Source organism: Aquamicrobium segne (assembly GCF_042656785.1).
Classification (GTDB): domain Bacteria; phylum Pseudomonadota; class Alphaproteobacteria; order Rhizobiales; family Rhizobiaceae; genus Mesorhizobium; species Mesorhizobium segne.
This window is the reverse complement of record NZ_JBHSLL010000046.1, coordinates 1-46,201: the sequence shown is the minus strand read 5'-3', so window position 1 is coordinate 46,201 and position 46,201 is coordinate 1. Positions and strand designations below refer to the sequence as shown.

At 55.3% G+C, this 46,201-nt stretch carries 38 protein-coding genes, 1 tRNA gene and 2 riboswitches; of the genes, 26 read left to right on the top strand and 13 right to left on the bottom strand.

Annotated features, from left to right (window positions below; translation table 11 throughout):
- Window positions 1-165: 165 nt before the first annotated feature.
- Window positions 166-1,092 carry a glutaminase gene (locus ACFPLB_RS13170; RefSeq protein ID WP_378230345.1) on the bottom strand — a complete coding sequence of 309 codons (927 nt, stop codon included), beginning with the start codon at window positions 1,090-1,092 and terminating at the stop codon, window positions 166-168.
- Window positions 1,093-1,110: 18 nt separating this feature from the next.
- Window positions 1,111-2,268, bottom strand: coding sequence for a pyridoxal phosphate-dependent aminotransferase (locus tag ACFPLB_RS13165; protein ID WP_378230344.1), 1,158 nt, complete (start codon window positions 2,266-2,268; stop codon window positions 1,111-1,113).
- A gap of 144 nt (window positions 2,269-2,412) precedes the next feature.
- Between ACFPLB_RS13165 and ACFPLB_RS13160 the strand changes: the two genes are divergently transcribed.
- The 7 genes from ACFPLB_RS13160 to ACFPLB_RS13130 all read left to right on the top strand — a co-directional run bounded on the left by ACFPLB_RS13160 (window position 2,413) and on the right by ACFPLB_RS13130 (window position 9,379).
- Window positions 2,413-3,828 carry a M48 family metalloprotease gene (locus ACFPLB_RS13160; RefSeq protein WP_378230343.1) on the top strand — a complete coding sequence of 472 codons (1,416 nt, stop codon included), beginning with the start codon at window positions 2,413-2,415 and terminating at the stop codon, window positions 3,826-3,828.
- A 43-nt stretch (window positions 3,829-3,871) separates the two neighbouring features.
- Window positions 3,872-4,672, top strand: a complete 801-nt coding sequence (locus tag ACFPLB_RS13155; protein WP_378230342.1) for a DsbA family protein — start codon at window positions 3,872-3,874, stop codon at window positions 4,670-4,672.
- A gap of 141 nt (window positions 4,673-4,813) precedes the next feature.
- Window positions 4,814-5,248, top strand: a complete 435-nt coding sequence (gene aroQ / locus ACFPLB_RS13150; protein ID WP_378230341.1) for a type II 3-dehydroquinate dehydratase — start codon at window positions 4,814-4,816, stop codon at window positions 5,246-5,248.
- Window positions 5,249-5,273: 25 nt separating this feature from the next.
- Window positions 5,274-5,726, top strand: coding sequence for an acetyl-CoA carboxylase biotin carboxyl carrier protein (gene accB / locus ACFPLB_RS13145; RefSeq protein ID WP_378230340.1), 453 nt, complete (start codon window positions 5,274-5,276; stop codon window positions 5,724-5,726).
- Between the two features lie 11 nt (window positions 5,727-5,737).
- Window positions 5,738-7,108 carry an acetyl-CoA carboxylase biotin carboxylase subunit gene (gene accC / locus ACFPLB_RS13140; RefSeq protein WP_378230339.1) on the top strand — a complete coding sequence of 457 codons (1,371 nt, stop codon included), beginning with the start codon at window positions 5,738-5,740 and terminating at the stop codon, window positions 7,106-7,108.
- 245 nt (window positions 7,109-7,353) lie between these two features.
- On the top strand, window positions 7,354-7,974 hold the full coding sequence (gene aat / locus ACFPLB_RS13135) for a leucyl/phenylalanyl-tRNA--protein transferase (protein WP_378230337.1): 621 nt from the start codon (window positions 7,354-7,356) through the stop codon (window positions 7,972-7,974).
- Between the two features lie 52 nt (window positions 7,975-8,026).
- On the top strand, window positions 8,027-9,379 hold the full coding sequence (locus ACFPLB_RS13130) for a DNA polymerase IV (protein ID WP_378230335.1): 1,353 nt from the start codon (window positions 8,027-8,029) through the stop codon (window positions 9,377-9,379).
- Here ACFPLB_RS13130 and dnaE read toward each other — a convergent pair.
- Window positions 9,376-12,900, bottom strand: coding sequence for a DNA polymerase III subunit alpha (gene dnaE, locus ACFPLB_RS13125; protein ID WP_378230333.1), 3,525 nt, complete (start codon window positions 12,898-12,900; stop codon window positions 9,376-9,378). The two genes, ACFPLB_RS13130 and dnaE, sit on opposite strands and share 4 nt — an antisense overlap.
- Window positions 12,901-13,092: 192 nt before the next feature.
- Between dnaE and ACFPLB_RS13120 the strand changes: the two genes are divergently transcribed.
- From ACFPLB_RS13120 to parE, 9 genes are all read left to right on the top strand, one after another.
- Entirely contained in the window at window positions 13,093-14,217 is a 1,125-nt protein-coding gene (locus ACFPLB_RS13120; protein WP_378230331.1) for an S-(hydroxymethyl)glutathione dehydrogenase/class III alcohol dehydrogenase, read from the top strand.
- A gap of 1 nt (window position 14,218) precedes the next feature.
- Window positions 14,219-14,695, top strand: a complete 477-nt coding sequence (locus ACFPLB_RS13115; protein WP_378230329.1) for a YaiI/YqxD family protein — start codon at window positions 14,219-14,221, stop codon at window positions 14,693-14,695.
- Between the two features lie 103 nt (window positions 14,696-14,798).
- Window positions 14,799-15,365: a polysaccharide biosynthesis/export family protein gene (locus ACFPLB_RS13110; protein WP_378230327.1), complete on the top strand. Its 567-nt coding sequence runs from the start codon at window positions 14,799-14,801 to the stop codon at window positions 15,363-15,365.
- Between the two features lie 172 nt (window positions 15,366-15,537).
- Window positions 15,538-17,067, top strand: coding sequence for an undecaprenyl-phosphate glucose phosphotransferase (locus ACFPLB_RS13105; RefSeq protein ID WP_378230325.1), 1,530 nt, complete (start codon window positions 15,538-15,540; stop codon window positions 17,065-17,067).
- A 277-nt stretch (window positions 17,068-17,344) separates the two neighbouring features.
- Window positions 17,345-17,728, top strand: a complete 384-nt coding sequence (locus ACFPLB_RS13100) for a helix-turn-helix domain-containing protein (RefSeq protein WP_378230323.1) — start codon at window positions 17,345-17,347, stop codon at window positions 17,726-17,728.
- Between the two features lie 102 nt (window positions 17,729-17,830).
- A riboswitch (glycine riboswitch) is annotated at window positions 17,831-17,918 on the top strand.
- Window positions 17,919-18,069: 151 nt separating this feature from the next.
- Window positions 18,070-19,170, top strand: a complete 1,101-nt coding sequence (gcvT, locus tag ACFPLB_RS13095) for a glycine cleavage system aminomethyltransferase GcvT (RefSeq protein WP_378230322.1) — start codon at window positions 18,070-18,072, stop codon at window positions 19,168-19,170.
- Window positions 19,171-19,175: 5 nt separating this feature from the next.
- A complete protein-coding gene (gene gcvH, locus ACFPLB_RS13090; RefSeq protein WP_378230319.1) occupies window positions 19,176-19,544 on the top strand; it encodes a glycine cleavage system protein GcvH in 369 nt (122 codons plus the stop codon).
- A gap of 12 nt (window positions 19,545-19,556) precedes the next feature.
- Complete coding sequence (gcvP, locus tag ACFPLB_RS13085; protein ID WP_378230317.1) at window positions 19,557-22,364, top strand: aminomethyl-transferring glycine dehydrogenase; 2,808 nt, start codon at window positions 19,557-19,559, stop codon at window positions 22,362-22,364.
- A 203-nt stretch (window positions 22,365-22,567) separates the two neighbouring features.
- Entirely contained in the window at window positions 22,568-24,637 is a 2,070-nt protein-coding gene (gene parE, locus ACFPLB_RS13080; protein WP_378230315.1) for a DNA topoisomerase IV subunit B, read from the top strand.
- Between the two features lie 17 nt (window positions 24,638-24,654).
- On the opposite strand, the gene ACFPLB_RS13075 is transcribed toward parE, so the two are convergent.
- On the bottom strand, window positions 24,655-25,776 hold the full coding sequence (locus ACFPLB_RS13075) for a DUF2336 domain-containing protein (protein WP_378230346.1): 1,122 nt from the start codon (window positions 25,774-25,776) through the stop codon (window positions 24,655-24,657).
- Between the two features lie 143 nt (window positions 25,777-25,919).
- On the opposite strand from ACFPLB_RS13075, the gene ACFPLB_RS13070 reads away from it, so the two are divergent.
- A complete protein-coding gene (locus tag ACFPLB_RS13070) occupies window positions 25,920-26,627 on the top strand; it encodes an HpcH/HpaI aldolase/citrate lyase family protein (protein ID WP_378230313.1) in 708 nt (235 codons plus the stop codon).
- On the opposite strand, the gene ACFPLB_RS13065 is transcribed toward ACFPLB_RS13070, so the two are convergent.
- The gene (locus tag ACFPLB_RS13065; protein ID WP_378230312.1) at window positions 26,624-27,205 is read right to left on the bottom strand and encodes a nitroreductase family protein; all 582 of its coding nucleotides are present in this window, start codon (window positions 27,203-27,205) and stop codon (window positions 26,624-26,626) included. The two genes, ACFPLB_RS13070 and ACFPLB_RS13065, sit on opposite strands and share 4 nt — an antisense overlap.
- Before the next feature lie 386 nt (window positions 27,206-27,591).
- On the opposite strand from ACFPLB_RS13065, the gene ACFPLB_RS13060 reads away from it, so the two are divergent.
- Together ACFPLB_RS13060 and ACFPLB_RS13055 are read left to right on the top strand one after the other, a co-directional pair.
- Window positions 27,592-28,488 carry a hypothetical protein gene (locus tag ACFPLB_RS13060; RefSeq protein ID WP_378230309.1) on the top strand — a complete coding sequence of 299 codons (897 nt, stop codon included), beginning with the start codon at window positions 27,592-27,594 and terminating at the stop codon, window positions 28,486-28,488.
- 151 nt (window positions 28,489-28,639) lie between these two features.
- Window positions 28,640-28,848, top strand: a riboswitch (FMN riboswitch).
- 78 nt (window positions 28,849-28,926) lie between these two features.
- A complete protein-coding gene (locus ACFPLB_RS13055; protein WP_378230307.1) occupies window positions 28,927-29,397 on the top strand; it encodes a 6,7-dimethyl-8-ribityllumazine synthase in 471 nt (156 codons plus the stop codon).
- Between the two features lie 55 nt (window positions 29,398-29,452).
- Here the strand turns inward: ACFPLB_RS13055 and thrS are convergent, their stop codons facing one another.
- Window positions 29,453-31,441 carry a threonine--tRNA ligase gene (thrS, locus tag ACFPLB_RS13050; RefSeq protein WP_378230305.1) on the bottom strand — a complete coding sequence of 663 codons (1,989 nt, stop codon included), beginning with the start codon at window positions 31,439-31,441 and terminating at the stop codon, window positions 29,453-29,455.
- A gap of 119 nt (window positions 31,442-31,560) precedes the next feature.
- Window positions 31,561-31,914 (bottom strand): membrane protein insertion efficiency factor YidD, encoded by a 354-nt coding sequence (yidD, locus tag ACFPLB_RS13045; protein WP_378230303.1) that lies wholly within the window; start codon window positions 31,912-31,914, stop codon window positions 31,561-31,563.
- Between the two features lie 190 nt (window positions 31,915-32,104).
- Here yidD and ACFPLB_RS13040 point away from each other — a divergent pair, with 190 nt between their 5' ends.
- Window positions 32,105-33,148, top strand: coding sequence for an LLM class flavin-dependent oxidoreductase (locus ACFPLB_RS13040; RefSeq protein WP_378230301.1), 1,044 nt, complete (start codon window positions 32,105-32,107; stop codon window positions 33,146-33,148).
- Window positions 33,149-33,254: 106 nt separating this feature from the next.
- On the opposite strand, the gene ACFPLB_RS13035 is transcribed toward ACFPLB_RS13040, so the two are convergent.
- Window positions 33,255-33,695, bottom strand: a complete 441-nt coding sequence (locus ACFPLB_RS13035; protein WP_378230299.1) for an iron-sulfur cluster assembly scaffold protein — start codon at window positions 33,693-33,695, stop codon at window positions 33,255-33,257.
- 235 nt (window positions 33,696-33,930) lie between these two features.
- Here ACFPLB_RS13035 and folE point away from each other — a divergent pair, with 235 nt between their 5' ends.
- Window positions 33,931-34,563 (top strand): GTP cyclohydrolase I FolE, encoded by a 633-nt coding sequence (folE, locus tag ACFPLB_RS13030; RefSeq protein ID WP_378230298.1) that lies wholly within the window; start codon window positions 33,931-33,933, stop codon window positions 34,561-34,563.
- A gap of 39 nt (window positions 34,564-34,602) precedes the next feature.
- Complete coding sequence (gene hisI, locus ACFPLB_RS13025; protein ID WP_378230296.1) at window positions 34,603-35,061, top strand: phosphoribosyl-AMP cyclohydrolase; 459 nt, start codon at window positions 34,603-34,605, stop codon at window positions 35,059-35,061.
- A gap of 110 nt (window positions 35,062-35,171) precedes the next feature.
- Here the strand turns inward: hisI and recJ are convergent, their stop codons facing one another.
- From recJ to ACFPLB_RS13000, 5 genes are all read right to left on the bottom strand, one after another.
- A complete protein-coding gene (gene recJ, locus ACFPLB_RS13020; RefSeq protein WP_378230294.1) occupies window positions 35,172-36,953 on the bottom strand; it encodes a single-stranded-DNA-specific exonuclease RecJ in 1,782 nt (593 codons plus the stop codon).
- A gap of 261 nt (window positions 36,954-37,214) precedes the next feature.
- A complete protein-coding gene (glpX, locus tag ACFPLB_RS13015) occupies window positions 37,215-38,198 on the bottom strand; it encodes a class II fructose-bisphosphatase (RefSeq protein ID WP_378230292.1) in 984 nt (327 codons plus the stop codon).
- A gap of 161 nt (window positions 38,199-38,359) precedes the next feature.
- Window positions 38,360-39,673: a homoserine dehydrogenase gene (locus tag ACFPLB_RS13010; RefSeq protein WP_378230290.1), complete on the bottom strand. Its 1,314-nt coding sequence runs from the start codon at window positions 39,671-39,673 to the stop codon at window positions 38,360-38,362.
- A gap of 57 nt (window positions 39,674-39,730) precedes the next feature.
- On the bottom strand, window positions 39,731-40,942 hold the full coding sequence (locus tag ACFPLB_RS13005; protein ID WP_378230288.1) for an LL-diaminopimelate aminotransferase: 1,212 nt from the start codon (window positions 40,940-40,942) through the stop codon (window positions 39,731-39,733).
- A gap of 51 nt (window positions 40,943-40,993) precedes the next feature.
- The gene (locus tag ACFPLB_RS13000; protein WP_378230286.1) at window positions 40,994-41,407 is read right to left on the bottom strand and encodes a hypothetical protein; all 414 of its coding nucleotides are present in this window, start codon (window positions 41,405-41,407) and stop codon (window positions 40,994-40,996) included.
- A gap of 94 nt (window positions 41,408-41,501) precedes the next feature.
- Between ACFPLB_RS13000 and ACFPLB_RS12995 the strand changes: the two genes are divergently transcribed.
- From ACFPLB_RS12995 to ACFPLB_RS12980, 4 genes are all read left to right on the top strand, one after another.
- Entirely contained in the window at window positions 41,502-43,343 is a 1,842-nt protein-coding gene (locus ACFPLB_RS12995) for a PHA/PHB synthase family protein (protein ID WP_378230284.1), read from the top strand.
- 303 nt (window positions 43,344-43,646) lie between these two features.
- On the top strand, window positions 43,647-44,822 hold the full coding sequence (locus ACFPLB_RS12990; RefSeq protein WP_378230282.1) for a D-Ala-D-Ala carboxypeptidase family metallohydrolase: 1,176 nt from the start codon (window positions 43,647-43,649) through the stop codon (window positions 44,820-44,822).
- Between the two features lie 239 nt (window positions 44,823-45,061).
- Window positions 45,062-45,136 (top strand) — tRNA-Glu (locus tag ACFPLB_RS12985).
- A gap of 798 nt (window positions 45,137-45,934) precedes the next feature.
- Window positions 45,935-46,201: transposase (locus ACFPLB_RS12980; protein ID WP_378230280.1), on the top strand; the 267-nt coding region annotated here is incomplete at its 3' end.

Genomic DNA, 46,201 nt, shown 5'->3' with positions numbered 1-46,201 from the left:
TGTCTGTACATGCACAGAATCTGATTTCAAAAATTTACGCAATACTCTGATTGGGTTTCGACCCTAAAGCGTGTCGCAATCTTTCAGATTCACGCGACCCGCTTTAAGCCTTTGTTTTACGCATGTCTTTATCCTGAAACTGGTTCCCAGTTCGGGAGACAGGCTTTAGCTTCCAAACACTGACCAGTTCATGACCCGGGCCAGTTTTTCCAGCGCCAACATACCCAGCTGCGAATTGCCCTGCCTGTTCAAGCCCGGCGACCAGACAGCAACAGACCCGACACCGGGCACAGTTCCCAAAATACCGCCGCCAACGCCACTTTTGGCAGGAATGCCAACCCGGAAGGCAAAATCGCCTGAGCCGTCATAATGGCCACAGGTCAGCATCAGGGCGCTGATACGCCGGGCGCGTTCTGCCGAGACAACCGAATGGCCGCCGGCACTGCGCCCCCTGTCGGCCAGAAACCGCCCGGCCAGCGCCAATTGGCAACAATTCATGGCAATGGCGCAATGGTGAAAATAGACCCCCAGCGCCAATTCGGGTGCATGATCGAGATTGCCAAATGATTTCATGTAATTGGCAAGCGCCACATTACGAAATCCAGTCGCACGTTCCGATGCTGCAACCATATGGTCGATGACAATGCTGTCGTCGTCAGCCAGAAATTGCACAAAGCGCAAGATTTCACCAATGGCTTCGCGGGGCTGATACCCGGCCAGCAGCGTGTCAGCCACAACAATTGCGCCTGCATTGATGAAGGGATTGCGCGGAACCGCGGCCTCATATTCAAGCTGAACGATGGAGTTGAACGGATTGCCGGAAGGCTCACGCCCGACCCTGCGCCACAGCCCGTCTCCCACCTTGCCAAGCGCCAGGGTGAGCGTAAAAACCTTGGAAATACTCTGGATTGAAAAAATATCCTGTGCATCACCGGCACTCAGCACCCGGCCATCAACCAACGCCACCGCAATTCCAAATCGGTTCGGGTCCACAGTCGCCAGTTCCGGGATATAATCTGCAACAGCGCCCCGGTCGGTTTGCACCGCCATTTCCGCAGCGATCTCATCCAGAACGCCCTGCAAATCCGGCACGATCACCCTCCCTTATCATCACGCATGATTTTTCAGCCAGCGCTCCAGACGCGCCAATGCTTCAACCATGTCGCTATTGCTACCAGCATAGGAAAATCTGATATAACGATGCCCCTGAAGTGGATCAAAATCCTTCCCTGGCGTTGCCGCCACATGCGCCTGCGCCAACATGCGCCCGGCAAATTCCATACTGTCATTGGTATGGCGGCTGACATCGCAAAAGGCGTAAAATGCGCCATCCATCGGGGCTGCCAGCGGAAAACCGAGTTCCGGCAGGCGTTGCATCAGCAATTGACGGTTTTGCGCATAGCGCGCTTTTACCGCCTCAAGCTCTTGCGTGGCTGAAAAAGCCTCAATGGCTGCAATCTGCGATAATTCCGGGGCCGAAATATAAAGGCTTTGCGCAATGCGCTCCACCGGCCGCACCAGTTCCTGCGGCAACACCATCCAGCCAATGCGCCAGCCCGTCATGCAATAATATTTGGAGAAAGAATTGATAACCGTCACATCCTCGCCATAGGCAAGTGCGGTCATATCAGGCACATCATAGGAAAGCCGGTGATAGATTTCGTCGGAAATCACCATAATGCCCAGATCACGGGCCGCATGAACCAGTTGCGTCAGTTCTGCTTGCGGGGTGACCGTGCCCGTAGGATTGGCCGGACTGGCAAACAGCACCCCCTTCAAGGGTTTTTTTGCATGTTGCGCGCGCAAATGTTCCGCCCCCAGAAAAGAGGCTCCCTGCAATTCGACTTCGACAACCTCAATGCCAAGGGCCGCCATGATGTTGCGATAGGCTGGATAGCCGGGAGCGGCAATAGCCACACGGTCACCCACATCAAACATGGCCAGAAACGCCAGATTGAAGGCGGCAGATGATCCTGTTGTCACGGCAATGCGCTCAGGCGAAATATCCAGGCCGTAATGTTCATGATAATGCTGCGCTATGGTCTGGCGCAGCCGCATGAGGCCAAGCGCATCCGTATAGCCGATGCGCCCACGCTCCAGTGCTTCAGCCGCCGCACGGCGCACAGCCTGCGGGGCCGGGTCCGATGGCTGGCCGACCGCCATGGAAATCACATCAACGCCTTGCGCAATCAGCCGGTTTGCACCAGCCAGAACATCCATGGCGTGAAACGGCTCAACCTGTCCACGATGTGACGACGACACACGCATCTGCAATCAACCTTGTTCCAAAATAGAGCGCCGGAAATGGCTTTGCGCCGCACAAATGCCCTATTGCTGTGGGGATCACAAGTTCATGAACTTTGCTTGAGTGTCTTTTCATCGCACAAAGGCTCAGCTACGAGTGGAGCGGAGATGACGAATCTGCCTGTAAAAAATATCCATTTTTTGGCAAAAATCGCCCCGGCAAGCTTCAGCAAGGCCGTGGCTGCGCTGTCAATTGGCGCCGCCCTGCTGGTTTCCACCTGCGCACAAGGTTTTGCGCAAGGCATTCCAGTTGTGCGCGATGCGGAAATCGAAGCGCTGGTGCGTGACTATTCCCGCCCGATCTTCAATGCTGCCGGTCTTTCAAAGTCCGGCATCCAGATCGTTCTGGTCAATGACAAAAGTTTTAACGCTTTCGTTGCCGGCCGGCGCATGTTCATCAATACCGGTGCCCTGATGCAGGCCGAGACACCAAACGAGATTATTGGCGTCATTGCCCATGAGGCCGGACATCTGGCCGGTGGCCACCAGCAAAGGCTGCGTGACCAGATTGCACGCTCGCAAACCATGGCCATCATTGCCGGCCTTTTAGGGGCTGGCGCCATTGTTGCCGGTGGCGCAACCGATAATCGCGGCCTTGCCGGGGCAGGTATCGGCCTTGCCACTGGCGGCAGCGAAGCCGCACGGCGCAGCCTTTTGTCTTATCAGCGCGGTGAAGAAATGGCGGCAGATCGCTCCGCCATTACCTATCTTGACAAGACCGGCCAGTCGGGTCGCGGCATGCTCACCACTTTCCAGCGGTTCCAGAGCGCCCTGTCGCTGTCGGGTGCACGGGTTGACCCTTACCGGATCAGCCACCCGATGCCACAGGATCGTATCTCCAATCTGCAAACGCTGATTCAGAAAAGTCCAAACTACAACAAGACGGATTCTGCCGCCCTGCAACAGCGCCATGACATGGCTCGCTTCAAGATTGCCGCCTATACGCAAGGTCAGGCTGCCGTCTCGCGCATGATGAGCAAAAGCCGGGGAAGCCTTGCCGCCCAATATGGCGATGCGCAACTCACCTATCTCAATGGCAATCTGCGATCCGCCCAGAGCAAGACCGATGCACTGCTGAAAGCGCAACCTAAAAATCCTTATTTTCACGAATTGCGCGGCGATATTTTGATGAAGGCGGGACGGCCAAAGGAGGCTGTCAACGCTTATGGCAAAGCCATTCAATATGATCAGGCAAAGTCCGGCCTGCTGCCGGTCATGCAGGGGCAGGCTTTGCTGGCAATCGGCACGCCCGACGCGGTCAAGCAGGCTATTGCGCAAATCAACAAGGGTCTGGCGCGCGACCGGGAAAATATTTCCGCCTATCGTTATCTGGCGCAAGCCTATGGCATGACCGGCAATGTTGCCGAAGCAGAACTGGCAACTGCCGAAGGTCATTATTACTCTGCCCGCTACCGGGATGCAGCAATCTTTGCTGCACGCGCCCAGACCCGGCTGAAACCCAAATCGCCCGCCTGGATGCGTGCGCAAGACATCATCAATCAGGGCAAATCAGCCCGCAGGTAACGCAATCTGGCGCCCTCCCATGCCTGAACAGGAAAGGGTCATCATGAAAAAAACGGTTCTGCTTGGAGTTTTGGCCCTATGCCTGGCACTGCTTGCCACCGGTTATATGGCGGGCAAGCGCGGCTATGAATCCGTATCGCCTGCTCATGCTCAATCGCTGGATCAACCACTGGCCCAATCACTGGATCGCGCCGCGGTTGAAACCATCATACGCGATTATCTTTTGACCAACCCGGAAGTGCTTTTGGAAGCTCAGGATGCGCTGGAAGCCAAGCAGCAGGAACAGCAGCGTCTGGCCAGCCTTGATACGATCGAGCAAAACAGCGCCGCCATTTTCAATTCCAGCTTTGATGGCGTCGTCGGCAATCCCGATGGCAAGATCACCATTGTGGAATTTTATGATTACAATTGCGGCTACTGCAAACGCGCCATGGATGATATGGACGCGCTAACCAGGGAAAATTCCGACCTGCGCTTCGTGCTCAAGGAATTTCCGATTTTAAGTGCGGATTCACAAAGGGCCAGCATTGTTTCCATGGCTTTTCATCTTCTTCAACCTGAAAAATATGATGAATTTCACCGCGCCTTGATGAGTGAAAAGGGTGGCGCTTCCGAAGAAACTGCCATCAAAATTGCCTTGTCGCTGGGGGTTGATGAGGCTGAATTGCGCGCAAAGATGCAGGACCCTTCCATTCCGCAGGCCCTTTCAGCAACCTATGAGCTGGCGACAAAACTTTCCATCACCGGCACCCCGTCTTATGTGGTGGGTGATGAGGTTGTGTTTGGCGCTCTGGGCAAGGCGGTTCTTTCGGAAAAAATTGCAGCAGTCAGAAAAGCTCTCTGAGGTAAAAACAGTTTTTGTATGAAATAACCTGCTGTGGACAGGTAAAGAAGCTGCTTGCGCTCTTTGCGCGGCTGCTTAAGCGCATTATAGAAGGTCCGATACGGATGGTAACATTCCTTTAAGCAGGACAAGGTCGGGATATTGAAAACTGTTTTTATTTTAAACGGTCCCAATCTGAACATGCTCGGCAAGCGCGAACCGTCCATCTATGGGACGCAGACGCTTGACGGCATTGCTGACCTTTGCCGTCAATCCGCTCAGGCTCTTGGATTGAAGACAGATTTTCGCCAGAGCAACCATGAAGGTGTTCTGGTTGACTGGATTCACGAGGCAGCCGACAAGGCGGTCGGCATCGTGCTTAATGCAGCAGCCTATACCCATACCTCAATTGCACTTTGCGATGCGATCAAGGCAGTTCAGCCCTTGCCCGTCGTGGAAGTTCATCTTTCCAACATACATGCCCGTGAAGCGTTTCGGCACGTTTCCATGATTGCGCCGAATGCTGCGGGAATGATCTGCGGCTTTGGCCCCCTCGGCTATACGCTGGCCTTGCAGGCTCTCGCCTCACGACTGTGACCGGCAACAACAAGAAGGCTCGACCATGACAAATAAGAAAACCGGTGTTGACCAACAACTTATCCGCGATCTTGCGGACATTCTCAATGACACCAATCTGACCGAAATCGAGGTCGAAAACGACGAATTCAAGGTGCGCATTTCGCGTCAGGCGCAGGCTGTGCATGCTGTTGCGCCAAGCTACGCACCTGCTGCCCCCCAGGCTGCACCCGCAGCCCCACCACCTGCCGCACCGGAAGCATCGAAAGACGCCGTGCCCTCGCCCATGGTCGGCACCGCCTATCTTGCACCGGCTCCAGGCGCCAAAGCCTTCATCGAGATTGGCCAGAAAGTCAGCGAAGGCCAGACTTTGCTGATCATCGAGGCCATGAAGACCATGAACCAGATTCCGGCCCCGCGCGCTGGAACAGTCACCGCCATTTTGATTGATGACGCGCAGCCGGTCGAATTTGGCCAGCCCCTGGTCGTAGTCGAGTAAGCTGAAGCGGCATGTTGCAAAAAATTCTCATAGCCAATCGAGGCGAAATCGCACTGCGGGTGCTCAGAGCCTGCAAGGAACTGGGTATCCAGACCGTTGTTGTCCACTCAACCGCCGATGCTGACGCCATGCATGTGCGTCTGGCTGATGAGGCTGTGTGCATTGGCCCACCGCCTTCACGCGACAGTTATCTCAACATCCACCAGATCGTCGCCGCCTGTGAAATCACCGGCGCCGACGCAGTTCATCCCGGCTACGGGTTCTTGTCGGAAAATGCCAAATTCTCCGACATTCTGGCTGCCCACAACATCACCTTCATCGGCCCGTCCGGCGACCATATCCGCATGATGGGCGACAAGATCGAAGCCAAGCGCACGGCAAAACGCCTTGGCATTCCTGTCGTTCCAGGCTCAGACGGCGCTGTCTCCGATGAGGGCGAGGCGCGCCGCATTGCAGCCGACATCGGCTATCCGGTCATCATCAAGGCTTCTGCCGGTGGTGGCGGACGCGGCATGAAAGTGGCCCATAGTGAGGCTGATCTGGAAGTGGCGCTGGCAACGGCCCGCTCGGAAGCCGGTGCAGCCTTCGGCGATGATGCTGTCTATATCGAAAAATATCTGGAAAAGCCGCGCCATATCGAATTGCAGGTCTTTGGCGACGGGGCTGGCAATGGCGTTCATTTCGGTGAACGTGACTGCTCATTGCAGCGCCGTCACCAGAAAGTCTGGGAAGAAGCGCTTTCCCCTGCCCTTAATGATGCCTCGCGTGAACATATCGGCACCATCTGCGCCAATGCAGTGGCTGAACTTGGCTATTCCGGGGCCGGTACGATCGAATTTCTCTATGAGAATGGCGAGTTCTATTTCATCGAAATGAACACCCGCCTTCAGGTGGAGCATCCGATCACGGAAGCCATCACCGGCATTGATCTCGTTCACGAGCAGATTCGCGTTGCTTCCGGCAGCGGCTTGTCCGTCAGGCAAAGCGATATTCGCTTTCAGGGTCATGCCATCGAGTGCCGGATCAATGCCGAGGATGCGCGCACCTTCGTTCCTTCGCCGGGAACCATCACCCATTTCCACACACCCGGCGGCTTAGGCATTCGTGTCGATTCCGGTGTCTATTCCGGCTATCGCATCCCGCCCTATTATGACAGCCTGATCGGCAAGCTGATCGTGCATGGTCGCAACCGCGTGGAATGCATGATGCGCCTGCGCCGTGCACTGGATGAATTTGTCGTGGACGGCATCAACACCACCTTGCCGCTGTTTCGCGATCTGGTCGGCAATCACGACATTGCCGATGGCAATTATGACATTCACTGGCTGGAAAAATATCTGGCTAAAGCATCGGACCAAAAAGTGGAATCGGTTTTTGGATAATTCCGATGCTCATTCAAAGAGTTAGAGCGTCCTTTGTGCGTCCGACAGGACGCACGGCGCTCTAGAGTATTTCTTGTTTTCATGGAAACATGACGAAATACTCTAAGCTCTTGTTTTAGCCGCATTTGTGCGACGTCAGATGATTCCATCTGACTGCAAAATGCTCTAGGAGCGAATAATCTGGTGGTAATCTCCATCACAGACCTTTTCTTCATCCCCCAAGGCAAGGGGGATGAAGAAGCGCCATGACCCGGCCTTTCGCCCCCGGCTTCAGCATCCCGACCGATCTTTTGCTGAAAGCCTATGCGTCTGGCGTATTTCCCATGGCCGAAAGCCAGTCAGACCCCGAGGTCTTCTGGGTGCGCCCGGAATCGCGCGGCATCATCCCGCTTGATGGCTTTCACATCCCCAAAAGCCTTGCCAAAAAACTGCGCCACAACCCGTTTGACATTCGCTTTGACACCAGTTTTGAGGCTGTCATCGATGCCTGCGCACAAAAGCGGGACATGCGCCCCTCGACATGGATCAACGGCCCGATCCGCGAGGCTTATGTCCAGCTTCACCATATCGGCCATTGCCATTGCGTCGAGGCATGGCGTGAAGGTCAACTGGTGGGCGGTCTTTACGGGGTCTCACTGGGGCGCGCCTTTTTCGGCGAAAGCATGTTTTCTACACAAAGCGATGCTTCCAAAGCCTGTCTCGTGGCGCTGGTGGAGCGGTTGCGGCAGCAGGGTTATCAGCTTCTCGATACGCAATTCACCACCGATCACCTCAAGCGCTTTGGCGCCATCGATGTGCCGCGCGCCGAATATGAGAAAATACTGACTGCGGCCCTTGCCGGCACCGCAACCTTCAATCCCGATTGAAACCTGCCCTTTGCTGACATAGTATGGGATATGTTCCTGATATGTTCGAGATATGGACACTCAAACCAACACTCCAGAACATGGCTTTTGCCGTGACTGCCTGACACCACAAACGGATGTGGTGCGACGCTGTGCGCGTTGCGGCAGCCCGCGACTGCTGCGCCACCCGGAACTTTACCGGCTGCATCTGGCCCATATTGATTGCGATGCTTTTTATGCCGCAGTCGAAAAACGTGACAATCCTGCCTTGAAGGACAAGCCCGTCATCATTGGCGGCGGCAAGCGCGGTGTGGTTTCAACCGCCTGCTATATTGCCCGCATCAATGGTGTGCGCTCGGCCATGCCGATGTTCAAGGCGCTGGAAGCCTGCCCGCAAGCCATCGTCATCAAGCCCAATATGGAAAAATATGCACAAGTCGGGCGTGACGTGCGGCAAATGATGCAGGAACTGACGCCACAGGTTGAGCCGATTTCCATCGACGAAGCCTTTCTGGATCTGGCCGGCACCCAGCGGCTGCACAATATGCCGCCGGCGCTGGTGCTGGCGCGTTTTATTACACGTCTGGAAAAAGAAATCGGCATCACAGCCTCGGTCGGCCTGTCCTATTGCAAGTTTTTAGCCAAGGTGGCCTCGGATTTTCGCAAACCGCGCGGCTTTTCTGTCATTGGCGAGGCGGAGGCGCTGGAATTTCTAAAACCCCAGCCTGTCACCATGATCTGGGGGGTCGGCAAGGCGTTTGCTTCCATGCTGGAGCGCGATGCTATCCGCACCATCGGTCAGCTTCAAACCATGAATCAGGCAGAGCTGATGCGCAATTATGGCAGCATGGGCATCCGCCTCTATCATTTGTCACGCGGGAGCGATGCGCGTCAGGTTACACGTGAGCGTGATACCAAGAGTATTTCGGCAGAAACCACTTTCGATCAGGATTTCGGCAATTCTGACGATCTGGTCCCGGTCTTGCGGGCCTTGTCGGAAAAAGTGTCGGAACGGCTGAAAAAAGCAGATCTGGCCGGACGCACCGTGGTACTGAAACTCAAGACTGCTGATTTCAAGACCCGCACCCGCAATCGTCAGCTTAACGACCCCACCCGTCTGGCCGACCGTATTTTTGCCACCGGGCTGGAACTGCTGCGCAAGGAAATCAACGGAACGAAATACCGTCTGCTTGGCATTGGCGTGGCTGATCTGTGTGATGCTGAAAAAGCCGATCCACCTGATCTGGTCGATATTCAGTCACACAAGCGGGCGCTGGCCGAAGAGGCGATGGACAGGTTGCGTAACAAATTCGGCCGCGCTGCCGTCGAAACAGGCTATACTTTTGGCAAGGGCCATCGCGGCAAACCTGTCCGGACAGGCGAGGAACAAGAGCCCGATATACGCCACCCATGGGAGCGGAATTAAACCAGTTCGACCTCAACCACCCCGGAAACCGCGCCAATAGCGGAAGCAATGCTTGGGTCGATACGGTAGCGCCTGGGCAGTTCCACCTCGATTTCGCCCTGCCCTTCATCCTTGAGGACAACGATACTCACCTGCCCCTCCCCATTTTGTGAAAGACGGGTGGCAAGTGAGCCAATGGGGGCCGCACCACGCACAAAAATACGCAGCATTTTTTGCACCCGACTGGCAGCATCATCAAGTGAGCGCGCTCCTTGAATGCGCAAATTGACGCCTTCTGGCCGGTCTTCTGCACCAACTTCGATGACCACTGATTTTCCCGCTTCAAAAAGATCGCGATATTGCGCCAGAGTTTCGGAAAACATCACCGCTTCAAACTGGCCGGTGGTATCGGACAGGCTGATCACGCCCATCTTGTTGCCGGTTCGGGTCTTGCGCTCCTGTTTGGAGGTCACGGTTCCGGCCAGACGCCCGGCGGAGGCTCCGCGTTTGACAGCCGCCTCAAAGTCAGTCCAGTTTTGCACCCGCATCTTTTGCAAAACCTGCTTATATTCATCCAGCGGATGGGCAGAAAGATAAAAGCCCACCACCTGAAATTCACGGTGCAGGCGTTCCGTTGGCAACCATGGCTCCATGACAGGCAGGCTAAGCGCATTGGATTGCGCGCCAAGCGAGGCCCCAAAAATATCGCCCTGCCCGGATGTTGCATTTTGCTGGGCAAGGGCCGCCAGCCCCATCATGCGCTCAACGCCTGCCATCAGGGCCGCACGCTCATGCCCGAAACAGTCAAAAGCACCCGAAACAATCAGGCTTTCAAACACGCGCTTGCCAACAATTCTGGGGTCGATGCGCTCACAAAAATCGGCAAGGCTGGTGAACTGACCTTCAGCGCGCCTTGCCACAATATGATCAACGGCTGCCTCGCCAACCCCTTTAAGCGCTGCCAGCGAGTAAAAAATCCTGTTTTCGCCCACTTCAAAGTCGCGAAAACTGGTTTGCACTGAAGGCGGCACCACTTCGATACCAAGGCGCAGGGCATCTTGCCGGAAATCGGCCAGCTTGTCGGTATTGTTCAGGTCGAGCGTCATGGAGGCCGCCAGAAACTCAACCGGATAATGCGCTTTCAGATAGGCCGTCTGGTAAGACACCATGGCATAAGCGGCCGCGTGCGACTTGTTGAAACCATAGTCGGCAAATTTGGCAAGCAGATCAAAAATGGAATTGGCCTGTGGTTTGGCCACTCCACGCTCGACCGCACCTGACACGAAGCGTTCGCGCTGCTGATCCATCTCGGCGCGGATTTTCTTGCCCATGGCGCGGCGCAACAGATCGGCTTCACCAAGCGAATAACCGGCCAGTTCCTGCGCAATCTGCATGACCTGTTCCTGATAAACGATGACGCCTTGCGTCTCCTTCACCAGATGGTCGATCTTGGGATGAATAGAGGCTGTTTCCTCCTCACCATGCTTTCGGGCATTATAGACGGGGATATTTTCCATCGGGCCGGGGCGATAAAGCGCCACCAACGCAATAATATCTTCAATACAGTCGGGGCGCATTCCAATCAGCGCCTTGCGCATACCTGCCGATTCAATCTGGAAGACACCAACCGTTTCGGCCCGAGACAGCATTTCATAGGTCAATTGATCATCCAGCGGCAGCCTGGACAGATCAATTTCAACACCGCGGCGGCGAATGAGTTTGATCGCCGTTTCCAGAACAGTCAGCGTCTTCAGGCCAAGAAAGTCGAATTTTACCAGCCCGGCATCTTCCACCTTCTTCATGTTGAACTGGGTAACAGGCATGTCTGAGCGCGGATCGCGATACATCGGCACCAGTTCCCACAAGGGCCGGTCGCCAATGACGATACCGGCCGCATGGGTGGAAGCGTGGCGATAAAGCCCTTCCAGCTTTTGCGCCATCTCCAGAAGTGTTTCAACAATCGGCTCTTTTTCAACCTCTTCGGCAAAGCGCGGCTCAGCCTTGATAGCGTCTTTCAGCTTGACCGGATTGGCCGGATTGGCGGGCACCATCTTGCACAGCCGGTCAACCAGACCGTAAGGCATTTGCAGAACACGGCCCACATCACGCAGAACGGCACGTGCCTGAAGCGTTCCAAAAGTGATGATCTGGCCGACCTGATCACGGCCATATTTTTTTTGCACATAGCGGATCACCTCCTCGCGGCGGTCCTGGCAAAAGTCGATATCGAAGTCCGGCATCGAAACACGATCCGGGTTGAGAAAACGCTCAAACAGCAGTGAAAAATGCAACGGGTCAATATCGGTAATGGTCAGCGCATAAGCCACCAGCGAGCCAGCACCCGAACCGCGCCCCGGTCCGACCGGAATGCCTTGTGCCTTTGCCCATTTGATGAAGTCGGCCACGATCAGAAAATAGCCGGGAAATTTCATCCGCTCGATAATGCCAAGCTCGAATTCCAGCCGCTCCTGATAATCCTCAATTGTGTGGCCAGCAGAGGGAGCGTGCGCATCAAGGCGGCGGGCCAGACCTTCACGTGCCTGCCGCTTTAATTCCTCGGCTTCCGCGCGCTCTGCTGCCTCCGCATCCTGCCCATTTGCGCTGATCCCATCGACACTGGTAAATCGCGGCAGGATCGGCTTGCGACCTTTTGGAAAATAAGAACAGCGCATGGCGATCTCGACCGTATTGTCGAGCGCCTCAGGCAGATCAGCAAACAAAGCCGCCATTTCAGCCTGTGATTTCAGATAATTATCCGGAGACAGGCGGCGGCGATCGTCCACCGCAATCACCGAGCCTTCGGCAATGGCAATCAGCGCATCATGCGCCTCATAATCGTCACGCTGGAGGAAAAACGCCTGATTGGTGGCCACCAGCGGCAATTCATGGCGGTAAGCAAGATCAATGGTGCGTTGCTCAACCGTGCGATCATAACCACCCATGCGCTCCAGTTCCACATAGAGCCGGTCGCCAAACAGGTTTTTCAAGAAAAGCAGTCGTGTTTCAGCCAGTTCGGCCCGATCTGCCTTCAGCGCGCTGCCAATCGGTCCAAGCGGCCCGCCGGTCAGGCAAATCAGACTGGGGCAATATTGCGCCAGCATTTTACTGGTCACATGCACCGGCTCCCCCGAAGGCGTATCAAGATAGGCATGGCTGACGAGGCGTACCAGATTGGCATAGCCTTCTTCATTGGCGGCAATCAGCACCACAGGCGTGGTTACAGGACCCATTTTGCGCCGGTCGCGCTGCGCGTCGACAGCTTCTTCTGAAAAACTTAAATCAAGCTGGCAGCCCATAAGCGGCTGGATGCCGTCTTTTGTGGTTCTTTGCGCAAATTCCAGTGCACCAAACAGATTATTCGTATCGGTAATGGCAATTGCCGGACATTTGTCTTTGAGCGCATGGCCGACAATGGCGCCAAGCTGGAGCGCCCCTTCCAGCAGCGAATAGGCAGAATGAACCCGCAAATGGATGAACAGGTTACCCGATGCAGCATCCTCTGAGGCTGTCGTCTTTTCATTTGCAGGCTGATCATGGGGCATATGTTACAAACCGGGATTCTTTTTTAAGGAGCCTTATAATCGCAACGCAGCCACATGTGTCCAGACCTGACCCTGGCAGGCACTTCAAAATACCCGCATGTAGCTGGCATGACTTGCACCTGCATCTCTTGCTGCTAGTTTGGGCTCAACAGATTCACGTTCCAACATATTTTCACCTAAGGAGCACGCTTCATGAAAACCCGCGCCGCCGTCGCCGTTGCAGCCGGCAAGCCTCTTGAAATCATGGAAGTAGACCTTGAAGGCCCACGTGAAGGCGAGGTTCTGGTTGAGATCAAGGCCACAGGCATTTGTCACACCGATGAATTCACCCTGTCAGGTGCCGACCCGGAAGGCATTTTTCCTGCCATTCTCGGCCATGAGGGCGCAGGCATTGTCGTCGATGTCGGCAAGGGGGTGACCACCTTGAAAAAGGGCGATCACGTCATTCCGCTTTACACGCCCGAATGCCGCACCTGCCCGTCGTGCCTGAGCCGCAAGACCAATCTTTGCACCGCCATCCGCGCCACGCAGGGACAGGGCCTGATGCCCGACGGCACCAGCCGCTTTTCGGTCGGGGGTGAAAAAATCTTCCACTATATGGGTTGCTCGACCTTCGCCAATCACACGGTTTTGCCCGAAATTGCGCTGGCCAAGGTCAACCCGGACGCACCTTTCGACAAGATCTGCTATATCGGCTGCGGCGTGACCACCGGCATTGGTGCGGTTTTCAACACGGCGAAGGTGGAAATTGGTGCAACAGCCGCCGTATTCGGTCTGGGCGGCATTGGTCTCAACGTCATTCAGGGCCTGAAACTGGCCGGAGCCGACATGATCATCGGCGTCGATATCAACAATGACAAGAAGGAATGGGGCGAAAAATTCGGCATGACGCATTTCGTCAACCCGACCGAGGTTGATGACATTGTCGCCCATATCGTCAATATGACCAAGCGCGGAGCCGATCTGATCGGCGGCGCCGACTACACATTTGACTGCACCGGCAACGTCAAGGTCATGCGTCAGGCGCTGGAATGCTCACATCGCGGCTGGGGCGAATCCATCATTATCGGCGTGGCAGGCGTAGGCCAGGAAATTTCAACCCGCCCCTTCCAGCTTGTCACCGGTCGCACCTGGAAAGGCACAGCCTTTGGTGGCGCACGTGGCCGCACCGATGTGCCCAGAATTGTTGACTGGTATATGGAAGGCAAAATCCAGATCGACCCGATGATCACCCACACCATGCCGCTTGAAGACATCAACAAGGGCTTTGAGTTGATGAACAGCGGCAAGTCCGTTCGCGGCGTTGTGATTTATTAAAATGGTGGGGGCAGTCGCGCCGGTCATCTACGTCGATGCCGACGCCTGCCCCGTCAAGGCCGAGGTCGTGCGTGTTGCCGAACGCTTTGATCTTGAAACGGTTTTTGTGGCCAATGGCGGGCTGCGGCCTTCCCGCGACCCGAAAATCCGCAATGTCGTGGTGTCATCGGATGCAGATGCAGCCGATGACTGGATCGTTGAGCATGCACAGGCACATGACATCGTCATCACGGCCGATATTCCTCTGGCTGCCCGCGCTGTGGCTCTGGGCGCGCATGTGCTGGGACCGACCGGACGCCCCTTCACGGCGCAAACAATCGGCATGGCGCTTGCCGTGCGCGAGTTGAAACAGCATTTGCGCGAAACCGGCGAAAGCAAGGGGTTCAATGCTTCTTTTTCGGCACAGGACCGTTCCCGGTTTCTGGGCGAACTTGACCGGATCATAAAACTGGCGCTCAATTCCAGATCTTCCATATAATGGCCGCGCCTGGCACATCTGCTTTTATCATTACGATTTTACCCCGCATTAACCCTAACGGGGCGATAATGAGACAAGAGATCATCCGGCTGTCGAGTCGTTTATGAAGAGCCCTGTCATCCTGCTGAGCACCCTGATCGCCTTATTGGTGATCCTGTCTGGTTGCTCCAGCTATCGCCCTGCACCGGCTGCCTTTCATGAGGCGCTCAACCAGCCCTATCGGCTGGGCGCAGGCGACCGGGTACGCATCACTGTATTTGAGCAGGACGGGCTGACCAATTCCTATAATGTCGATCAGTCCGGCTATATTGCCTTTCCCCTTGTCGGCGCCATTCCCGCACAAGGCCACACCACCCAGCAACTGGAAAAACAGATCGCCGACAAATTGCGCGGCGGCTATCTGCGCGACCCGGACATATCCGTAGAGATTGATCGCTATCGTCCTGTTTTCGTGATGGGTGAAGTCGGCTCTGCCGGGCAATATTCCTATGTGCCGGGACTGACCGTGCAAAAAGCCATTGCCATGGCAGGCAGTTATTCCGTCCGCGCCAACCAGCAAAATGTCGATATCACCCGCATCATCAATGGCGAGGTCATTACCGGACGGGTGTTGACTTCAGACCCCGTTTTGCCCGGCGATACAATCAATGTGCGTGAGCGGTTGTTTTAAAACTTAAAGCCTGTCTCCCGAACTTAAGAACCAGCTTTGGGATAAAGACATGCATAAAAACAAAAGCTTAAAGCGGGTTGTGTAAACCTGAAAGATTGCGACACGCTTTAAGCGCCTGAACGCTTTTTTTATTCTCATCTGATAAGCAGTCTGAGAATTGACAGGCAGCTTCATGAACAACATCGACCCAGCAGAACATTTTTCATCTCGCCCCGGGCACAGGCTCAAACAAGACGCCGGCAACCCGGCCGTGCTCAATGAGATGGCGCGCCACGCTGCTGCTCAGCTTGGCACCCAAACCCTTTCCCCTGCCGCTGTGCAGACTGTGTTGCGTCTCATTGAATTTATCATTCTCATCGTATCGGGACTTGTCGCCTACAGAACCTTGTCTGGTCCCTTCAATATCGTCGACTGGCATTATTATATTGCTTTCACAGTCGGGCCAGCCATTGCCATCACCTTTCTGGAATTCAGCAATTGCTATCAAATAGCAGCCTTGATGCGCCCGTTTACCACGTTTTCGAACACCCTCCTGGTCTGGGCCAGCACCTTTGCATTGATGGCGCTTGCCGCCTTCATGCTGAAAGTTGGCGAAGATTTTTCACGCCTTATGTTCGGCTTGTGGTTTGTGGGTGGTTTTGCCTCAAGTTTCATATTGCGCCTGATTGTGGCGCATCTGATCCGGCGCTGGGCACGCAATGGCCGCATGGAGCGCCGCGCTGTCATCGTCGGCGGCGGAAAATCAGCCGAAAGCCTGATCCGCGCCATCGAGCAGCAGCCTTTTAATGATATTCGCATCTGTGGCATTTTTGACGACCGTGACGACAAGCGCTCACCGCCCCTCGTGGCCGGTTATCCCAAACTGGGGACAATTTCAGAACTGATTGAATTTGCGCGCATCGCCCATATCGACATGCTGCTTGTTTCCTTGCCCGTCACTGCCGAACAGCGGGTTTTGCAACTGCTCAAAAAACTTTGGGTGCTGCCTGTCGATATACGGCTTTCAGCGCAAAGCAGTGCCTTGCAGTTTCGGCCCCGTGCCTATTCCTATATCGGCTCGGTTCCCCTGCTTGATATTTTCGACAAGCCGATTGACGGCTGGAGTTCGATCGCCAAGCGTATTTTCGATATTACTTTCAGCCTTATCGGCATTCTGGCCTTTTCACCCATCATGATTGCTACAGCCATTGCCATCAAGCTGGATTCAAAAGGCCCGGTGCTGTTCAAGCAAAAGCGCCACGGCTTCAACAATGAGGTGATCGAAGTCTATAAATTCCGATCCATGTATGCCGACCAGTCCGACCCGACCGCCAAGAAAACAGTCACCCGCAACGATCCGCGCGTCACCCGTGTTGGTCGCTTCATCCGCAAGACTTCGATTGATGAACTGCCCCAGTTCTTCAACGCTCTGTTCGGGTCGCTGTCACTAGTCGGCCCGCGCCCCCATGCGGTGGCTGCCCAGTCACATAATCTGCTCTATGCGGAAGTGGTGGACGGTTATTTTGCCCGTCACAAGGTCAAGCCGGGCGTTACCGGCTGGGCGCAGATCAATGGCTGGCGCGGCGAAATGGATACGGATGAAAAAATCCGTATGCGCACGGAACTTGACCTTTATTACATCGAAAACTGGTCGCTGCTGTTTGACCTTAGAATCCTGTTTTTGACCCCGATCCGTCTTCTCAACACCGAAAACGCCTATTGAGAATTGTTGTGCGACACCCCTGCACCAATTAAAAATATAGATTTATTTTCAATGTCTAAAGCCTGTCTCTCGAACTTAAGAACCAGTTTCGGGATAAAGACATGCGTAAAAACAAAGGCTTAAAGCGGGTCGCGCGAATCTGAAAGATCGCGACACGCTTTAACGCGAAATTGTCGCAAACAGGGTTGCGCATCAGAGGCATCATTCTATGCTTTGTCGATGGTTTGCATAAGCAGACCTTCTCGACTTGATGCTCAACAAACCGGAGGCGAAACGGGTGACGGACCCCGAAAATATCTTAGAAGAATCACCGGACATCGACACTTTTGGCGGTCGTTTTTCCAGAGCCCTTGATGCGTGCGAACTGGATACCGATCAGTTTGCCCGTCGCATGTGTGTCAAACCCGGAACCGTAAGCGGCTGGGAAAATGATCGCTCAATGCCCAATTTTCACCGCCTGAACAAAATTGCAGGCCTGCTCGGCGTCAGCATTGCATGGCTGCTGCATGGCGTGGGTCAGGGCCCGGCAGAAACAGAGGCCGACAAGCCCGAAGATATGGCCAAACAACTTTCCCGGCTGAAATTTCTTCATGCCCAGACAGGCCAGCTCATTTCCAAGCTCCAGCTTGATCTCGACCGTCTGGCCGCAGCCGACCGTTAAGGCAGCATATGAAGCTACAATAATTGCCATTGCTGTTTTGAGAATGGTGACAAACCGCCCAGACTAGGCTAAGCAACTGCCGTCGGGAGGCTTGCAAAGCTTCAACTGTTTGCGGGAGAGAACAGCGCCAAGCTGTCGCCGAAGGGGAAATCGCCCGAAATCTCTCAGGCAAAAGAACCGTTTACAGTAACGACACTCTGGAAAGTCAGGGCCTGTCAGGCCCTGCGCCGAAGGTGTAAGTGTTGTCGACAAGTTTCCGGCGGCACGAGTCTCTCAGGCTTCAGACAGAGGGGCACGCAACAGCCGCACGGTGCGGTTACACGTGTTATTCTGGAGAAGTCATGACAGGCGAAGACATAAGACATCTGCCCCTTGAAGATCTGCATCAAAAAGCCGGGGCGCGCTTTGGCGCATTCGCTGGCTGGTCCATGCCACTGACCTATCCGGCCGGTGTCATGAAAGAACATCAGCATGTGCGCGAACATGTGGGTGTGTTCGACATCTCGCATATGAAGATGATCGAGATTTCTGGCACAGATTCCGCAAAACTGCTTGGGCGCGCCTGCCCGCTGGACGCAGCCGCCTTGCCCCTGCTTCAGTCCAAATACACCTTTCTTCTCAATGACAATGCAGGCATTCTTGACGATGTGATTATCACCCCCCTTGGCGACAACCGTTTCATGGTGGCCGCCAATGCCGGCAATGCAGCGCAAGACATTGCCCTGCTGCAAAAAAGTGCCGAGGGGATCAATGCCACCGTCAACCCGCTCGACCGCATCTTTCTCGCTATCCAGGGACCGGAAGCGGAAGCCGCCCTTAACAAGGCAGGTATCGAGACCTCGGGCCTTTCCTTCATGTATGGTGTTGAGCCACGCGATAGCTGGTTTTTGACCCGCTCGGGCTATACCGGTGAAGATGGCTTTGAAATCAGCCTGCCGGAAAAAGACGCGCGCGAACTGCTTGAAAAATTGTTTTCAGATGAGCGCGTCATGTGGATCGGTCTTGCTGCACGCGACAGCCTGCGTCTTGAGGCCGGCCTTTGCCTGCATGGCAATGATATTTCGGCTGACACCAACCCGGTCGATGCCAGCCTCATGTGGGCAATTCCCAAAACCTTGCGCGCGGAAGGCCAGTTTACGGGTGCTTCCGCCTTGCGTGACCTCATTGCCCGTGGCGCGGTGGAAAAGCGCGTCGGTCTCAAGCCTGAAGGCCGCCAGCCCGTTCGCGCCGGTACGGCTTTGTTCGATGCCGATGGCAATCAGGTCGGTCGCATCACCTCTGGTGGCTTTGGCCCTTCGGCTGGCCATCCGGTCGCCATGGGCTATGTGCCCGCCTCTTCATCAGCCATTGGCACAAGGTTTTATGCCGATGTTCGCGGCACCAAAATGCCGATTGACGTTCACGCCCTGCCCTTCACACCACATCGCTACCGCAAAGGATAAATCTCATGGCAACAACCTATTACACCGAAGATCACGAATGGCTGCGCGTTGACGGCGATGTCGTGACCGTTGGCATCACCGATTATGCGCAAGAACAGCTTGGCGATCTCGTTTTCGTTGACCTTCCCGAAGCAGGCAAGGAACTGGCCAAGGGCGACACCGCAGTAATTGTGGAATCGGTCAAGGCCGCATCTGACGTTTATGCCCCTGTTGACGGCGAAGTCATCGAGGCCAATGAAGCGCTTGCCTCGGATCCGGCGCTGGTCAACTCGGCAGCAACCGGTGATGGCTGGCTGTGGAAGATGAAAGTCTCCGACAAGAGCCAGTTCGATGGCCTCATGGATGAGGCAGCCTACAACGCCCATATAGGCTAACAGGATATAAAGATGACCACGGCACCTTATGCATTTACAGACCGTCATATCGGTCCCGGCGACGATGATGTTCGCGCCATGCTCGACCGGATCGGCGTTGCTTCACTTGATGAACTGATCGATCAGGCCGTTCCCAAGTCGATACGGCTTGAACGCGCTTTAAACCTTCCTGCTCCGGCCTCGGAAGCTCAGGCTCTGGACGAACTCTCCACCACCATGTCCCGCAACATTGTGATGAAGAGTTTTATTGGCGCGGGCTATCATGGCGTGCAGGTGCCGCCGGTCATCCAGCGTAACCTGTTTGAAAACCCGGCCTGGTACACGGCCTATACGCCCTATCAGGCCGAAATCAGTCAGGGTCGTCTGGAAATGCTGTTTAATTTCCAGACCCTGGTTGCCGAACTGACGGGTCTTCCCGTTGCGTCTGCCTCGCTGCTGGATGAGGCAACGGCGGCTGCCGAAGCCGTTGGCATTGCCATTCGCCATCATCGCGACAAGCGCAATAAAATTGCGTTGGCCGGTGTACCGCTGCCGCAAACTCTCGATGTTCTGCACACGCGCGCCGAACCGCTCGACATCGAAATCAACAGTGATGGCATTGACGACACGACGGCTGCCCTCATCGTTTCCTGGCCAGATGCCAATGGCGTCTATGGCGACCACAAGGCTGCGATCGAAAAGGCAAAATCTGTTGATGCCCTGGTCATCTTTGTCTGTGATCCGCTGTCGCTGACCATCACCAGTTCACCTGCCAGCCTCGGCGCCGATATTGCCGTTGGCTCCATGCAGCGCTTTGGCGTTCCGATGGGCTTTGGCGGCCCACATGCGGCCTATTGCGCCGTATCGGAAAAGCTGACCCGCCTGATGCCCGGCCGTCTCGTTGGCCAGTCAGTGGATGCCCATGGCCGCCCCGGCTTCCGGCTTGCCCTGCAAACACGTGAGCAGCATATCCGCCGCGACAAGGCGACCTCCAACATCTGCACCGCGCAGGCGCTGCTGGCCAATATGGCAGCCGCCTATGCCGTCTGGCATGGTCCGGCAGGGCTGCAAGGCATTGCCTCGCAGATACATGCGCTTGCCAATGGTCTGGCTGAAGGTTTAAGCGCTGCCGGTGTTGCAGTTCTTGGAACCAGCCGCTTTGACACGGTCACAGTTGAGGTGAAAGGCAAGGCGCAAGCCATTGCTTCTGAAGCAGAAAAAGGCAACAGACTTTTGCGCGTCATTGACGCTGATCATGTCAGCATTGCCTTTGACGAAACCTCTACGGAAGCTGACCTTGAGGCAATTGCCGCCCTGTTTGGCGCCAAGGCAAAAGCCTCTGCCACCAGCACAATGCCGGGCAAACCACGCGGTCGCGAATTTCTGACTCAAGCGGTTTTCCATGAAAACCGTTCCGAAACCGACATGATGCGCTATCTGCGCATGCTGGCCGACAAGGATCTGGCACTTGACCGCGCCATGATCCCGCTTGGCTCGTGCACCATGAAGCTCAATGCGGCAGCAGAAATGATGCCGGTGAGTTGGCCCAATGTCGCCAATCTGCACCCCTTCGCCCCCAAAGCCCACTCGCTTGGCATTCGCGACATGATTGCCGAACTGGAAGGCTGGCTGGCTGAAATTACCGGTTTTGATGCTGTCACCATGCAGCCAAACGCCGGTAGCCAGGGCGAATATGCGGGCCTGCTCGCCATTCGCGGCTATCACAAGTCACGTGGTGAAGAACACCGCAATATCTGTCTCATCCCTTCTTCTGCCCATGGCACCAACCCTGCTAGTGCGGCCATGGCCGGCATGAGCGTGGTTGTGGTGCGCTGCACCGATGATGGCAATATCGACATTAATGACCTGAAGGCCAAGGCTGAAAAGCACAGCGCCAATCTGGCCGCACTGATGTTTACCTACCCGTCCACGCATGGCGTGTTCGAGGAAGGGGCCAAGGAAATCTGCACCATCGTGCATGAGCATGGCGGACAGGTTTATTTTGATGGCGCCAATCTGAACGCGCTGGTCGGCCTTGCCCGTCCGGGCGACATCGGCGCCGATGTCTGCCACATGAACCTGCATAAAACCTTCTGCATCCCGCATGGCGGCGGCGGTCCGGGCGTTGGCCCGATCGGTGTCAAGGCGCATCTTGTCCCGCATCTGCCGGGCCATGTGTCGGAAGGTTCAAATCGTGCGGTTTCGGCAGCCCCCTTCGGCAGCGCCTCGATCCTGCCCATCACCTGGATGTATATCCGCATGATGGGGCCGGAACTGAAAAAGGCGACCGAGATTGCCATCCTGTCGGCCAACTATCTGGTGGCGCGTCTGGGCAATCATTATTCGGTGCTCTACCGGGGTCGTGGCGGGCGTGTTGCGCATGAGTGCATTCTCGACACCCGCATCCTCAAGGACCGTTCAGGCATTACCGTCGACGATATTGCCAAGCGGCTGATCGACTATGGCTTCCACGCACCGACCATGTCGTTCCCGGTTGCCGGCACACTGATGATCGAGCCGACGGAATCGGAACCGAAGGCCGAAGTGGATCGTCTGTGTGCGGCCCTGATCGCCATCGCCGACGAAGCCACCAAGGTGGAAAAGGGTGAATGGCCAGCCCATGACAATCCACTGGTCAATGCCCCGCACACCACCGTCGAGGTTCTGGCTGGCGAATGGACACATCCTTATTCGCGCATGGAAGCAGCCTTCCCCGCAGGCGAGTTCAGCAGCATGGTCAAATACTGGCCGCCCGTGTCGCGTATCGACAATGTGGCCGGTGACCGCAATCTGGTCTGCTCCTGCCCGCCCATGTCGGATTACAGCGAGGCAGCCGAGTAAGTCAGACTTGTCAAAACAAGCAAAAGGCCGGTGTTTTTACACCGGCCTTTTTTGTCTAAAACCCCGCCTGCCCTTGCCCGCTGCCCCATTCCCCTGTATTGCAGGGAAAACCAACCTGAACAGAACCGGAACTTTGGTCGCGCCTGATTGAAAATCGTGGCAGACTTGGTATCGATTCGTATTCTTTCCACTTGTGGACCCGCATGGACGACAGCAACGATCTTTTTGCCCGCATCGACGACAAGCCACAACCGGTGCGCGCGCCTTCGCGCCCGGTCGATCCGCTTGTGGCGGCAGCACGCAAGACAAGTGCGGCCGCGGCACCTGCGCCAAAAGACTTTGGCGAAAGTTACAGCGCGGCCGATATTGAGGTTCTGGAAGGGCTGGAGCCGGTGCGCCGTCGCCCGGGCATGTATATTGGCGGCACCGATGAAAAAGCGCTGCATCATCTGTTTGCCGAAGTCATCGACAATTCGATGGATGAGGCCGTTGCCGGTCACGCCACCTTCATCGAGGTGGAGTTGAGCGCTGACGGGTTTTTGAGCGTTACCGACAATGGGCGCGGCATTCCCGTGGACATGCACCCGAAATTCAAGCGGCCAGCCGTTGAAGTCATCATGACCACACTGCATTCAGGCGGCAAGTTTGACTCCAAGGTCTATGAAACCTCGGGCGGGCTGCACGGTGTCGGTGTCTCCGTGGTCAATGCGCTGTCTGAAGAAATGGAGGTCGAGATTGCGCGCGGACGCAAGCTCTACCGCCAGCGTTTTTCACGCGGCAAGCCGCTGGGTGAACTGGAGCATCTGGGCGACATCCATAACAGGCGCGGCACGAAAATCAGCTTCAGGCCGGATGAACAGATTTTCGGCAAATCGGTGAAATTCGACCCTGCCCGTCTCTACAAGATGGCGCGCTCCAAAGCCTATCTGTTTGGCGGGGTTCAGATTCGCTGGAATTGCGATCCGCAACTGATCGCCGAAAAAGACAACACGCCAGCCAGAGCCGAATTTCACTATCCGGGGGGCCTAAAAGATTATCTGGCAGCCTCCCTGAATGATGATTTTCAGGTTACCCGGGAAATTTTTGCCGGAAAATCCGAGCGGCAAGGCGGTCATGGCTCGATTGAATGGGCGGTCACCTGGTATGGCGGCGATGGCTTTGTCCATTCCTACTGCAACACCATTCCCACCGGCGAAGGTGGGACCCATGAAGCAGGTTTTCGCAATGTGCTTTTGCGGGGCCTGCGCGCCTATGCCGAACTGACCAACAACAAGCGCGCTTCCGTCATTACCTCTGATGATGTGATGATTTCAGCCGCAGGCATGTTGTCGGTTTTCATCCGCGAACCCGAATTTGTCGGCCAGACCAAGGACAGGCTCGCCACTGTCGAGGCCGTGCGCATTGTGGAAAGCGCGCTGCGTGATCCGTTCGATCACTGGCTGGCCGCCAATCCGCAGGAAGCCACTAAACTTCTGGACTGGGTGATCCAGCGTGCCGATGAGCGTGTGCGCCGTCGCCAGGAAAAGGAAGTGTCGCGCAAAAGTGCAGTGCGCAAATTGCGCCTGCCCGGCAAACTGGCCGATTGCACGCAAAATGCAGCAGCAGGTGCGGAACTGTTTATCGTCGAAGGCGATTCGGCTGGCGGCTCGGCCAAGCAGGCGCGCGACCGCGCCACACAGGCGGTCCTGCCTTTACGCGGCAAAATCCTCAATGTCGCCAGTGCCGGACATGACAAACTTGCCGCCAACCAGACGATTTCGGATCTCACGCAAGCGCTTGGCTGCGGCACCCGCTCAAAATATCGCGATCAGGATTTGCGCTACGACCGCGTCATCATCATGACCGACGCCGATGTTGACGGCGCCCATATTGCATCATTGCTGATTACGTTCTTCTATCAGGAAATGCCGCAACTGATCCGTGATGGTCATCTTTATCTGGCCGTGCCACCGCTATATTCAATCCGTCAGGGTGGCAAAATTGCCTATGCGCGCGACGATGCCCACAAGGATGAATTGCTGCAAACCCAGTTTACCGGGCGCGGCAAGATTGAAATCGGGCGCTTCAAGGGCCTTGGCGAGATGATGGCCCACCAGTTGAAAGAAACCACCATGGACCCGAAAAAGCGCACGCTTTTGCGCGTCGATGTGCTGGATGAGGACAGCGCCACCCGTGATACGGTCGATGCCTTGATGGGAACCCGGCCTGAAGCCCGCTTCCGCTTCATTACCGAGCGTGCAGAATTTGCTGAAGCCGATACGCTCGATATTTGATCCAGCCATATCTGTGGTTACGCAGCCACGATGGAAAGCGCGTGACCGCGTGCATTTTCACGCAGCGCCTCAAGGTGAATGGATTTGATCAGTAGAGCCAGTTCGCCTTGCGCGCCCTGTCCGCCAAGCTCTTGCAGCATCTGCCAACTGACTTCCTGAACACCCGCCAGGCACTTGCCTTTGGCCACCTCACGCCAGATTTTCAATGCAGCCAGAATAACTTTGTGTGTGGAGGCAGCCAGCCCCGCACTGGCAAGCAATGCGCGCAGCGCCACATCATTGCCGCAAGCCAAGAGCGAGGCCACACGACTTTCATTGCGGCGCGTTAACACCACCAGCGCACTGCCAAAGAAATCAATCTTGCCATGGGCAACCATGCGCACAAGAAATGAAGCGGTCAGGTCACTGCGCAAACGCAAATGTTCAGCCAGTGCAGCATGTTCATCTGCCTGTGTGGCCTCAATCAGGGTCAGTGAGGCTTTTGTACAGGCATCGTGCAACAGGCGTTCAGCGCGATCTGTTCCCATCAAAGCCTGCACCAGCGGCGAGCCTTTCAGCGTCTCACCCAGTTTGATCAGGAGCATATGGCGGCAATCGGCAGGCAGGCGCGGGTCGGCACTCAGGGCTTCACGCATAGTCGCCAAATGGCCAAAGCGCTCTGTCATGCGCCGGAAGCTTAATGAAGCAATCTGCGCATCGCTGTTTTCCAACAGCGCCACGCAGGCCTCCACCTCACCGATTTCCGCAATTGCGGCAGAAACCGGCATGGACACAACTGGACGCTCCGCAATCAATATTTGCGTGGCCACACAAGCCAGGGCCACACGATCGATGAGATCGGCATCACCCAGCAAAGGCGAGCGGGCAATGACAAGGGCCGCCACTTCCGGCTGATCACATGCCAGCGCAGCAATAATTTGCGCAGGCGCATGATGGCTCATGGACAGCGCTTCAGCCAAGGCCTGACGCACTCTTGGGGAGGGATCATCAAGCAGCAGCGTCATGGCCGCTTCGGCAGCACAACGCTCCTCAAAGGCCAGATTGTGCTGCACATAGGCATTGGCCAGCGCCGCAACAGCCGCAGCCCGTTCCGACACTTTTGCTGTGCCAACCCATTTTAAAAAATGCGAAACAACGATCACGTGCCAAGCCCCCGCTTTAAGTTGACGCTACAGGCGATGACTTAATAAAACGTTCACCATGTTTGACTGTTGGCGCAGAACTTGCCGGATATGCAGCCATCCCCTATCAAAACAGGCAAATAGAAAATGGGAGACTTAAAATGCCCCTCATGATGCGCTCGCTGCTGCTTGTTTCCGGTGCTTTCAAAGAAAATCTGGACGAGGCTTTTACCTGTAATGCCGATCTAGTGATTGTGGATACAGATGCTCCGGTCGATTGTCTTGCCCGGCGGCCGCAAAATGGCGGGCCGCAACTCTATATCCGCGTTCATGAACTGGACAGCGGCCTGACCGATGCTGATCTGGCAGATTTTATAGCTGCGCGGCCAGATGGCATCCTGCTGCCCAAAGCAAGCGGAGGCGCTGACATACAACAGCTTTCAACAAAATTGCGGGTGCAGGAAGCCCAACATGGTCTGCCCGATGGCGCCATTGCCATCATCGCCATGGCAAGTGAAACGCCAGCCGCACTTCTTTCCGGGGCAAGCTATGCGGGAGCCAGCGCCCGCCTGACCGGTCTGGCCTGGGGGGCTGAAAATCTAGCGCGGGCCATTAACGCACAGTCAATATATGATGCAAGCGGACATTATACGGATGTTGCGCATCTTGCCCGCACCACAATTTTACTGGCTGCATCAAATGCCGGTATTGCCGCAATTGATGCGGCCTATCCCGACTGGCATGATCTGGAAGGGCTTGAAGCAGACTGCATCAAGGCAAGGCGTGATGGTTTTAGCGCCAAACTGGCAATCCACCCGGCACAAATCCCCATCATCAATGCCGTCTTTGGCAAAGACGTAAAAAGCTAACCCTGCCAGGGGCCAGAATAATCGGTATAAAGCGTTGCCGGATCAGGACGCGGACGCTGTGGGCTTTCGCCCTCATAAGACCCGATATGCACAAAGCCGACAACGCGTTCTTCTGGTGCAAGCCCCAGAATTTCTCGTCCTTCCGGCACATCGGAATACCAGTTGGTGATCATGCTGCTGCGATAGCCCAGCGCATTTGCGGCAATGATGAGGTTCATGGCCGCCATGCCACCCGACAGAAATTTTTCCCAATCCGGGATTCTTGGATGCTCCTTGGGCGTGGAGACAACACCGATCACCAGCGGCGCGCGCGAAAAGCGGGTCAGTTCCTGATTGTAGCGGCCTTCCGGCAAGGGACCGTCACGTTCCTGTGCCAACGCCGCCAATTTATGCCCAACCTCTTTACGCGCCTGACCGCGATAGAGGATAAAGCGCCAGGGAGCCAGCCTGCCATGATCGGGCACACGGCTGGCAGCAGCAATGATTTGTGCAATTTCTGCATCATCCGGCCCCGGAGCCTGCAAATCCTTGATCGGCACGGAAGCTCTGGACAGCAGAAAATCCAAGGTCGGGTTCATCACAAACTCTCCTCTAAAGAACAAATGTCAAACAAAACAAGATATTTTTTGCTGTCCGACAACACCAGAATGAAGCTATCGTGCTTATAGAGCATTTGGCAATCAGATGGTACCATCCAAGACCGCACAAATGCGTCTAGAGCATCGGACCAAAAAGTGGAATCGGTTTTTGGATGATTCCGATGCTCATTCAAAGAGTTAGAGCGTCCTTTGTGCGTCCGACAGGACGCACGGCGCTCTAAAACAAATGTTTAGAGCATTTTGCGTTGAAAGAAAAACAAGCCTTGAAATTGCCGCGACCATAGGATTCAAGACACATCATGATGATTGCGGCGCGCCATTTTTTTCCGGTCTTTTTGTGCATGTTTTCATGTGCAGCACTCAACATGCCCGCAGTTGCGCAAGACAGCGACGGGTTGGATACGCTTGAACTTCCCGGAATTTCCAATTACGCCCCACCACACGACATCCGCCCGCTTGCATCACGTAACGCCAGCAGCGTCACTTTAAGCGCACAACTGGTTGAAGAGGGCGAAGAGGTAGCGCGCGGCATGATCTGGCGCATCTTCAAACCAGAGACGGATTCGCAAGGCAAATTACCGCTGGTGGCGTCTGCGCAAGGCGGAACCTCGGTCTTTGAGCTGGAACCCGGCAGCTATCTTGTCCATGCGTCTTACGGACGTGCTGGTGCCACCAAACGCATTTCGGTTGGGCGCGAACCACAACGTGAAAATTTCGTACTCAATGCGGGCGGCCTGAAACTCGACGCCATTGCCGCCGATGGCGGACGCATTCCGCCTGACAAGCTGCGCTTTGCCATCTATGAAGGCGGCAGCGAAGATGACAGCGACCGCGCCCTGATTCTGCCTGATGTCCAGCCCAACACGGTCGTGCGGCTGCGCTCTGGCATCTATCATATTGTCTCAACCTATGGGTCGGTCAATGCCGTTATCCGCTCCGACATCCGTGTCGAGGCCGCCAAACTGACCGAGGCGACCGTGGAGCACCATGCTGCCGAAATCACGCTCAAGCTGGTGCGTGAATCCGGCGGCGAAGCCATCGCCGACACCTCCTGGTCCGTCATCAACGAGGCAGGCGAGCCCGTGAAGGAAAGCGTCGGGGCCTTTGCGCCGATGGTGCTGGCCGATGGCCAATACACAGCCATCGCCAAGAACCGCGAACGCATTTACCAGATGGATTTTACGATCGAGCCGGGCTTGAATCGCGAAATCGAGGTTATCGCCTCCGAGGCTGCCGCACTCGATCCAGAATCGATTGACTAGAGCGCCGTGCGTCCTGTCGGACGCACAAAGGACGCTCTAACTCTTTGAATGAGCATCGGAATTATCCAAAAACCGATTCCACTTTTTGGTCCGATGCTCTAACCGTATAATTTTACCGGCTTGCACTTCCGGCCATTGCATGACAAAACCGCATTGTTCTCAGGGCGGGGTGAAATTCCCCACCGGCGGTATGCGGTTTCAAAGCATGGTTTCATGCTTGTCCGCAAGCCCGCGAGCGCTTTGTCTATAGCATTTTGTGCAAGCACGAATGCAGCTAAAACAAGAGCTTAAAGACAAAGGTCAGCAGATCAGGTGAGATGCCTGAGCCGACGGTCACAGTCCGGATGAAAGAGGACATGCAGGCACAATCAGCTTCTGGGCTGAAAGCCTTCATGTGATCGCCTTGGGTGACGTGTCTGTTACTGAAAGGAGATCATTTTGACACAAGTTCACCCCAAATCTGCCGGCTCGCAATCTCCCCGTTATGCCTTCATCAAGGCCAATTGGCACGCAGATATTGTCAACCGTGCCCTGGAAGGGTTTACGCAACTCATTCCAGCCGAACAGGTCGATATATTTGATGTTCCAGGCGCCTTTGAAATGCCATTGCTTGCCCGCGACCTTGCCCGCTCCGGCCGTTACGCAGCCATTGCAGCGGCGGCTCTTGTGGTGGATGGCGGCATCTACCGGCATGATTTTGTGGCGCAGGCTGTGGTTGACGGGCTGATGCGCGCTGGAATGGACAGCGATATTCCAGTGCTTTCCGTGTCGCTCACCCCTCATAATTTTCAGGAAACAGAGCACCACAAGCGCATTTTTTCTGAACATTTTGTACAGAAAGGCCGCGAAGCAGCAGAGGCCGCATTGATGATCGGCAAGACCCGCGCACAGCTTGCCATAGCTGCCTGATTCTCATGCATCCTCAATGGCGGCAGGATTTATGCCGCCATTGAGGATGAAAAAATCAGCCTGCACGAGCGCGTTTGATGTCAGGCGGCGTTGCCTCATCCACCAACGCATTCACCGCTTCATCCAGCGTCATTGCCTGCTGATCGCGGGAGCCAAGACGGCGCATATTGACCGAACCTTCTTCTGCCTCACGCCGACCGCAAACAAGAATGACCGGCACTTTGGCAAGGCTGTGCTCACGCACCTTGTAATTGATCTTCTCATTGCGCAAATCAGCTTCCGCTGAAAGGCCGGCAGCTTTCAGCCTGGCCACAACCTGCTTCACATAATCGTCGGCATCGGAAGTAATCGTTGCCACCACCACCTGCAAGGGCGAAAACCAGAGCGGCATCTGGCCGGCATGGCTTTCAATGAGAATGCCCAAAAACCGCTCCAGCGACCCGCAAATGGCGCGGTGGATCATTACCGGTTGCTTCTTTTCCGAATCTGCGCCAATATAAAACGCTCCGAAACGCTCCGGCAGATTGAAATCGACCTGCGTGGTGCCGCATTGCCATTCACGGCCAATGGCATCTTTCAGCGTATATTCAAATTTCGGCCCGTAAAACGTGCCCTCTCCTTCATTGATACCGATCTTGATACGGTTGTCTTCGCGCGCCATGCGGGAAAGTGCGCGTCGCAAAATGTCTTCGGCATGGTCCCATGCTGCATCGGTGCCGACGCGCTTTTCCGGCCGCGTGGCAAGCTTGACCAGCACTTCCTCAAAACCGAAATCCTTATAGACCGACATCATCAAATCATTGATCTTGAGAATTTCGGCCTCAAGCTGATCCTCGGTGCAAAAGACATGCGCATCATCTTGCGTAAAGGCACGCACCCGCATCAGGCCATGCAGCGCGCCAGAGGCTTCATAGCGGTGCACATTGCCAAATTCGGCAAGCCGGATCGGCAGATCCCGGTAAGACTTCAAGCCATGCTTGAAGATCTGAACGTGACCGGGGCAGTTCATCGGCTTTAGCGCAAAAATGCGCTGATCGGCTTCCGGGTCGTCCGGGTTCATGAAGGCATGAGCCGATTTCACCGCAAACATGTTTTCCTGATACCAGCCCCAGTGACCAGATGTCTCCCACAGGCCCTTGTCAAGAATCTGCGGTGCGTTGACCTCCTGATAGTCGTCACCAAGGCGGCGGCGCATATAGGAGACAAGGTTCTGGAACATTTTCCAGCCCTTGGCATGCCAGAAGATAACACCCGGCCCTTCTTCCTGAAAGTGGAACAGGTCCATTTCACGCCCAAGGCGGCGGTGGTCGCGCTTTTCAGCCTCTTCCAGCATATGCAGATACTGATCAAGCTGCTCCTGATTGGCCCATGCCGTGCCGTAAATACGCGTCAGCATCGGATTGTTGCTGTCACCGCGCCAATAAGCACCCGCCACCTTCATCAGCTTGAAAGCATTGCCGATCTGGCCGGTTGAAGCCATATGCGGGCCACGGCACAGATCGAACCAGTCACCCTGATAATAGATTTTAAGGTCCTGATCTTCAGGGATTGCCTCAACCAGTTCGACCTTATAGGCCTCGCCCTTGTCGGCAAACACCTGTTTGGCCTTGTCGCGTGACCAGATTTCTCTGGTGAAAGGCTTGTTGCGCTGAATGATTTCGCGCATTTTCTTCTCAATTGCCGGAAAATCATCGGGCGTGAACGGCTCGTCGCGGGCAAAATCGTAATAAAACCCGTTTTCGATCACCGGGCCGATGGTGACCTGCGTTCCCGGCCATAATTCCTGCACGGCTTCAGCCAGCACGTGAGCCGTATCATGACGGATCAGTTCCAGGGCGCGCGGATCATCACGGGTGACGATCTCAACTTTTGCCGAAACACCCAGCGGCTCGGAAAGATCGCGCAAATCGCCGTCATGCACATAGGCGACAGCTTTTTTGGCCAGCGATTTTGATATCGATTGCGCCAGTTGCAAACCGGTCATCGCAGCGTCGTAGTCGCGCGCGGAACCATCGGGGAATGTCAGGGAAACTAAGTTCGTCAAAGGTCTTCTCCTAAAAATCCAGTCCCGCAAACGAGCGCGGGTGGGTTATGTGCCGGACATGTGCGGCAACAGGTGCCCTCATAAGCGGTAAAAGCACAGTCGTAAAGCTGTCTTCACCTTCAGGGTGCCCAATCGCGGCGCTTTACTCCTGCCTGCGCATAGCGCCATGGCAAAAACCAGCGCAAGTGCGTGAGCAAAACCTCCGGCACATTATCGATGCCCTGTGTGCCACCAGGCCCGCAGCGCAGAAAACGAAACAGCCCCAGCCAACCGCCTGCCCATAGCCCGTGGCGGGCAATCGCCTCATAGGCATATTCAGAACAGGTGGGCAGATGACGGCAGCTATTGCCGATAAAACCGGACAAAGTAAGCTGATAAAGCCGCACCAATGCTATGCCAAGCAGCCGTCCGGGCGTTTTGCGCCACGGCCCTTGCCAGTTGCGGCCTTGCTTATGTGAATGAGGATGCGCCATCTGTCTGAACTTTTATCACCTGCCTGTCAGATTACAGATGCGTCGGCTTTTCCCATAATACAATATCAGTGGCTGGCATCGTCAAGAATAAGTGAACAATGAGTCTTACTTCATCCATTTGAATGAGAAGGTGTCTCGCTCTATTTACGGCGCAACTTGATTTTTAGCCCCACCATGCAGGAGGCCCGCCATGACTGACAGACTGGAACTTGGACTGGATACATTTGGTGATGTCACCTTTGATAGCGATGGCCAGTTTCTGCCACAGGCGCAGGTGATCCGTAATCTGATTGATCAGGCCGTTCTGGCCGACCAGACCGGGATCGACTTTATCGGCGTTGGCGAACATCATCGTGATGATTTTGCTGTTTCGGCCCCTGAAGTGGTGCTGGCAGGCATTGCCGCGCGCACTCAGCGCATCCGGCTGGGTTCGGCTGTCACCGTGCTCAGTTCAGACGATCCGATCCGCGTCTTTCAGCGCTTTTCCACCGTGGATGCGATTTCCAGCGGCCGGGCCGAGGTCATTCTCGGACGCGGTTCCTTCACGGAATCCTTTCCTCTTTTCGGGTTTTCTCTTTCAGATTACGAAACGCTGTTTTCTGAAAAGCTCGACCTGTTTGCAAAGCTGATCAAGAATGAACCGGTAAGCTGGCAAGGCACGATCCGTCCGCCACTCAACAATCAAAGCGTCTATCCGCCACTTGAAAACGGTACCCTCAAGACATGGATTGGCGTTGGCGGCAGCCCCGAATCGGTCATCCGTGCAGCCCGCTATCAATTGCCGCTGATGCTGGCCATCATTGGCGGTGATCCCAAGCGCTTTCGTCCCTTTGCAGACCTTTATCGTGATGCGCTGGAGCAGTTGAAGGCCCCCAGCCTTCCCATCGGCGTGCATTCGCCCGGCCATATTTCCGAAACCGACGAACAGGCACGCGAGGAGTTATGGCCAAGCTACAAGAAAATGCATGACCGCATTGGCAGCGAGCGCGGCTGGGGACCTGTGTCGATCAGCGCCTTCAATTCCGAGGCAGATATGGGCTCGCTTTATGTCGGCTCGCCTGAAACCGTCGCCAAAAAGATTGCAGCAACGGCAAAGGCGCTGGGCATTTCGCGCTTTGATCTGAAATATTCCTCAGGTCCGATGGAACATGAAAAAATGATGCGCTCGATTGAGCTTTACGGCACGCGCGTTATTCCCATGGTGCGTGACATGCTGGCCAGCGACAGCAATTAGAGCGCCGTGCGTCCTGTCGGACGCACAAAGGACGCTCTAACTCTTTGAATGAGCATCGGAATTATCCAAAAACCGATTCCACTTTTTGGTCCGATGCTCTAAAAAATCACGCGGTCTGCCCGGCCTTCTCGATCTGGTCGATGCAATCGACAACTGCATCAAACACCAGCATGGTGGAGGCATGGCGGGCCTTGTAGTCGCGCACCGGCTCCAGATATTTCAGATCCTCAAAGCGGCCCTGCGGCGGGGCGCCGTTTTGCGTCAGCATTTTCAGCATGGTTTCACGCACATCGCGCAATTCCTGTGCATTTGCACCAATGATGACACGCGCCATGATGGATGACGATGCCTGACCAAGCGCACAGGCTTTTACGTCATGCGCATAATCGGTAACGATTCCGTCCTGCATGGAAAGATCGACCGCAATCGTTGAGCCGCAAAGCTTGGAATGCACTTTGGCCGTGGCATCAGGTTTTTTTAAACGCCCGATCCGTTCGATATTTCCGGCAAAACCCAGGATTTTCTTGTTATAAACGTCATCGATCATGATTTTACGGCTCCTCGCCGTCATATGGACGCAGATTGTCGCTTGTACACTTTCAATCGCGGCTTTCAGTCCATATATAACGACCAGGTTCAACGAACAGCAAGTTGCTTGTGCACTTAACACAGTCGTAAACAAAACCAGTCACGCCACATTCGGGCCCGTCAGGCGATCCCGTATCAGGTCGTGGTCCGTTCAACTCGTTCCTCCTTTGAGGGGAACTACGGGAGACGCCTTTATGGACGCCATTATCAAAAATATCATGCCTGCCCCTGCCGCCTATATGGACAAGCCCGTCACAAACAGACCCAGCCAGCAGGAAGTCGAAGCAGCCGTAAACATTTTGCTGCGCTGGACGGGCGATGATCCGGACCGCGAGGGGCTGCTTGATACACCCCGGCGCGTCGCCAAAGCCTATCGGGAAATGTTTTCCGGCTATGATCAATGCCCCGCCGAGGAACTTGGCCGCACCTTTGAAGAAGTTGCTGGCTATAATGATCTGGTTTTGGTGCGCGACATCCAGTTTCATTCGCATTGCGAACATCACATGGTGCCAATCATTGGCAAGGCCCATATCGGCTATCTGCCGGACAACAAGGTGGTTGGCCTGTCAAAAATTGCGCGTGTGGTCGATATTTTTGCCCACCGGCTTCAGACGCAGGAAGCCATGACAGCCCAGATTGCCAATGTCATTCAGGATGTGCTCAACCCCCGTGGCGTGGCTGTGGTGATCGAGGCGGAACATATGTGCATGGCCATGCGCGGTATCCGCAAACAGGGGTCAACCACATTAACCTCCACATTCACCGGCACTTTCAAGGATAATGCGCAAGAACAGGTGCGCTTCATGTCCATGATGCGCATGGGATGAACACCGCATTTTTCATCATTTCAAAGAAAGAGCAGCCCGATGGCGCTGACCTTTGCCCCTGCCCCGACTCAAAAGACTGCCCTTGAACAGGAAGACAGCGCTTTCACGCCGCGTTTCGACGCCAACGGCCTGATCACCGCTGTCGTGACCGATGCGGCAGACAATCAACTGCTGATGGTTGCGCATATGAATGCGCAGGCGCTGGCGCTGACGCTGGAAACCGGCATTGCCCATTACTGGTCACGCTCACGCAAATCGCTCTGGAAGAAGGGCGAGACATCCGGCAATCTGCAACAGGTGGTCGAATTGCGCACCGATTGCGATCAGGATGCAGTCTGGTTGCGGGTCAAGGTTGCAGGCCATGATGCAACCTGCCACACCGGCAGGCGCTCCTGTTTTTACCGGACAGTGGGCGTTTCAGATGGCAAGGCTGTCGTCACCGGAGATGGATCTGTGCCGCGCTTTGATGCAAGCACCGTCTATCAAAAGCCGGACTGATCTAAAGCCTGTCTCCCGAACTGGGAACTAGTTTCGGGATAAAGACATACGTAAAAACAAAGGCTTAAAGCGGGTCGCGTGAATCTGAAAGATTGCGACACGCTTTAAGATCAGGCGACAGCGGCATCCATAATCCTGAACTGGGCGCTGCGATTGCCGTTCCAATAGTTCGACGATAGCGAACCGGCAAGATGAATGGTCGCGCCACGGCTTTTGAACAAAAAGTCGCCAAGCACCGTATCAACGGCGCGAAAGGCGATACCTTGCAAGCGGCCACCACTTTCTGAGCGCAAATTAACCCGGAGATGACTGGCTCCCACCTGCCGCACATCGGCAAGATGGTGGCGCGGCAGCACAAAAACCGGCGCAACATGGCCGGTGCCATAAGGCCCGGCCTGTTCCAGCCTGTCCAGCAATTGCAATGTCACACCTTCTGCCGCCAGCGCACCATCAATCAGCAGACTTTCGCCCTCCTGAAGCCGAAACACGTCTTCAGCCGCATAGTCTTCAAAGAAAGCGCGCAAAGCACCCAGCTTTTCTTTTTCAACCGTAATACCTGCCGCCATGGCGTGGCCGCCACCTTTGACCAGCAAGCCTGCCTCCACGGCTTTGCGCACCATACGGCCAAGGTCAAAACCCGGAACGGAGCGGCCAGAGCCGCTTCCCATGCCGTTTGCCTTGAAGGCGATGGCAAAAGCCGGGCGACGCGCATGATCTTTCAGCCGCGACGCCAGAAGGCCGACAACACCCGGATGCCAGGCCGGATTCGCCGTCACCAGCACTGCGGGCCCATTGCCACTGGCAAGTTCTACATCTGCTTCCGCCCGCGCTTGCGCCAGCATGGCGGCTTCCATCGCCTGGCGCTCCTGATTGAGCCGATCCAGCGTTTTGGCAATTGTCTGCGCCTCGTCCGGATCATCCGTCACCAGTAATCGGCTGCCCAGTGCCGCATCCCCGATACGGCCACCGGCATTGATACGCGGACCGATCAAAAACCCCAGATGAAAAGCCTGAAGCGGCTCGCCAATACGGGAAATTTTCGCCAGCGCCGCCAGTCCGACATTGGACTGGCTGCGCGCCACTTGCAGCCCCTTGACCACAAAGGCGCGGTTAACGCCAGTAAGCGGCACCACATCACAAACGGTTGCCAGCCCCACCAGATCAAGCAGGGCAAGCAGATCAGGCTGGCGTATATCGGGCAGGCTTGCGCGCAACAATTTGGCTGTTTGCACAAGCGCCAGAAACACCACGCCAGCTGCACATAAATGCCCCTGCCCTGACAAATCATCTTCGCGATTTGGGTTGACGACTGGCGTATCGGCAGGCAATTGCCCACCAATCTGATGATGATCAAGCACCACCACATCTGCGCCCGCTTCTTTTGCAGCAGCAATGGATTCAGCCGAATTGGCCCCGCAATCAACGGTGACGATCAAAGAGGCGCCACGCCCCACAAGCTCACGCATAGCGTCAGGATTGGGCCCGTAACCTTCAAAAATACGGTCGGGAATATAGATTTCAGATTCAATGTCGAAATGATTGAGGAAGCGCTTGAGCAGGGCGGACGAGGCTGCCCCGTCAACATCATAATCGCCAAAAATCGCCACTTTTTCTTTATTCTGCACCGCATCGGCAATGCGCTTTGCCGCCCTTTCCATATCGGTCAGCAAGGCAGGGTTGGGCAAAAGATCGCGGATGGTCGGGTCGAGAAACCGTTCAGCGTCTAGCGCCTGCACGCCGCGCCCGGCCAGCACACGCGCCACAATATCGGGCACGCCATGGCCCTGCGCAATCGCCAGCGCGGCCATATCCTGACGCTCCGAGAGCCTGTGCTCCCAGAAAACACCCGTTGCAGAGCGCCTCACATCAAGAAAAAGACGTTTGTCGGCCATTGTCACCTGCATATTCGACATGCCATGGGCAATTAGAGCGCCGTGCGTCCTGTCGGACGTACAAAGGACGCTCTAACTCTTTGAATGAACATCGGAATCATCCAAAAACCGATTCCACTTTTTGGTCCGATGCTCTAGAGCATTTGCAGTCAGACGGAATCGTCTGGCGTCGCAGAAATGCGGCTAAAACAAGAGATTAGAGCATTTCATCCCTTTCCATGAAAACAAGAAATGCTCTAGCCGACAAGTTCAGCATCGAAATCAGAACTTGTCCATGTCCTGATGGCGCGCCTTGATTTCGCGCACCGTGCGCGAGGATGAGCGCAGCACGATCGTATGTGTTGTAATGGAATTATGGCTGAATTTCACGCCGGACAGCATATTGCCATCGGTCACGCCGGTGGCGGCAAACAACACATCACCACGCGCCATTTCATGGGCGTGATACACCCTGTCAGGGTCACTGACACCCATGCGCGCTGCTCGCTCCCGCTTTTCTGGCGTATCAAGAATCAGGCGTCCTTGAATCTGGCCACCAATGCAGCGCAGTGCGGCTGCAGCCAGAACACCTTCAGGCGCACCGCCAATGCCCATATAAATATCAATGCCGGTCTCGTCCGGGTCGGTGGTGTGAATAACGCCTGCCACATCACCATCACCGATCAGGCGGATGGCAGCACCCGTGCCACGCACGGCTTCAATAAGCGCTGCATGGCGCGGACGGTCCAGAATACAGGCGGTAATCTGAGAAACATCAACGCCCTTGGCTTTGGCCAGCCGCTCAATATTTTGTGCAGGCGTAGCATCAATATCAATCACATCATCGGCATAGCCCGGACCAATGGCAATCTTGTCCATATAAACGTCAGGTGCGTTCAGCAGGCTGCCTTTTGTCGCCAGCGCCACAACGGCAAGCGCATTGGGCAGGTTCTTGGCGCAAATGGTGGTGCCCTCAAGCGGGTCAAGCGCAATATCAACCTCCGGCCCATGGCCATCGCCAACTTCCTCGCCAATATAGAGCATGGGCGCTTCATCGCGCTCGCCCTCGCCGATGACGACCGTTCCCTTGATCGTCAGACGATTCAGTTCGGTGCGCATGGCATCCACGGCAACCTGATCGGCAGCTTTTTCATCGCCGCGCCCGCGCAGGCGCGCTGCTGCCACCGCCGCGCGCTCGGTCACACGCACCAATTCCATGGACAGAACCCGATCAAGGCCCGCACCAATCTTTTCTGCCACACTCATGATCCTGCTCAATCCCTTATGTCACGCTCATGCATGATGTTTCGCAATGCCACGCACCGGCATGACATTTCATTTTCGTTCTGCCAAAGCCGCACGACAACGGCAAGCCCCGCCGTGTCTTCCTTCAATAAACTAACAATATCAATCGATTGAAAGATAAATTACCCGGCCCGCTCAATACGGATAACCTGTGGCTTATCCACCATATGTCCATCATCCATGATCCCTGCAACGGCCTGACGCACCGCTGTTTCAGTCGTTTCATGGGTCACAAGAATGACGGTCTTTTGCGTTTCAGGATTGGCGCCATTGGCGTGCTGGACAATGGATTCCAGTGAAATTTCATTTTGAGCCATACGATTGGCAATTGCGGCGAATACACCAACCCGGTCATGAACCGTCAACCGGATGAAATAGCCACCGCTATGAACACGCATCCGCGCTTTCTGATAGGGATGCAGTTCCTTTACCGGTCGCCCGAAAACCGGCCCATGCTGGAAACCGGGTTGGCTTTTGGCAATATCGGCAATGTCGCCAATCACCGCAGAAGCTGTTGCATTGCCCCCGGCCCCGGGGCCGGAAAGCAGCAATTCCCCCAGAATATCGGTCTCAATGGCAACCGCATTGGTCACGCCGTGCACCTGTGCAATGACAGATGAGGTCGGCACCATTGTCGGGTGCACGCGCTGTTCAATGCCATTTTCAGTACGCACCGCAACCCCTAGCAGCTTGATGCGATAGCCCAGTTCACCAGCCGCACGAATATCGGCCTGTGTAATATTGGAAATGCCTTCCAGATAAATGTCATCGGCGGCAATGCGGGTGCCAAAGGCAAGGCTGGTGAGAATAGACAGCTTGTGCGCCGTATCATTGCCCTCAATGTCAAAGGTCGGGTCAGCCTCGGCATAGCCCAGCCGCTGGGCATCTTTCAGGCAATCCTCAAAAGACAGCCCCTCAGCTTCCATACGGGTGAGAATATAGTTGCAGGTGCCATTCAAGATACCGAAAATACGGTTGACCGTATTGCCGGCCATGGCCTCACGCATGGTCTTGATGACAGGAATGCCACCGGCAACGGCCGCTTCATAATTCAGTAAAATGCCCTTGTCTTCGGCAGCTTGCGCCAGTTCAACGCCATGACGCGCCAGCAGCGCCTTATTGGCAGTCACCACATGACGTCCGGCTTGCAGGGCAGCCATCACGCTCTCGCGGGCCGGACCTTCCTCACCACCGATCAGTTCAACAAACACATCAATGTCAGCGTTTTTTGCCAGATCCAGCGGATCGGAAAACCATTGTGCAGCCGACAAATCAACACCGCGGTCGCGGGTCGCATCACGCGCAGAAACAGCGCTCACAACAATCTCACGACCGCATTGGCGCGCAAGTTCAGCAGATTTTTGTGCCAGAACCCGTGCAACCGAGGCCCCGACAGTGCCAAGTCCTGCTATTCCTATGCGCAATGCTTCAGCCATGAACGGCCCTGCCCTTTCTGATAAAACAGGATAATGCGGATAAAGGCCGCGAGGCTTTCAAGCCCTGAGCGGAACCACATCTCCAGATTGTGCCCCATTCGAGGCAAAAAAGCGCTTGATATTGCGCGCCGCCTGCCGAATGCGGTGCTCATTTTCAACCAGTGCAATACGCACAAACTCATCGCCATGTTCACCAAAGCCAACACCTGGCGCAACAGCCACATCGGCATGTTCAATCAAAAGCTTGGAAAACTCCAGCGAACCCAGATGACGAAACTGTTCGGGTATCGGGGCCCAGGCAAACATTGAGGCGGCAGGCGCCGGAACAGCCCAGCCTGCACGGGCAAAAGCATCAACCATCACATCACGGCGCTTGTGATAGGTCTCGCGCACTTCGATAATATCGGCGCCATCGCCATTCAATGCCGCAGAGGCCGCCACCTGAATGGGGGTAAAAGCCCCATAATCAAGATAGGATTTTACCCGTGTCAAAGCCGCAATCAGGCGCTCATTGCCAACTGCAAACCCCATGCGCCAGCCCGGCATGGAAAATGTCTTTGACATGGAGGTAAATTCAACCGTGCAATCCATCGCGCCCGGCACTTCAAGGACAGAAGGTGGCGGGTTGCCATCAAAATAGATTTCCGAATAGGCCAGATCAGACAGGATGATCAGGTCATTTTTCCTGGCGAAGGCGACCACATCCTTGTAAAAATCAAGTGAGGCGACCAGCGCCGTCGGGTTGGACGGATAATTGAGGATCAGCGCCAGCGGCTTGGGGATCGAATGGCGCACACCACGCTCCAGCGCCCGTATGAAACTCTCATCAGGCTCAGCCTGCATGGAGCGGATGACACCGCCTGACATGATGAAGCCGAAAGCATGGATAGGATAGGTTGGATCAGGGCAAAGCACCACGTCGCCCGGCGCCGTAATGGCCTGCGCCATATTGGCAAAGCCTTCCTTGGAACCGAGTGTTGCCACCACCTGTGTGTCAGGGTCAAGTTTCACACCAAAGCGGCGCGCATAATAATTGGCCTGAGCCTTGCGCAATCCCGGAATGCCGCGCGAAGCTGAATAGCGGTGAGTGCGTGGATCACGAACCACCTCGCACAGCTTGTCAACGATGGAAGCAGGCGTTGGCAAATCGGGATTGCCCATACCAAGATCGATAATATCGGCCCCGCGGGCTCGTGCCGCCGCCTTCAGGTGGTTGACCTGCTCAAATACATAAGGTGGAAGGCGTCGAACTTTGTGAAATTCTTCCATAACAGGTCCAGAAACGAAAAAAGTGCCAGATCAGGCTGACGCCGTATAACGCTATTTACAGGTGGGGTCGAGAGCCACATCACAGCCACCTTCAATCTGCCGTAGCGTCTGCGCGCCATGACTGGAGCCAAGACGGCGCAAAGCTGCCGCTTCATTTTTGTCATAGGCGGCACGAGCCGGATTGCGCGCGGCATTGCGCTGTGCCTCCAGCGCGGCCAGCTTGGCCCTGGCTTCATCGTCGGTGAACTGTGCGGCGGCTTTTTCCGGCCGGATGTTGAGGTTGGGATAATGGCCGGTGTCTTGCGGGCCAACGAGATTGCCTGGTGAGCTATATCGAGATGCTGACTGCGTTTGAACCGATGACGAGGCAGCACAACCCGACACAACAGCCAGTGCTGCCAGTGTTGCAAGAACAAACGAAAATCGTATCGTCTTTATCGGTGCTTTTTCGATATCGGCTGTCATCTTAAATCCGTATAATCCGGGATAGACCCTGTTAGACCTTTTTTACCTGCATGTTACCATGGCAGCCACAAAGACAGGAGAGATTGCGCAAACCATGTCCGAAAATACGGGCCAAGGCAAAGGCGAAAATGACACCCCGTCCTCTATTGAACAATATCTGGTGAAGGACCCTGATCTTTTTGCCCTCAACATAGCGCGCATGATCGAGCAGGCGGGCAAGGCCGCCTCTGCCTGGATAGAGCCGCGTGAGGGGGGACAAGCACGCCATCATATGGCTGAACCCATGGCCGATATGGTCAAAACCTTCTCCCAGCTCTCGCAATACTGGCTGTCTGACCCGCAACGCACACTTGAAGCGCAAACACGCCTTCTTGGCAGCTATATGGACATATGGATGCGCGCCATTCAGCGCCTCAACACCCCCATGGATAGCGATCAGCCTGAAGAGGCCATCAAGTCGCAACGCAAGGACAAGCGCTTTCAAGACCCCGAATGGGAGCGCAATGCTTTTTTCGACCTCCTCAAACAGACCTATCTGGTCACCTCAAAATGGGCAGCCGATCTGGTCGAGCAGACACAAGGACTGGACGAGCACACAAGGCAAAAAGCCGAGTTTTATGTAAAACAGGTGTCGGCAGCCCTGTCGCCGTCCAATTTTCTCTTCACCAATCCCGAACTGCTTCGTGAAACCATGGCTGCGCATGGCGACAATCTGGTGCGTGGCATGAAGATGCTGGCGCAAGACATTGCGGCTGGCAAGGGCGAATTGAAACTGCGACAGGTCGATGACACGCAATTTGCCATCGGTGAAAATATTGCCATCAGTCCCGGCAAGGTGGTGGGCCGCAGCGATATGGCCGAAATCATTCAATATGCCCCGTCAACGCAAAAAGTGCTCAAACGCCCTTTGCTGATCTGCCCGCCATGGATCAACAAATTCTATATTCTCGACCTCAACCCCGAAAAATCCTTCATTCGCTGGGCCACCGCACAAGGCCATACGGTTTTCGTCATTTCATGGGTCAACCCTGACGAGCGCCACGCAACAAAGGGCTGGGAGGCCTACATAAGAGAAGGTTTGCAATTCGGGCTTGATACAATTGAAAAGGCGACCGGCGAAACCAGGGTAAACGCCATTGGCTATTGCGTTGGCGGCACCTTGCTTGCCTCAGCCCTGGCGCTGATGGCGCAAGAAGGCGACGAGCGTATATGCAGCGCCACCTTCTTTGCTGCACAGGTCGATTTTACATATGCAGGCGATCTAAAAGTATTTGTCGATGAAGACCAGATTCAGGCGCTTGAAGCCGCCATGCAGGACAAGGGCTATCTGGAAGGCTCGCGCATGGCGACAGCTTTCAACATGCTGCGCTCCAATGACCTGATCTGGCCTTATGTGGTCAATAATTATATGCGCGGCAAAGACCCCATGCCGTTCGATCTACTTTACTGGAATTCCGATTCCACGCGCATGACGGCTGCAAATCATTCTTTTTATCTGCGCAACTGCTATCTGGAGAACAATCTGGCGCGCGCACAGATGCAACTGGCCGGACGCACCTTGTCACTGGCCGACATCAAAGTGCCAATCTATATGCTGGCCGCAAAGCAGGATCACATCGCCCCTGCTTTATCTGTCTTTACCGGCTGCCAGTTTTTCGGCGGCGACGTTGAATATGTGATGTCCGGTTCAGGCCATATTGCTGGCGTGATCAACCCGCCCCAATCTGGAAAATATCAGTACTGGACCGGAAACAAGCCCGTGGGAGATTTCGACCAATGGGTGGAAAAAGCCAAGGAAACGCCGGGTTCCTGGTGGCCGCATTGGCAAAAATGGATCAAATCTCAAGACAATAAGCGCGTTGCGGCCCGCAAGCCGGGCCAAAAAACTCAACCGCTGGATGATGCTCCGGGCGCCTATGTGCGGATAATTGTGTAACACTGTGTAATGTCTGGTGAATTGACGCCGCCGCCAAAGCAGGTGAAATGGCTGCGTCAACCATCTGGTAATCTTATTCTGTCGATAGTCGCCGAATTCACAGCAGGGTTGCCGTTTTGACACAGTGGTTTCGTTTGCGAACCGGAGACACGGTCGGATCAATGCTGAAATGACAATACCCGAATGGGGCCAGAACCTGGGCCCGCATCGGTGCGACCGAACGGAATGCAAGGGAATTTGGATTTGAAATCAACTGGATCGCACCTCGCAAAAGGGCAATACCGGATTGTTACAGCAGCGCTCTTGTCTGTGCTGCTGGCATCCTGCTCATCGACCAGTGACCCCGCACTCTCCCTTGCCATGCCTGGGTATAACTCCACCGAGTTTTCATCAACTGTAACGGCTGACGCATCTTCCGGTTCCGAATCAGAAATTTTTATTGCCGGTGAAGCTCAGCAATTGATGACTATCGAGGGCGATACCGCCCTGCCCGATCAGGTTGCCTATATGCCGGTAGCCAAACCCGGCTCATCGCTGGCGGCCTTGGCTGCGGCCAATGGTGAAGCAGAAAGCACCTTGCAGGCGCAAGCAGCACTTCTGGAACAGGCTGTTGCACAATTGCCAGAAAACCAGCAAGCAAACCAGCAGGCAAGCCAGCAGACAATTGTGCCAATCCCACAAACAAACCCCGACGCAATCCAGAGCGCAACTGCGCAAACAGCCGAGCCAACACCACCACAACCCGTTCAGCATCAAGTTGCAGCCATTGAACCGGTCGCCCAACCGCAAGCACCGAAGAAAAAAGGCTTTCTTGCCGGATTATTTAGTGGCGGCGCGGCATCAAATACCACAAAGGCTCAAGCCCGACCTGCCCGCCAGCCCGTAAAAGCAGAGGCAAAACCGGTCATCACACTGGCTTCGGCACAAGCAAAGAAACCGGCTCTGGCTTCAACACATATCAGCCAGAGCAATTTTAGCGGCAATGCACTGCCGGGTGTTCGCCAGGATGCGCTTTTTGAGATCAAGCGCAAATCCGGTCTTGATGACGATAGCGACATCGACCTCAATGAGGATGAGGGCTCAGGTTCCTATCAGGTCGCTTCGGCTGCGGGTCTTGCGCGCCTTGCGCCCAACGGCCTGCTCACGCAGACTGAAAGTGTTGATGTTGCATGCCTCAAGCCGTCACTGGTGCGGGTGCTCAAAACAATTGAAAACCACTATGGCAAAAAGCTGGTTGTCACATCCGGTTATCGTGACCCCAGCCGCAACCAGCGGGCTCGCGGCGCCAAAAATTCCCTGCACATGTATTGTGCCGCAGCCGACATACAGGTTCCGGGCGTTAGCAAATGGGAACTGGCCACCTATCTGCGCTCCATGCCGGGTCGCGGCGGTGTCGGCACCTATTGCCATACCGATTCGGTTCATGTGGACGTTGGGCCGGAGCGCGACTGGAACTGGCGCTGCCGCCGCCGCAAATAGTTTGGCAGAAAAACAGTTTTCCCCAGTCGCAGGCGCAGGCTCCGACAGCATCTTTTTAATTAAATCCATTATTTACAAGATAAATCAACTACTTATCTCTGCACATGAATGTTTGACGGGATAAAAACAATCTCAACCCAATGGTAAAAAAGGGTGTTTGATAAAAAAATCTCGATAAGTCGTCATTGATGGCTTGCTCGTTTCAAACAACCCAACTATATAGCGGCTCATCACTGAGTGCGCCCATCGTCTAGCGGTCAGGACGCCGCCCTTTCACGGCGGAAACAGGGGTTCGATTCCCCTTGGGCGTACCACTCCCGAACAAAAGAGAGAATTTTGGGTGGATTGGTTTTCAATCCTTGTGTTGCAGCTTTTGTCAGCACCCTGCGTGAGCCTCTGATACGGATTTCCTTATCCTGCACGACAACCTCGGTCATGACCAGACGGGCATAAGCCTGCTTGAGTTCGGGTGAGCCACTGTTGAGCTTATGACGCAGTAGGGAAGAAAGTTTCTCAATCTTTTGCGGCGTGATGATCGGAGCACCATCAGCGATATGGCGCTGTAGGGTACTGATCTCAGAGGCAAGTTCATCCCGGCGCAGCTTCAGTGCAATCAGCCGCTCCCCTATACTGGGATCAGCTGGATCCATGAGCCCCTTCTCGACAAGGATCAGCAGGCGGGTAATTGCAGCTTCAGCTTCCTTGTGGTCCTAACGCATACGAGTGAGGCGTTCCCGGTTTTGCGTGGAACGATCACTATCTGCTTTCACGTAGCGGTCGAGAAGCTGATGAAGCCGGTTGCCCGCTCAAGAGTATCGCACTGTAATGCCAGTCCTGATCGTCCTTCGACTTGCGAGCATAGCCTTTGCAAAGGCCTTGGGGGGTAGGAATGAGGATTATGGCCATGGGCTCGTTATGTTCAGTAATGAAGCCGCAATGACCGTTTCCCGGTCGTTGAATATTGTACGGCTTCCCGAACAAATTTGATAACGGAAAGACCCGGAGGGAGCTCTTCTCTGAAGCAGCTGTACTAGGTTGTGGTGACGATTTAAGGTTTTGGGATTCCCATCCGGTTGCAAATCAGATTCAACGCTGATTTTGGGAGATCGGCGATGGACTGTGACGCACTTCGGGATGACCAGTGGGAACGGATCAAGAGCTTGGTGCCGGGCGGCACCAAAGGCAAGCGCGGCCCACGCACCGATAATCGCAAGTTCCTCGACGCACTGTTGTGGATGGCGCGCTCGGGCGGGCGCTGGCGTGACCTGCCGGAACGGCTGGGCGATTACCGCAGCGTGAAGCGGCGCTATTATCGCTGGATCGAGATGGGCGTACTGGACGACATGCTAGAAACGCTGGCCCGCGAAGCCGATCTGGAA

Excerpts from the sequence above, each read along its gene's own strand:
- ACFPLB_RS13165 (WP_378230344.1), bottom strand. The coding sequence starts at position 2,268 with ATGCGTGTGTCGTCGTCACATCGTGGACAGGTTGAGCCGTTTCACGCC.
- ACFPLB_RS13160 (WP_378230343.1), top strand. The coding sequence starts at position 2,413 with ATGACGAATCTGCCTGTAAAAAATATCCATTTTTTGGCAAAAATCGCC.
- ACFPLB_RS13155 (WP_378230342.1), top strand. The coding sequence starts at position 3,872 with ATGAAAAAAACGGTTCTGCTTGGAGTTTTGGCCCTATGCCTGGCACTG.
- accB (WP_378230340.1), top strand. The coding sequence starts at position 5,274 with ATGACAAATAAGAAAACCGGTGTTGACCAACAACTTATCCGCGATCTT.
- accC (WP_378230339.1), top strand. The coding sequence starts at position 5,738 with ATGTTGCAAAAAATTCTCATAGCCAATCGAGGCGAAATCGCACTGCGG.
- aat (WP_378230337.1), top strand. The coding sequence starts at position 7,354 with ATGACCCGGCCTTTCGCCCCCGGCTTCAGCATCCCGACCGATCTTTTG.
- ACFPLB_RS13130 (WP_378230335.1), top strand. The coding sequence starts at position 8,027 with ATGGACACTCAAACCAACACTCCAGAACATGGCTTTTGCCGTGACTGC.
- dnaE (WP_378230333.1), bottom strand. The coding sequence starts at position 12,900 with ATGCCCCATGATCAGCCTGCAAATGAAAAGACGACAGCCTCAGAGGAT.
- ACFPLB_RS13120 (WP_378230331.1), top strand. The coding sequence starts at position 13,093 with ATGAAAACCCGCGCCGCCGTCGCCGTTGCAGCCGGCAAGCCTCTTGAA.
- ACFPLB_RS13115 (WP_378230329.1), top strand. The coding sequence starts at position 14,219 with ATGGTGGGGGCAGTCGCGCCGGTCATCTACGTCGATGCCGACGCCTGC.
- ACFPLB_RS13110 (WP_378230327.1), top strand. The coding sequence starts at position 14,799 with ATGAAGAGCCCTGTCATCCTGCTGAGCACCCTGATCGCCTTATTGGTG.
- ACFPLB_RS13105 (WP_378230325.1), top strand. The coding sequence starts at position 15,538 with ATGAACAACATCGACCCAGCAGAACATTTTTCATCTCGCCCCGGGCAC.
- gcvT (WP_378230322.1), top strand. The coding sequence starts at position 18,070 with ATGACAGGCGAAGACATAAGACATCTGCCCCTTGAAGATCTGCATCAA.
- gcvH (WP_378230319.1), top strand. The coding sequence starts at position 19,176 with ATGGCAACAACCTATTACACCGAAGATCACGAATGGCTGCGCGTTGAC.
- gcvP (WP_378230317.1), top strand. The coding sequence starts at position 19,557 with ATGACCACGGCACCTTATGCATTTACAGACCGTCATATCGGTCCCGGC.
- parE (WP_378230315.1), top strand. The coding sequence starts at position 22,568 with ATGGACGACAGCAACGATCTTTTTGCCCGCATCGACGACAAGCCACAA.
- ACFPLB_RS13070 (WP_378230313.1), top strand. The coding sequence starts at position 25,920 with ATGCCCCTCATGATGCGCTCGCTGCTGCTTGTTTCCGGTGCTTTCAAA.
- ACFPLB_RS13065 (WP_378230312.1), bottom strand. The coding sequence starts at position 27,205 with ATGAACCCGACCTTGGATTTTCTGCTGTCCAGAGCTTCCGTGCCGATC.
- ACFPLB_RS13060 (WP_378230309.1), top strand. The coding sequence starts at position 27,592 with ATGCCCGCAGTTGCGCAAGACAGCGACGGGTTGGATACGCTTGAACTT.
- yidD (WP_378230303.1), bottom strand. The coding sequence starts at position 31,914 with ATGGCGCATCCTCATTCACATAAGCAAGGCCGCAACTGGCAAGGGCCG.
- ACFPLB_RS13040 (WP_378230301.1), top strand. The coding sequence starts at position 32,105 with ATGACTGACAGACTGGAACTTGGACTGGATACATTTGGTGATGTCACC.
- ACFPLB_RS13035 (WP_378230299.1), bottom strand. The coding sequence starts at position 33,695 with ATGATCGATGACGTTTATAACAAGAAAATCCTGGGTTTTGCCGGAAAT.
- folE (WP_378230298.1), top strand. The coding sequence starts at position 33,931 with ATGGACGCCATTATCAAAAATATCATGCCTGCCCCTGCCGCCTATATG.
- hisI (WP_378230296.1), top strand. The coding sequence starts at position 34,603 with ATGGCGCTGACCTTTGCCCCTGCCCCGACTCAAAAGACTGCCCTTGAA.
- recJ (WP_378230294.1), bottom strand. The coding sequence starts at position 36,953 with ATGGCCGACAAACGTCTTTTTCTTGATGTGAGGCGCTCTGCAACGGGT.
- glpX (WP_378230292.1), bottom strand. The coding sequence starts at position 38,198 with ATGAGTGTGGCAGAAAAGATTGGTGCGGGCCTTGATCGGGTTCTGTCC.
- ACFPLB_RS13010 (WP_378230290.1), bottom strand. The coding sequence starts at position 39,673 with ATGGCTGAAGCATTGCGCATAGGAATAGCAGGACTTGGCACTGTCGGG.
- ACFPLB_RS13005 (WP_378230288.1), bottom strand. The coding sequence starts at position 40,942 with ATGGAAGAATTTCACAAAGTTCGACGCCTTCCACCTTATGTATTTGAG.
- ACFPLB_RS13000 (WP_378230286.1), bottom strand. The coding sequence starts at position 41,407 with ATGACAGCCGATATCGAAAAAGCACCGATAAAGACGATACGATTTTCG.
- ACFPLB_RS12995 (WP_378230284.1), top strand. The coding sequence starts at position 41,502 with ATGTCCGAAAATACGGGCCAAGGCAAAGGCGAAAATGACACCCCGTCC.